Consider the following 57,671-nt stretch of genomic DNA (forward strand, 5'->3'; position numbering starts at 1 on the left):
GTCAATTAAGGTGATTTCATTCCCTTCTTTATCCGTCCCGATTGGGTCGTGCAAGGAAACATCTTTTTTGGTTTTTTTCAGACTTCTTAGATGCATGAGGATTTCAATCTAAATGTCAAAAGAAGTGCATAAACGGATTTAGAACGTGTATATCTCCACGCTCTCCTCATAAACTCTAACTTCCCTTACTACATGACGGATCAGCTCTTTCTTATCCTCAAACGAAAGTTCATCCTGTGCTTTTGATAAATAATAGTCAGCAGCTTCCTGGATCAAGTTGCGGTTATATTCGTTATCGATCTGTCGTTTCGCTTGTTCATGTAGCTCGTTCAAGCGCTGATTCAGTTTATCTGCCTTTTCCTTCAGCTCTTTTAACCCTTGCCGTATATCTTCTTCGCTTATGTCTTCTTCAACGGATGCAAACAATTTGAGCAATCTTTTGCGTCCTGCTTTCGTTTTTTCGAGTTCCTTTTGCAAACGTTCCAGCTCTACTTGCTCAAATGGAGTCTCCACCTTTTCTTCAACCGCTATCGCTATCTCATCTGGATTGTTCAACCATGAACGTACCGTTTCCCAAACCTGATTGTCCAATTGCTCACATCTTACACGGCGACCGCATCCCTTATTTTTTGCACCTGCTGTATTCTTAACGTCAGTATACTCAAATACATATTGGCTCCAGTTTTTCACTTTTCTTCCTGACATCGTATTACCACAGGACCCACACCGTACTAGGCCACTTAAGAGGTACTCGTTGAAGCTCCGGCCTGCCCATCTCCTTCTGGATTCCTTTAGCAATCGCTGGGCATGTTCAAATTTTACTTCGTCAATGATAGATGGGCAGGGCAATGATATCCACTCATCTTTTGGGCGCATTTTCATACGGACTTTCTCATCTGGCTCGCGAAACTGATTACCCAGCATTCCTTCCGTATTCCACTTATTTTGATAAAATCTCCCCACGTACGCCTCGTTCATCAGCATCTGTCGCACCACCTGACGATGCCATACACTAGCACCACGCTTGGTAGGAACCCCTTTATTGGTTAAATAAACAGCTATCCCATTCATTCCATGAACGAGCTCGTTGGGCTGAGTAAACAGATCAAATACGAGTCGCACTACTGCTGCCTCTGCTTCATTTATTACGATCTGTTCCTTCTTGGAATCATAGCTGTATCCATATATTTGAAAGTCACGGAGAACACGGCCCTGTCTTGCCTTTTCTCTTCTTCCACGACTCATTCGTTCATTGATTTTCGCTTTTTCGAATTCTGCAATAGCTCCACGCATGCTATAAAAGAGCTGTCCTTCTGGAGTCTTGGCGTATTCGCCATTAACGAATACGAGCTCTATCCCGCGTTTATCAAATTCATCTGTAATGAGCAGCTGGTTCATAAGCTTGCGTGATAAACGGTCGGGATCCAGACAAACGATCTTCGTAATGAGTCCTTCCTTCGCATCTCGTCTAAGCCTTGAGAGAGCCGGTCGATCTAAGAACTCGCCTGATACATCGTCAACATATTCAGCAGCTTCACTCGTCGCTGCTTTCTTCCTGCATTCCCTTAACTGATCGTCGAGGCTGAATCCGCTCTTGGCTTGTTCCTCTGTACTCACCCTGGCATATATTCCGATCATACGGCTTCTCCCTCCTGTATTTTCCTAATAAATACTGATAACAGGCGGAACGAATACTGTCAGTAGCAATACCCGGTATAATCTTTACATGCACCGTTCATCCCCTCCTGTCGAGAAGATATGCGCGAACGGCTTGTCAAAAGTAGTGAGGAAACACGAAAAAAGCACCACACGGGTGCTTTTGTTTGATGATGGTGTAGTGTTGTCGAAAACTCACCGAATATGATCCAGGACGCTTTTTATGACCTGCAGCGAGTCCTGCCGATCGAATAAATTATAGCGCGCCTTGACTGATTGATAGACCTGATTCAGCGCTTTTTGGCTCTTCGTTTTCCGGTACTCGCTCACAAGTTTGGTAAAGGAAGGATGCCGGATTACGTCTGTTCGCCAGTCCCACACGCGCGGTTTTTGGACTTCTTGCCGGACTTGCTCCACCATCTCCATTACTTTAGGTTCAAGAGAGGCGCTAAGCTGCGTTTCGGCCTTCTTCGTCTCTGGAAGTTTAGACAGAATCACATAGTTGGGATGGGAGGACAACGGCTTGTTGTTTACATACAATAATTGGCCCGAATAGTTGTGCACGGCCTCTAGCAGCATGTCTTGATTGACTTCGTATTGAAAATACTCCCATCCAGCCGCTGTTTTTTTACTCGGCAAAAACAGCTGGATGAAGTCGAGCGAATTTGTGTAGAACGGCTGCGATTGCGGATACACATACCCTTTTGCATCGACCTGGAATTCCGGTACTCCCACCTCTACTGCCCAACGGACTGCTTCACTTTGGCTGTCCTTGGGAGCTACACTCCCTTTAAAAGGCCTAACTTTTTTGTACATGCGGTACAACGTCTCCGCAACAAATTGCTTCGTAAGCTGTTGGTCTTTCAGTTCCTCAGGCTGTACGTACCCCGCTTGGACAAGTGCGTCTATCCGTGCTTTTAGTTCCATCTCTCCCCGCTTTCGCCGTAGATCGCCTCCCCATTGACCAGATGCTTCCTGCTCCAATATTTGCTTGCTGATGGCGGCCGGATCGTAACCTTGGGGATAGACGGGATCTAGTATCCCGATCTCATTGTACAGGGCAAACAAATACCCGTTTTTAGAAACGACGAATTCATCGATCATGAAACCGCGCGGCGTGTCTGTACCGTTAAGATCGCCGACAATTTCCGTGAGACTTTTTCTGTTTTTGTCCAGGATGCTGGCCGGATGCGGATTTTTGATCTTAAGCGCATCTTTTAGGAGAGAATGAAAAACTTCTTTTTCTTCCAGCATATTGACCGTGGGCATTTTGTAGGAAATGCGATAAGAGGCCGCCGTTGCCGCTCCTACCTCTTGAATGGGATAGGCGATCTGCCCGACAGACAGAACGGCTGTCATTGCAGCGATGAACACAACCTTTTTCATGGATTTGTTACCTCCTCAGTGGGGCAAACGTTTATCGGGTGTTTGCAAATACATTTGTTTGACGAACTGTTTTTGAATAAAGTTACATCCCTCCCAAGGATAGCCAATATTTGGGCAGAGTTCTTTCCCGCAAGCCAATCCTTATACCAATTGCGATCACAGGTTATAAGAGGTGGTGCAGAAGGTAAATCTGCACACTTGTGACAGGATCGGTGTATTCTCATAATCGTTAGGTTGGTCCTGCCCCCTTAGAGTAAGGTTTGGCTCGAGGTGGAGACCCGTGCCGAAAACAATCCCATAATAAAACCAAACAATACAGTTGTATTATTTAAAGTCGCATGATATGATGTTTTTGAAATAAATGGGAAAAGATGGAAAATATGCATTACTGATAACATTTGAATGTCGACTACCAAGTCCACTCTCCCGTTAGCTTGCTTCTCATCTGAGGGCAGGTAGAAATGAGAATAAGAAGGAGTGTTTTTCGATGGAATAGTTTCTGACTAGTTTAGCAACACTGGCACTTTTGACTTCAGCAGTACCTGCATTTGTACAGGAGAGACAGCAATCACCAGTAACTACAAAGGTACTTACCAAATTTCAGGAGGTTACATTTATGAAATTAAAGAAACTGATTTCAACGCTTGGACTTACGACTTGCCTACTTTCCATGTCATCTTCAGCATTCGCTATGGGTGATGCCAGAGAGCCTGATAGTTTTGACTCACCGAATTATTTTCAAGGAATTGGTGATAGTTTTGAAGGTACTTTTTACAAATCATATCCAGATTTTGAAAGACCAATGGATCATGACTATTTTCAATGGACAAACGACACAGGCCAAGCAAAAGCATTTTATATTAATTTCGACACCTATCAAAATCGCAGCCTAGACTATCAGATTCGTGATATGAGTGTTGGTGGTCCAGTACATCAAGTGTTTAAAGATACTGGACGCGAAACCTGGTATGTATATTTGCCCGCTGGCGAAAAAATTAGAATACATGTTTCTTCCCAAGACGCAATAAGAGTTGACCCCAATGTGAAATATATCATTGCCTTGAGCGAGCGTCCTTGGTGGTAGAATTAATGTTAAATTAAATTCGTACGCTCCCCAGACTCTACTCATATTTTAATGTCTTGGTGTAGATTACATTCAGGTCTTCGCTCATCATCATCCAACCTGCACTGAATTCAACATCGCTATATTCCACCCATATTGCCTTCTGTTACGTGGACGTGAAAGAGCAAGCACCAATGACAGTGGCAGTTCAAAACATAAAAAAGATAGCCTTACACCTGTCAAAAGTTAGTTAGGTGGTGGCTATCTTATTTTTTAGTGTGTCATAAGCCACTTTTCGCATACGACGAGCAATTTGTCCGTTGTGTAATCATTTGTAGTAATCTCATTGCTATTATCCTTTCACTTGTACATGCACCCTTTTTTCACCCTGTCCAGAACCTCTTATTCTGTTCTACATAGAATGTATGAAAACAAGAAAAGGAGGATCACACTTGAAGATACCGAAAAGTTTATGCGATCGTATAGCCAAAATTCTGGGTGGGACAGGCATGTCAAATGATACCTGTTCTATCACGATTCAGCGTAACCTCAATGCAACAATCTTGGGCAAGCCATATGATACAGAGCACGAAATTACCATTGAATCCCTCGACAAAGAAGGCAACACCTTGAATACAGGTGAATTTACACTCCTGCAAACCGAAGTCCAAAAGTTTATTGACGCTGTTCGTAAAGAAGGGTTTATCGTTTCTGCCCTACACAACCACTGGCTCTTTGATAAGCCACGTCTCATGTATTTGCATATTGAATCTGTTGAGCCACCCATAGAGTTTGCAAAGAAACTACGTCGTGCTTTGAATGTACTGAAATAACCAATCCCCATGGCGCTAAGCGTATAAATGCCTTAGCGCCTTTTTCATTGTCTACCACTATCGTTTCGCACATCGATTGTTGTCTTGCCTAGTCATCTCCTTACTACATATTTGCATCGTCTCTCCTCCCCATTTAACAAATGATGTGTTTGTAAACTTTTCCTGCCAATTGGGCAACCTATACCATCATGAATGCGGAGGTATTCACATGAGTTGGACTCTTATATGGGAATCTGTAGGTGTAATTGTACTCGGTACCCTTCTACTGCGAATTGCTGGTAGAAAATCAATTTCTCAAATGACGATGGCCCAAGTAATTGTGATGATCGGGCTTGGTACATTGATCATCCAACCTATTACTGGTAATGGTTACTGGCCTACTTTTCTATTAGCAGCAGTCTTGGTCGTGGTCATGATATTGATGGAATTCCTAGAGATTCAATCTAATGGATTCGAAACTTTTATTACGGGCAAGGCAGTAATTGTAATTGAAAATGGGCAATTGGTTGAAAGTAACATGCGCAAACTCAGGCTAACAGCTGACAAGCTTGAAATGAGACTACGACAAGCTGGAATCTCAAATTTCTCTGACGTTGAATGGGCTACAATTGAGGTTAGTGGGAATTTAGGATATCAACTAAAATTGGAAAAGCAACCTGCAACGAAAGAAGACATTCAGCGGTTAATTGATATTCTTGAGAATCGAATACCGCATACGGAGCGCTTGGCACCAAATAACATTTTTTCGGAAATTAAATACGGGCATCAAAATCCACACCCAACCAATCTCCAGTAAGCATGCATTCGCAGTTTACCAGGGCGGCAAGATTTCCACTCAACCCTCACTCATCTGGTATTCAGGTTGATGTTGTTTTCGGTACAGATACTCCTCTTATTTACGGGCCCTTTTATGAAAGGGCTTTTTTCAATAACTATTCTATTGTGGTAAATTAAAGGTAAATTACCAAAGGTCGTGATTTTTTGAACAGTGGATTCTTAAAACAATGGTGCCTCACACATGAAGTCGAAACTAGGTCGATTCATTCGTTCTGGAAAAGTTTTTGGAGCTACCAAAGTGAAGACACAGAGGAATTCCATTCTGTATTCGGTGTTGATTTTAAGACCGAAGATTTAACCATTTCGCTAAAAGAAGTAGCCATGTTCATCGATAGATGGGATGAAAACATGACATATGAGGGTATCTCATACGGATTTGATTACGTTGCCTCATACATTCCAATAATTTTTAAAAACAAGAAACTTGGCTGGTATAAACTACTATTCAATCTTGACGGAGAGATTTTTGACGATTTCTTCGTCATTGACTAAGTACGCATTGTGATTATATGAACGAAAACCTTAATTTGTTTAAATTGGTCACGGCTGTTTTCTCTGGCTCCTTCAACCTTCCAGCTTACCGGAGACTTTGTTATGGATGAGAATGGGAATGGTGACTATGAGAAGTGGAATTGCAACAGAGATGATCTGACTAAAACCCTATCTGCATTGGCAGCTATTGCTGAACGGGCTTTTCATGAAAACTACAGTATTGTTCACCATAGTATTTAGCATTTTGAGCAATATATAAATTCCCTAAATTGTAAAGAGTTTACTCCTAAACGAATTGAAGTGGACTCTTTACCTACTGTATAATATCTCCAAAAATAAGGGGGGGAAAGTTGAGGATGAAAAACCTATATTTGTTACTGGCAATTTTGGGGGCAGTCTTGCCTTACAGTTATTTCATTCCGTTCCTTCGTGCAAATGGACTAGATATCAACCTTTTTACATCGGAACTTTTTGCAAACGACATTTCTTCGTTTTTTGCAACCGATTTTCTTATCTCATGCTTCATTTTCTGGGTATTTCTTTTTCAAGAAGTTAGAAAGCATCACATGAAGCATTGGTGGATTTACATCGCCGCAACATTAACGGTTGGTCTATCATTTGCTTTTCCTCTGTTTCTTTACTTCAGACAGAAAACAATAGAAGGTCGTAAACGAATTGATTTCACATGATTGAGATTTTGATCATTTGAAAAATTCCTAATGTGTTAGATAACATCATAGGTGAAGAGGATAATTATTGTTACTCTTGAAAAACTGGCTGGCTTTGATCTTAACGAACTTTGAGCTGCGACCAACTGAACAGGCGTAGCACTTCTTCCGAATAAAGTATTTCTCCGGTTCCAGTATTAATAAACTGGCGCACTAAATGATCATCACCACTATTGTTTGGGTTTGTTTTACACCAAGAATGAAGAGCACCCAGCTTCCCTGATTGCTCATCTAATTTTCCATATAGTTATTGTAACAATCACATTTGCAAGCATCTAATCAATAGACGGTCGTGATTCTGTCGAAAACCTCCCAATAAAAAAGCCCCGTCCAAAGACGGGGGTCAGTCCCTTCCGAGTGGCTTATTTCTTATTTGCTTGTCTCCATTTTATCAAAGGGTCTTGTTAGGCAGCAGAATAATACTGTACTGTAAACTTATGTAATCATTTGTCAGTCTAGTAAGCTCATCTTATTGATCTTGTTTTGCAAAAGAAAAAGCACCGCGTGGGTGCTTATTTTTCCCCTGCAATTTCCCTAAGATCCACACCAACTACTGCACTAGAGTTATCGCCTCTAGTTACCGCTTCTCTTGGTACTACGATTGGATGAGTCCAAGGACCCTCCTGTTCCAACCTAGCAGTACAACTGCCACTATCAATGAATTGACCTAATCCAGCCCAAGATGTGTAAACAGTTATATATCCTTGTAACATTGAAATTCCCCCTTCTAATTCCATTTTGAGGTAAGTAAAGTAGATTGTCTATACTAAAGTCCCACTTTCTCCGGCAGGGGCATCCGCCGCGAGACACTCCCCACCTATTGCTGTCATAGATAGGTTAGAGGAGGTGGTGCAGCAGGTAAATCTGCACTCTTCGGACAGGATCGGCGTATTCGAATATGAGAGATACCGGACAAGGGGCGAGGGGCCGAAGCCTTACACCTCGCATGAAGTCCCCTGTCCGGTAAATCCCAGCAGAGTAATTAGCGATTTTCCAAAGCTCCGAGAGGTGTTCCCAAAACTTGAAAACCGCTGTAATGCATACAATGGAAAATAATTGCATGGTTCCCTGCTACGCTCGACGCAACTGGTGCGTTCAGGCTCAGAATGTCCCCCTCTCGTAAGGTCACATTCGTCATCACCCATAGATTCGCTCAGGTACGCCATTGATAAGGGATAGACAGCTTTTTGTCCGGTTTTTATCCAGCTTTTTGTCGGGTTTTTAATCAAAACAGCGTCTATTGTTTGGACATAATGCTTTACAAAAAGAAAAACCACTTCCATTGTGGTTTTAGTAAGTGCTTATTCAACTATCAATCAAATATTACAAAGTCATCTCCTTCCTTCCTGCATTTCCCTTTCATAATATTCGAGCTCTTTCTCAGCTGATATCCAGTAAAGTGAGGTTTTAATAAGTCTTTTTAAATCAGATATATCCTTATCTTCCCACTTTCTAGTATAATGAGCGTGGTCATTCCCGAGCCAAGAAGCTCTCTTGGCCAAAAATTTCACCTTTTCGTCCGTAACATATTGCTCTATTACGGAGTCAAATCTATGATTATCCCTTATTTTATCTGCATCTTCTTGAAATCTACTAATAAGATAATCTTTAATTAAAAATTCTAATGCCTTCCTATACCCTAATCCACAAATCTGATCTAGATCTCTTTCTTCAGCTTGTTTTGCTTGGTTGTAAATAGCAACAAAGTTTGGAGAAATTTCATTCACCGTTTCATTAAACTCTTCTTCTTTAAATTTAAATGGAGTACATCCCCTAAACTCTGGGGCTTCTCTATCATATAAATTGTAATTATTCTTCGAATAAATACCAATAAACATCTCAAGACAACTATTTCTTGGGCATGCATACACCACTCTAATGTGCCAATTAAACCCTTTCTCGAAATCATAACCAAAGAAAATCTCTGGGTTTATTCCATGGTGACAAAAAGGACAAGTATCCGGTTTAGTTAGATCCAATTCGTCAATCTTCTCTTTATCTATGATTCTATACGTTTCTGCCATTTGATCCTCCTAATATTTGTAGATAGACAAATGAATCTTGAAGGATTCGTTATAAAACATATTACCATATTTGGAAAAGTGCAGGTCGTTTATAAATACCCCATTCTCAACGATTACTTTGCTTAAATGCCACTATGTTAGTAATTATGTTACTTGTATAAGTCTCAGTAATTTAATAAAGGCACTCAGATATGCCGAGTGCCGTAGCAATTTGCATAATTGCCTCTTTCTTTTTTGTGTAGTACTGGTCTTTTGTCAGACCTAAGTCCAGATATACATTGATGTCCTTCACCCTGGACGTGCTGAGATACTTCTCTTCGATGATCTGTCGCTCTACCTCATCAAGCGAATACTCGAGTGCTCTTTCGATCTACTTCGCTTTCAACTCATTCTGTGTCTCTGAAAACTGCAGCCGAGGGAATAATTGCTCGAAGCCCTTCTCCTCTTGCTCTTTCTTGTTCTGAACAGCAACACGGAGGGGGCTCCTTTTTTGTTCTCTGTTGTTTGACAACCGAAATAACGATGTTAAATCAATTTTTTCTTGTTCCCGGTGAGCGCTTAAAATTTCACGAATCCATTCTTCAAACTTTTTTTTACCTTCCTCTACATCATGGACATTAAAGAGAAAAGCGCCTAAAAAGTCATCATCGTATGTGGGATTATCTTTAAATATTGATTTGAACTCCGATACACTTAACTCATCGAAAAATACATCCCACGACTGATCCCTTCTCTGTAAGAGAGTTGCCTCTACCCATTTTTTTGCTCTCATTTCATACGCTTGAATATGAACGTGCTTTTCGGTGTACTGATTGTGATAGAAATAAGAATGTCCTTGCATATTTCTTATCACCTTCCCACAATTTTAAATGTTTTGCACTCGCATTCTTTCTACACTTTGATCTGCAATATTTTTTGATCATTGCGTTCGTCTGGATATCCGAGTGCAGCATTTACAAACCTACATCCATTCGCTACGTAATCATACCGTTGGTGAGTATGCCCAAAGCACCAAACTTTGCCGTCGAGTTTCGAAAAATAAGTACTTCCGTCAAAGTAATAAAATGAGTTAACCAGATCACGGTCTGCATTGCTCCAATCACCACCAACATGTGTGATGATTACATCTGAGGGCTCAATGATAGCATCGAGTTTCTTCTTCTCTTCGTCTGCAACTGTAAACGTCTTGTCCAATAAACCCTTGATCAGTCTGGAGTCGTTCATTATATCCCACCATTTGGAATATAAAACCTCTTCCGAGTATCCAAGTTCTTTTATCCCATAAGAGAAGTCGTACCACATTCCAACTCCCCCATACATAGTCCCATCGATCTCTACTGTGTCTCCATCAAGATAATGGACATTGGTTAACGCATTGCAAATTTCTTTCATCTCGATAACACGATTAATAGATCTTCCTCTGTACTGTTTTTCTTGATTAGCACTAAGCAGATAGTAATCATGGTTTCCTGCAACTATCAGGATGTGTTCATATATCTGTTTCAACTCTTCAATCAGTATTCTATTTTGCCAATTGTAATGGCCCAGATCACCAGCAATGACAAGCGTTTTATGGTGAACATCAGGTAAGATTCCTTTAATAAAGTTCTTAATTTGAGGCACCATTTTGTGTAGAGGATTTTCAACTTTCACCCAAAAATCAAGATGTACGTCTGATATAAGATCAAATCCTGCGCTCAAGCCGCTCACCTGCTTTTTACTCGAAATATTGTGTTAATACGATTCAACTATATGTAACATTGCAAGCATGATTTGGGTAATAATCGTTATACTGTTCAAGGGTTTTCTCAAAAGTCGCAGTTACATCAGGGAGTAGTTCCTTTAATGAATCCCATCCTATGAAAGTAAGATTTATTGGCATTTCTACTAACCCAGTAATGGCATCCCAAAATGCAGACATATTCATACCATAAAAATCCGGAAAGTTTAAAGAGCTCTTTAGCAATGAATGTAAATCCTTGTTACTTTTCACATTTGAAACATCTATCGTAATGTGGAATACCCTTTCATCTCTCACTTTTTTTCCTCCCCTTTCACTTCTCTAATTGTAAATAAAAGTATATTCATAATATCTCTTTTGTTAAATGAACTTTGTTGATATTTTACCTTGCAGTTGGAAAAGTTACTGATGAAGGAGTGACTTTCCGATGCGGAAATTGATTATCCTACTGGGCTTCTATTTGTTTTCGTTCATTACCCCAAACACTTATGCAGCAGATTTACATCCAAATCGACCGGTCAGAGATATCATCAATTCGATCGATCACTGGATCCGAAAAGGTTGGACACTTGAGAAACATATTAGGAACGAATGTGAAGATCATGAAGCATCAAAGGTCCCCGTTGGTGATAAATGGCTAAGAAATTTTAAAATAGTTTCTGTAACTCCATTTGGGTCCGGCTATCAGGTCTATGCCACTTACGAAGTAACGGGGACAAAATGCCAAGTCCATGCGAAAGTATTTAGGAGTGATGGAATTTGGGAAAATCAAGGGTTTACATTTGACTACCATAAGTAATGTTTTGTTAAGCTAATGATTTTTGACTGACCTTGTTGTAAGATAACCCCAACACCATCAGATAAGAGGAATGATTATGTGATTAGATCCGCCGAAGAACTTGTAAGACTTAGAACAAGTGAGAATCCTGATGAATATCTTCGTGCAGCTTGGGATGAAGCCCCATTGGATGTTTGGCAAGAAGTAATTCAATAACATCCAGAAATGTCTTTTTGGGTGCTCAAAATAAATCGGTTCCTGTTGAGATTCTTAGCATTCTTGCCAGCCACCCGGAGGAGAATGTTCGAAGCATGGTTGCTTCGAAGAATAAGCTTCCAGAAGAGTTGCAAATCAAGCTTGCCAGCGATCACGAATTTTTTGTTAGACAACGTATTGCTTATAACAAGAAAGCTACTTTTAAAGCTCTACAAATACTGAGTCAAGATAATAGCGCTGAACCAAGAACTCATGCTCTGAAACGAATTTTCGAAGACCGATACCGTTAACAAATCGTGTGTTGTATTTACTAGTTCAGAACATATTCCCAGAAGCATTGCGTTCGGTAAAATACCCCAAATGGTATACTGTCTGATTATGAGGGGGGAATACTCTATTAAGCCGTTTACAAAGGAAGTAAAAAAGGTGGCAGTTGATGGTTCTTTATTTCATTGTGTTATTGACCAAACATTTAACCGCGATAACATTAGATTTACTATCTATCCAGCAAGAACGAAGACATCATTCGTCTTAATCTCATTTTCTTGGGCGATCAGTTGGTATGCCAATTTTTGTACGCCGGGTACATGCGCTAAAATAGTAAAGCATGCTCTACAAAATGGTTGGGATTACAAGAATGAAAAACGCATACTGACAATAGAAAATGGAGACTTTCTCGTAGAAAAATTAGGCTTGGAAGCATAAGAAACTTTCCTATACTTTCCATGTTTACCGTTGTGTTAACTTCAAATTGTTGTAAAATGGTAGTTATCATTTGTTGCTGTAACGACTGATTAGCACTCGGTCATGATTAGATGTTGATTGAAGTGACAGGTAACTTTACTGATGAAATTATCCTTCATGGAAAGAAACACAAACTGCATGAATTGAAGAATATGTTCGCTTTTGCGTTAGAACAGAGTGAACAAACAAGTGATTTCCATTATGTTTTTTGTAAGCTTTTTGGCTACGAAATCATCGCATACTCATCTGACATTAAAGTTGATATTGTTTTCGACACAGATACTCATCGTATTTACCAGCCCTTTTATTAAAGGGCTTTTTTTATTAACTATTTTGTTAAAATTGGAATTTGCTATGCTATTCTTACATTAAGAAGGTGCTCTTTTGATAAAACTAGCCTATCAAATTGACGAAATGGAATTGAGCAACGGAATAAAAACTTTAATCATAGGCTTTCCTGTTGGTTATGAGTCACTATCTGATCTTTTTTCCTCGGATATACAAATGTAATTAATTATCTATTTGAAAATATAGAAGATAATCACTTGTATAGTTTTAAATGCAGTATTTCAACGATGTTTCTGAAAAAGCTTATCCAAGAATGGGTAAAGGAACTTGAAATATTATAAATTGCTCCTTATGAAAGTTCACATACTTGAGGTGTTCAAGAAAAAAATGGTAATATTTTCATTAATCAACATTTAGGGGGGTCTCTCAAATGAAGTTATATCCTCAAACATAGAAAATTTGAAAGCGAGGAGTTATATGTCATTTGAGATTATAGAACGCACGCCTACCCTTGAAGAGTTTCATCAATTGTGCGTTTCAGTTGGTTGGGAAAAGATGATGAATTTCAAAGTACTCAAAGACTCACTTGAAAATTCGTTGTATGCAGTTGTTGTTCTCTCTGACAGTAAAATAATTGGTATGGGCCGAATTATTGGCGATGGGTACATTTATTTTTACCTTCAAGATATTGTTGTACTTCCGGAGTTTCAAAAAATGGGGATAGGGACAAGAATTATGGACAATCTCATGTCCTATCTAAAACGGAATGCTCCTGATAAAGCTTTTATAGGTCTCTTTTCTTCTAACGAAGGTAAGAATCTGTATGAGAAATACGATTTTAAGCAGTACCCTGCTTTGACAGGAATGTTTCGAGTAGCGCCAGTTGTTGGTGGAGTATCAGGACCTGGAGCTCGTCCTATGTAGGAAGAAGGGCTTCGTTCGTATCTTTCAATTTTGGTGGAATCTGAATGGTTCCCTTTTCTTGCGCTAAACTCTTGATACACCCTTTTGACATTACTATCTCATTCTCAATACAACGCGCAGCATACGTAGCCAGCTTGGTGCCCTTATCCACCTGATAACTCTCGATTGCTTTGATCAGGCCGATGGTACCGATGGAAATCAGATCTTCACTGTCCTCACCCGTGTTCTCGAATTTCTTCACAATATGCGCCACCAAACGCAAATTGTGCTCAATCAGCTTGTTGCGGGCGTAAGGGTCGCCTTTGGCCATGAGTCGGAGGTACTTTTCTTCTTCGGTGTCCTGAAGCGGTTGCGGGAAGGCATTGTTCTTGACATAAGCCACAAAAACGAGTAGTTCTTTAAAAACAAGGGAAAGCGCCGCGATAATGCTGGACATGGCTGCCACCTCCACGTCTGGAATAGCTTACTTCTATCCTTATGTGGGCGGTCGCCTATGCGTGCCTGTACGCAAGGAGTTGGTGTCGATTAATTCACTGTTGCTTGTATGGTAAAGGATTCACATTTCCACCTATGATTGGAGTGATCACTCATGCTAGATTTTGGCGCTGTGTCGATCGAATGGGGTACTTTACTCTTTCAGCTCTTTGTCTTCCTCTTGCCTTTCGCACTTGTCATTGCTTGCTGCTTGTTTATCGTAAAGCGCACCACAACCAACCAAAAAGCCTTCGACGAGCTGGAAAAACGCGTCGCAGCACTCGAGCAAGAAAGAAAGCGTCCGGAATCATAACGGACGCTTACCTTTTTCCCCTATTCAAATAGAGCCATCATCTCTTCGTCTTCTCTCTCACGCGCTATATCGTATGGTGTTTGCCCATCCATGTCCTTTTTGTTAGGATTCGCACCTTTGGCCAGCAATAACTCCACCACATCCAAACGTTCCTCTCCATCCGATACCTGTGTGTGCAATGGGGTACTTCCATCATGAGCACTGGCATGTATGTCTGCACCGTGCGCGATGAGAGCCTCTGCAACCTCTGGATAGAGCGCGATATGCAACGGGGTAATCCCCTCATCGTTTTTCGCATGAACATCCGCACCTTGTGCGACCAAATACGCTATGAGGTTAACATCGTCCGTCATCACTGCGCCATGCAGTACAGAAAACTCATACTCATCCTTTTCATGCAACAATTCCGGCTGTTTCGTAACAATCTTTTTTACAAGCTCGATGTCTCCCAGTTCAGCCGCATCATACAAATCTGCGAAATGGTACGCCATATCTTTCTCTCCTCTCTTATGTATTTCTCCCTGCTCTTTATCGCTCTTCTGTTTCAAATACAAGTTTGGCGAGCAGGACCAGCGGTGAATCTTTTTCTTGCCCGCCCTCAGTGAGATCGAACAATTTTTCGTTAATGGGTCCGTACCGCGATTCATTTCCATACAGCAAAATGACATGTGGGTACTTGCCAATTTCCTCTGTGAGCTTTTCCGGCCATTCTTTTCGATCGAGAGTTGCATTCATCGCATATTCGTTTTCCAAATACATGAAAAAGTCTGCTCTTGCCTCTGCATCCTGTACCTCATGTACTTCAAAAAAGTCCTCGTCTACCCATTCAAGACCCGACGCTGTTAAAAAGCCAGACGGTATCACTTCCCCGTCCTCATCGTAAACCGGAGTCAGAAAATCCGCTAATTCATCAGCCGATTGCAAGGTTGTTCCCCATACGGTTACCACATTTCTCATTGTCTCTCCCCCTCGTCTAATGCTTTACGGTTTCCAAGGAAGAGCGAATACGATCTACACGCTCCTTTTCCTTGCGCAGAATGGCTTTCTCGTATGCTACATCCAGCAACCGATTGATTTCTTGCCAATTCGCTTCACCGGAAGGCGATTCACCACTTGTCAGCATTTTTCCCCAAGCACTTAATGCAATCTGCCGCTGTGCTTCATTTCCGTCCAGCCAGCGAATCAGATCCTCCCATTGTGGACGTGACACCGCGAAAAGCTCATCCCAGCCTTCTATCGGGTACGCCACATGTGGTTCCATCCACCAAATGACTTCTCGGGAGCGAAAGTGATGCAAATGACTGTTGGCAGCATATCCTACCAAACATTCTTTTCTGGCAACGACTTCATCCATTTCAGCCAAAACTCGCTGTAAGCCCTCTTCTTCCGGCAAACAAGCTGCCGTTAGATATGCACGTTGGCTTGATCCTAGCCGTTGATAATGTGGCCCGGACTCCCATAGCGAGCGCACCCAGCTCTCTGCCTTCTTGCCTACTGTCTCGACAATGAGCTGGCACCACAGTAGCAGATTACTCGATGAGGTTTCCTGCTCAATTTGTGTTACCCATTTTTGCAAAATTGGCTCCCAATCGTACTGGGTAAATGCCTCTTGGATACGTGAATCTCCTGCACCATGCATTTTTGCAAACAAGACTAGCTTCTCGAAATCTTGCGCTGCCTCTTCAAAGGTTAGCGTCCGATAGATTTGCAGCCATTCTTTCCACTCTTGTGCGACTTGCCCCTCCACATCGAGCCCATCTGCACCGGCGAGTGCTTCATAATTCCAGCACTCTGCTCCAATACAGCCCAGCTCCGTGACTCGCTCTACGAACTCTGTGAAGCTTTTGCCGAGCAATAGGAATTCGTCTGTCTCATGCCCCCAAGAATAAACGGGTGGGTCATCCACGCCTGTCGACAAATCGATGAGCAGCATGTCGCCATTCCCACCGACGTGAAAACAGAGATACCTTTTCTCGTCCTCACTCTCTTCGTCCCCACCAAAGTACGGCCACTCAAACGCATCCAATGACCATCCTAAATCTCCACTGAGCGAAAAAGGATCTAACGCTCGAGATGGCAACGACCAATTTATTTGAACCTGACTGCTGCCCAATAGTAAAATAGTCCGGATCGTCGCGGGAAAGCTGATTCCGAGACTTTCCTCTCTGCTTTCGATTTCTTCCAGCGCTGCTGGAGGTTCTATGGTGAGCGGCCAAACCTGAGCACCTTGTCGCTCCATATCATGCATAAGTAACTTCCACGCTTCAAACCACTTTTCCATTCGTTGCTGCATTGGCATAACGACCTCTCTCGTCTGTCGTTTTCTATCTTACGAATTCTATATCTATTTTCTTTTTCTAAAATTCGATTTCATATCCTACTAAAGCACCAATTATATCCATATTTTTCATGGTAAAATTATCTACTAAGTCACTATTTTTGCCGATATTAGTAGAAAAAACACGGAAATGAGGACCTAGCTAATGACCACCATTGGAATTGATTTGGGCACGACGAACAGTCTGGTTGCCTACTGGACTGAAAATGGACCCGCGCTCATTCCAAACGCGCTCGGAGAAACACTGACTCCTTCTGTTGTCAGCGTCGATGAGAACGGCGAGATCTTGATTGGAAAAATCGCCAGAGAGCGCCTCTTAACTCACCCAGATCGTACCGCTTCTACTTTTAAACGGTTTATGGGGACAGAAAAAAGATACCAGCTGGGGAGATATTCCTTTTCTGCCGATGACCTTTCCTCCTTTGTGATTAAATCATTGAAGGCGGATGCAGAGGCTCATTTAGGGCACCCCGTTCACGAAGCGGTTATCAGTGTGCCTGCCTATTTCAACGACACACAACGCAAAGCGACCAAGCGGGCAGCGGAGCTTGCAGGACTGAAAGTAGAGCGCTTAATCAGCGAACCGACTGCCGCCGCGATCTCATATGGGCTCCATCAAGAGGAAACCGAGACACAATTCCTCGTATTCGATTTAGGTGGTGGAACGTTTGACGTTTCTATTTTGGAAATGTTCGAAGGTGTGATGGAAGTAAAATCAATCGCTGGAGACAACTTTTTGGGCGGCGAAGACTTTACCGATCTGATCGCCTCTTATTTCATAGAAGCCCATCGACTCGATATCAACACGCTGGACAGCAAAACGCGTTCGTCCATCCACAAACAAGCTGAGTTGTGCAAGCGCGCCTTGTTTTCCGAGCAAGAAGGGAAAATGAGTGTCAATATCCAGGGTGAGCTGGTTGAAACGACCCTTAGTCGAAATCAGCTGGAAGAACTCGCGTTTCCTCTGCTGCAACGACTGCGTCAGCCGATCGAGCGTGCTTTGCGAGACGCATCCATCTCACCTCGGGACCTAGATGCCATCGTGCTTATTGGCGGTGCGACGCGGATGCCGCTTATCAAATCCATCGTAAGCAAAATATTTGGGCGACTGCCCTATTCCCATATTAATCCCGATGAGGCCGTTGCATTGGGAACAGCGATACAAGCAGCACTCAAGGAACGCAACGAGGCGTTAAACGAGCTTGTATTAACAGATGTTTGTCCATACACACTCGGTACGGGTATTGTTCAAACCATGGCAAACGGCAAACACGAGGATGGCTACTTTTTTCCGATCATTGAGCGCAATACGCCAATCCCGGTCAGCCGGGTAGAACGACTGTACACCGTTCTCGATAATCAACGCTCCATTCTCGTTGACGTGTATCAAGGCGAAAGCCGACGCGTCGAACATAACCTCAAGCTTGGCGAACTGAATATAAAAGTTCCCCCTGCCAAGAAGGGCGAGGAGTCTATCGATGTTCGTTATACATATGACATCAACGGGATTCTCGAAGTCGAAGTGACTGTCGTATCTACAGGAGTCAAAACCAAGGCCGTCATCGAAAAAAATCCGGGTAGCCTTTCAAAAGAAGAAATTGAGGAGCGTTTTCAAGCTCTTCAAAACATAAAGATCCACCCCAGAGAACGAACCGAAAATCGATTGCTTCTGGCAAAAGGCGAGCGTATGTATGAGGAAGCGTTGGGCGAAAACCGGATGATTATTGCGAATTACTTACGCCGCTTCGAAAGTGTCCTGTCCACCCAAAATGAAAGGGACATTGCCAAAGCAGCAGAAGAATTGAAGCAGCAGCTGGACATGTTTGAAGGGTGGAATGAGTATTAATGGGGATTTGGGAGATTCTCGGGATTGAACCGACGGACAATCCTGCCCAGATAAAAAAGGCTTATGCCAAAAAGTTGAAGGTGCACAATCCGGAAGTTGATCCTGAAGGCTTTCAGCGATTGCGAGAGGCGTATGACCTCGCCCTGAAGTTCACACGCAATAACAAGCGGGATCCTGAAACGCAAGAAGAGACGATTCACCTCCAGCCGCCGAGACGCCTTTATGAGCAGTGGCATTCTGAACCAGCAGAAGAAGAGCAGCCTAGCTACGATCCGCCGCAGCGGCTCACACTGTTTGACAGGTTTTTAGAGGAACCAACGCAAGAAGTAGTCCCTCAAGAAGAAATCCCGATTCCCAAGCGGTACGATTTCACTGAGAACTACGATCATTCCGAACGCTCCATGAACCCCGATGATATGGTGGAGCGTTTTTTCCGCCGTACACAAGAGTTGTACGACAACTATCACGAACGTATCCAGCTTGAAAACTGGCGTGAGTTGCTGAATGACGAGGCCATGTGGAATGTCGGCTGCCATCAACTCATCGATACGCAATTTCTCCACTTTTTAGAAGAACACTATCACTTGCCTCATGAAGTGTGGATGCTGCTCGATTCCCATTTTCAATGGCGGGAGAAATCAGAAAAGCTCGCAAGCCAGCTCTCAGGACGTTTTGTTGCTTACCTGAACGGCCAGCTTAATCAGATTTTCACGCTGCGTTACCACTCTTTTGAGAATCGCGATGACCTGGATATTGAAGCGTTTCTAGAATGGCGCAGCGATGCGTTATTTGCCCTCATGGAAAATGATTGGGAAACGGCTCAAAGCTATTTGGCAAAAGCTCATGCTCTGTATGCTCTTGACCCCGATTTGATCCGTTTGCAGGGCGAATATTTTTTGCGAACCGGAAATAAGAATCGCGCCTTTCATACCTTTGATCAATTGATACGTCTTGATCCAGATAACATCGATGCGTATTTGTATCGTGCCCGACTTTTCCTCGAGAAGGGAGATGCCACAGATGCGATCAAAGATTGCGAGGAAATCCTCACTCGCATGCCAGAACTATGGGACGCTCGCAGCTTGCTGGGGAAAGGCTATCTTCAGCTAGGGGAATGGGAGAAGGCTCAAGAAGTTTTTCAGGAGATACTCTCGCATAATCCATCCGATATCGACGCGAAGATATGCCTGACACAAATACACTCACCGTTTAACAGGATGACGGAACCACCTGCGAGCAAGCAAGCCAAAGCTGTTAGGAGAAAAAACTTGCAAACGCTTGGACTTCCTGGCAGGCTAGCAAGGTTCAAGCAATTTTTTGCTCTCTACACGAGACGTAACATTTGGACGATTATTTTTCTCCTTCTGCTCCATTACGCTATGTTTGCTGTCGTATCCATCAAGCTGGATATGACTTCGGAGCAAATGTTTGACTCCTTGGTCAATAAATATAAGCCTGTCCAAATCAAGACGGTGGAAGAGATGAAACAAACTCCTCTTGGCTACCAGGTGGAATTTACATTGACCAAAGCGGCTTATATCAATATGCTCCGTGTCTATGACAAAGAGAAGTATCCTGAGCCAAAAGCCGAGTTCATTCCTGCTGCCAAAGCCAAAGAACGAGATCTATTAAACTCGGACACAGGCTATGTAAATGTAGGTTATCTGGGTCAACAAGTGATCATTCTCATTACGGACTACGACCATGCCAAGGAAATTCATGACAAGCAATCCATAACGATGCGAGGAACGCTAAAGGCGGTACCAGATGGGGAGATGTTGCCTGCCATTGTGAATGCTTTGGAAAAACGAAAGCATCCCTATCAGTCGATTCTCGTGACCGATACGTATATCAATGCCAAGCCTGACTTAGAAGAAAAAGGATGGACGGGATCATGGCTTCTGGGCATTCTCGCGATGATTGCCATGTTGTATTACATCCGCATCATTCGTGAGTTTCCCAAAACTCGCAAAGCATTGTCATTCCACTAAAGGAGGCAGGGCGGACTACCATGACAAAAGAAGCAGAAAACGAAAAAGAGATCGACCCAAAGTTAAGCCGCTACTTGCATGCTCTCTCCTCTGTTTGCCTAAATCAGAAGCGGCTCGCGTATTATTTGGCCATCCACGAATACAACCGCCTGCGCGATACGTTTTTGCGGCTTCGTATTGATAACAGATGGGATACCGGGGATGCCACGAAAACGAAAGAGCGCTTGACTTGGTTTTTGGAGCATGGGCGAAGAACTGAATTTGATCAGCATCGCCACGTATTATCTACACTCAGCGATGCCAATCGTTCCAACTACATCGCGTCCTTAAAAAAAGGCGATCTGGAGTCAGCCCGACAGTTGGTCGTGTACGCGTACATGAACAGGCTCCCACATGCCGGTATCGCCGCCTTTGATTACGCCTGGTATCTCATTATTTGCAAAGCAGGCGCCCAGCAGTCCTATCTTCCCAAGGCAGAGGCCGTAGAAGGCATGCTGGACGTAGCCAAGCGAATCCAACTCGCTTATTCGAGCTGGGAAGAGTATTTGTTTGCTTATGCTTGCGGCAATCTTTACGACGAAGCAGGCGCATCTAAAAATACGAGGAAAGCAACTGAAGCTCATATTTTGAAACTCTTGACGGGTAAGTACAGTCCGATCCATGAATTTGACTGGAAGTTTGATCTCACACCTTACCTGCCCTCCCCCCATGCAGAAAGCCTCCCTGCTTTTAGCAGCTAAGCTTACAAAAAAACGTTTCCCTCGGACTTCTTGCGCGTTGTCCGACGGGAAACGTTTTTTATTCTTGTATCAAGCCCAACAGAGGTCTTCTTACGCCTTCTTCGGTATATCCTTCACCATATGGCTCAATTTATGCCCGCATACAATCACTGTCCCATCCTCGCGATAGCCGAGCGATTCATACAGCTTGCGCGCACGTGGTTTTTCCTCGTCAACGAGCAAAGCAATTCGGTCATGCCCACGCTGGATCGCTTCTTTTTCAAAAGCATCCAGCAGAAGTGATCCGATCCCCTTCCCTCTGCATGAGGAATCAACCGCGACAGAATCCAAATAGAATTCGTCATCCTTTGCTTCTTTTACGAGCGTAATCGTCTCGCCAGTCAAACGTTGGACATGCTCAACGAAGGGGCGATCGAGCACCTCTGTTTGGCTTCCATGATAAAAGAGCGCCAGTCCTACTGGTACATCTCCATCCATGGCAATCACTGCGTTTTCGTAGCTGAGCCGGTTATTTTCCTTCGCAAAAAACTCCTCCATCATGCGAATCGCTTCCGCCTCCTCCGTTGCACCTGTCAACGTATGCGCGATATCGCCAATGGCATCGTAAATTAATGGCGCAGCAAAAGCTGCGTCTGTGGGTTCCGCTTTGCGTATCATGTGTTTCCTCCTATCGTTTCGAGCATTCGCACGACACGAATCTTTTCGTTTCTTTGTCTATCATACACACTTTCATTGTGTCACAATCTTCCATGCTGATCGAGCTTTCCCGACGATCGTTCACAGATCAGCAACAATGAAACCGCTCTCATTTTTTCCAAGAGCGGTTTTTCCTTTTTCGCATCGGGGGTTCTTATCCAATCATTTTTTCAATCGTCAGCTTGCGATCATGCCGCAAATCGAGGAATTCACCCATTCTTCTTACCAACGGACGCATCGGTTCATCTTGATGAATAAGAATGACTTCGACTTCTTCCCCGCTGCTCAACCTCGCCTTCGCGCCTACGTACAGCAAGGCAATGTAGCGAACAAACTGTGCAACGATCTCGACGTTCAATATTCCGTTACAGGCTTCCTTCCATAGGAGCTGTGCCGCCTCGAATGGGGATGTCCTCCCTTTGTACACCCGATCAGAACAGATCGCATCAAACATGTCGGCAACAGCGAGCACCTGACATTCGATTGGAATGCTATCACCTTTTCTTTGCTCCGGATAGCCAGACCCGTCGAGTCGCTCATGATGCAGCAAGGCACACAACGCCAACAGCTCAGACCCACCCTTCATTTCACGGATCATTTCATAGCCGAAGACGGTGTGCTTCTTCATGATAGCAAATTCCTCTTCACTTAGCTTGCCTGGCTTCAGCAATATTTCCTTCGGTACTCTCATTTTCCCAATGTCATGCATAAATCCGGCTATCCCCATGAATGCTACTCGCTCTTCATCCCATTTCATCAAGCGAGCTATGAGCGAACAGAGAATGCCTACATTTAATGAATGTCGGTATGTATAGCTGTCTGCCCCTTCCAGCACGTACAAGTTCCGGAACAACCCCAAATGCTTCGTCGATTTTTCTGCTACATCAAAAAAGATGTTGGAAAAATGATCAAGTCTTTGTGCCCCTCCAACTGTCAGTTCGTCGAAGAGTAGTCTCGTTTTGTCGAGAGCTTGTACATAAGCGGCAACGGTCTCAGAATCTGCATCCAGTTGGAATAGTTGAGAAGTAACTTCCTCACCCGTTCCCTCTGTAAGACTCTGTATGATTTCAACCTCACGGACTCGTTGCTTTTGCAATAGGATCACATGGGCAGGTGTGATCGTCGTATTTTGTCCCAGCAGCAATATTCCTTGTTCGGTGTACAAATCTGCCGCTAATACTTGCCCAATCAGTGAGAGATCAACAGGTGCCAAAGGCATACAATCAACCTTTCCAGTCTCCGTCTTAGTAGAGGTTGTTCAAAAAGCCGACTTTTTGAACTCACACTTTTATTCAAATTATAGAAAGGAAGAAGGTTAGTTACAATCTTTTTTTCGACAATTCCTAACTTTACTGGACGCGGGTCATTTCACCATTCGCATACATATGATATCAAGCAAATGTCAGTGGTTTTATCAAGGAGGGACGAACGTCTCATGACGACGCTGTACATCACACCAAAAGCGTGGAAACAGATTGAGCAGGCCGTACGAAAAAAACCCTCACTGGAAACAGGAGGGGTGATGATGGGATACCCACTTGGTGAGGATAGATGGGTCGTTACGTATGCAAGTGAACCAGGCCCAAATGCGATTCACCAGCCACATTCTATTTTTTTCGATGACACGCATCTCAACAAGCTCGTCCGCAAATTAAGCAGAAATCGACAATGGAAATACATTGGTGATTGGCATAGTCATACGGTAAAACGCCTGTCACCCAGCAAAGGTGATAAGAGAACCATTTGGGCAAAAGCCTCGCAATCCATGTACATGTCTTCCTCTCCCCTCATGCTGATCGTCGGGCTAAGTAAAAACAATCAAATTAACGCAAGAGGATTCATCCTCGGAAATACTCTTCGCGAGGTTGGGAAGATTGAGCTGTATGATCGGCAAGCCCAGCAACAGCTTGGTGAAAAAGCTCCATAGCCTGGTTTTTTCCCCAGCTCGGCTGGTTTTCTGCCACGACACAAATGGCGTAACGTGGCTCCTCTAACGGAGCGTACCCGAGAAACCACAGATGGTTGTTTCCATTCGCATCCCCGATTTGCGCGGTCCCACTTTTGCCTGCCACCTGCCAAGCGGAATTCATGAGTATCTTTCCTGTTCCCTCTGTGACGACTTTTCGCATCATTTTTCGCAATTTGTTGGCTGTGACGTAGTCTATACCGTCCAAAGAGAGCTCCTGCTCGGGGAATGTATGGAACGACTGACCATTTCGGTATGCGATCTCTTTTACCAGCCGTACTTGAGAGCTTTGACCGCCACGCAAAATCGTTACCATCATATTTGCTGCTTGCAAGGGGGTAATGCGTACATCCCGCTGACCGATAGCGCTTTGAATCAGGACGCCTTCATCGTCGCGGGATATCCCCTCAGCAAAGACTCTACCTGGCTCTTCGCCATCCAGCTGCTTGAAGTTTTGGATTTTATACAGATGAGGGGTAAGATGTCCCACTTGAGTGGTCAAGCCCAGCTTTTTTGCATATTCCTCCAACTTTTCCCCGCCCACCATCTTGGCGATATGAGCAATCGCAATGTTGCAGGAATGGGCATACGCTTCTTCCAGTGTCACGCTGCCGTGGCCTTCTTTTTTCCAGCAGGAGAATTGGTACTTCCCGTATTCTCCTGTACATGAAAAACGGTCTGTTGGTGAAACGATTCCTTCCGCCAGGGCGGCTGCTGCTACCACAGTTTTATAGACCGAACCAGGCGGGAGTTGTTTGAACGTGCGATTCTTCCAATCGCTCGTGTTTCCTGTAACATTCGTTTGATCATAGGTAGGGCGGCTCACAGCTGCAAGAACATCGGCTGTCTGCACGTCCAAAACGACGATACTGCCTTCTTTGAGGCCTACTTGATCGGCTGCTGCCTCCATGCGTCTCTGGATCGCCGCATCCAAGGTAGTCGTCAAGGACAACGGATAGTATTGATTCGATTGCTTTGTATAACGGATATCCAGCCCTCGGAGCGGTTGACCATGCCCATCTACATAATAGGACAAGACAGATGGCTCGACCCCCTGTAAAAAACGGTCAAAGCTTCGCTCCAGGCCCGACGCCCCTAGTGTGCTCTCGGCATTCATTTTGCCGCTTGTCCATTCATCTGGATACAGCTTCTGCACCATGTTGGGATTTTTATGGATAAAACCAATCAAATGCTTGGCTACTTCATCAGCACGGTATCGCTCTGTCACCGCCAATGCCACAACTCCTGGGATGGCAAGGGCATTGATTTCCTCGGCCTGCCGCTCGGTGAGCATCACCAGCTTTCCGGACGCCTCTCGCATGAGCAGCGGTACTTTCGCCTTTTCCATGGTCTCTGACAGGCGTTCCTTAGATTCTCCGGTTATTTGAGCCAACCGCTGCAAGCCATCTGTTCCTTGCAGGCTCCCACGCGCCAACGGGAACAAAATCAAGGCGAGATGCTCTTCTCCGGTAAAGGCGTACCCATTTCGATCTACGATATCGCCACGCCCGCTATGCAGTACGATGCTTTGCTGTCTTTGCTTTACTGCTGCTTTTACCAAGTCAACGCCATGCCGAGAAAACCGATGGGGTGATCCGAGCTGAATCCACCACAAGCGCACGATCAAACCGAGCCATAACAACGACATGGATAGCAATACAAGAAAGTGACGTCTTTTGATTCGTCGATCCAGCTGCATCGAATTCCCTCCCTGGCTTTTTTCACCAGTATTGCCGGAATGTACGCGACAGAAACAACGAACAAAGAAAAAAGCACACCGTACGTCACGGTGCACTTTTAGGTGTCTATGATTGATTGGTGAATTGGTGCTTCTCCAATAAGATATTTCCGATCTTCGTGGATAACAGATCCAATGCTACTCGGTTGTAGCCACCCTCTGGGATGATGACGTCTGCATATCGCTTGGTCGGCTCAATAAACTGCAAGTGCATCGGTCGAACGACGTTTAAGTACTGTGTCACCACTGAATCAAGGGAACGACCGCGCTCTTCGATGTCACGTACGATTCGACGTGCAATACGCACATCGGCATCGGTATCGACGAACACCTTGATATCCATTAAATTACGAATCCGCTCATCCTCCAGAATCAGCATTCCTTCCAGAATGATGACATCCTTTGGGTCGACTTGGATTTGCTCCGGCTTGCGGTTATGCACCTTGAAATCGTAGATCGGTTTTTGGATCGCTTTTCCTTGCATGAGCTCCTGCAAATGCGCAAGCAACAAATCGTTGTCAAAAGCGAAGGGATGGTCGTAGTTAGTCAGCGCCCGCTCTTCTGGGCTCAAATGGCTTTGATCCTTGTAGTAGGAATCCTGCTCAATCATCGTTACACTATCATTTTGGAACTGGCGGTACAGCTCCTTTGCTACAGTCGTTTTTCCAGAACCACTGCCTCCCGCTACCCCAATCAATACGGGGTTACCCATGCTTCATGTCCCCTTCCTCATGATGCTTTACGCATATACGACCCTATGTTTTTACTTCTTTTTCATACTGATGGCCAACCCGTCTCCGACCGGAATAAATGTCGTTTCTAAATCAGGACGCTCCATTAGATGTGAATTATAAGAAAGCAGCTTGTCCACCATCGGACGCTGGCGCTTGCCCGCTTCTTCTGGAGTCGCCACCAGTCCTCGGAACAGGACATTGTCGCTAATTACCAAACCGCCTTCGCGAAGAAGCGGTAGATATAAATCGAGGAACGTTCGATATTGACCTTTGGCCGCATCGATAAACAAGCAGTCAAATTGATACGACTCCGGCAGCCCTAAAGTGGCGTCACGTGAGAGTATTTCCACACGATCTGCACATCCTGCTTCTTTTATATTTTCCCGTGCTCTCACCAATCGATCTTCATCTATGTCCATCGTGACAATTCGCGCTTCCGGTGCAGCTTCTGCAAGCCAAATCGTGGAATACCCAATTGCTGTACCCACTTCAAGAATCGCTTTGGGACGATGCAGCAATAACAACATCCGCATGACTTGAGCGGACGGGAGCTGCACAATGGGGATGTTTTCCTCTGCCGCCTCCTGCTCCAGTCGCTTGAGCAGCAAAGAACGCTCGGGAACCAGGCTTGACACGTAGTCGTCAATTGCCGGATTGGTAATCATGATTTCACTCCTCTTTCGTTACAACCGAATTATTATAGCACACCAAAGGAAAACTTGGCTACGTCAAGCACTGTTGACCGCAGGCAAAAAAAAGAGGAAACCTGGTTAGTTTCCCCTGCTTTTCTTATCATTTGCTTCATGCTCTTGCAGTGTTTTGGAAAAGTAATGCTCGGACGTTCCGTCTTTTTTCGTCACGTAGAAAAAGTAATCGTGTTTGGCCGGATTGACGACTGCTTCAAGCGAAGCTCTGCCTGGGTTAGCAATCGGCCCTGGTGGCAATCCAGGATTTGTGTACGTGTTGTACGGGCTTTTTACTTTTAGGTCCTTAAAGGTCAGACGGTCACGTTGTTTGCCGAGAATAAATTGGACAGTAGCATCAGCCTGCAACGGCCACTTATCGCGAATCCGATTGTAGTACACGCCTGCTACAAGCGGACGCTCCTTGTCAACGGTTACTTCACGCTCAACGATCGATGCGAGATTAACTGCTTCATCCAGTGTTAAATCGCGCTGCTTCAGTTGCTTTGTCCACTCTGGCTTCCATTCCTTTTGGAATTGAGCCAGCATACGTGAGACGACTTCATGTGCCGTAACGTCTTTGTCCACCTCATACGTTTCCGGGAACAGATACCCTTCCAGACGGTTTTTTCGGTCTGCTTGCTTCGGAATGGCGGCGACAAAAGGATATTCGGGGAATGCACCTTCATTTACTTCTTTTAAGAATGCCGCTTTCTCTACAATGCCTTCTTTATCGAGATGATCTGCGATCTGTTCGACATTCCAGCCTTCTGGTATCGTAAAACGGTTCGCATTGATCACCGTGTTTCCTTCCACCATGGCTGTTAGTATCTCGTCAATAGCTTGGCCAGTCGTAAATTGATACTCTCCCGCCTTAAGATCAGGGGCCACGCCTTTATACTTCACGTAGTAATTAAATACATCGGCATCTCGGATCAGACCTTGTTCTTCCAGTACCCGACCGATTTTTTGTACGGAGGAACCGGACGGAATCGCCACGTTCTTTACCGTCTGTTCACCTGCAACAGGCTGTAATTGCTGGTACACGTACCACGCTGCTCCCCCCGCAGCCAAAATGATCAACAACAACAAGGCAACCAGCCACATCACAATTCGTCCGCCGCGTCTGCGTCGACGCGTCGCAGGGCGTTCGGGGTTAAAATCAGGCTTCGCTGACATTGGTTTCAAGCTAGAAATCCTCCCTTTAGGGTCTCTTTATCTCCATCCCATTCATTATACAAGAGGCTTATCCAACTGTCACTTCATGGGTGATTTTGGCGAAAAAAGTCATAAAAAAAGAGCCCGCCAGTTGCGGACTCTCTTTCCACGAATCTATTAAATTCCGTCTTTCTCCAAATCAGCAATCAACGTTTCGAAGGTAGCTTCTACTTGCTCCCACTCTTCATCATCCTCGATTGGCTGAAGCATGTCTGTACCGTCATAACGCAGGAAGTGAACCTCGTACTCTTCTTCCTCTTCCTGATCTACTGGTACGAGTACCAAATAGCTGCGATCTTCAATGTCAAAAATGTACATGATACGAAAATCTCGCGGTTCCTCGGTACCTTCTTCCGTCAGCGCGATCACATCGCCCACTTCGAACTCTTCCATCATCTCTTCACTCATTGTGGTCACCTCGATTTCGCGTCCAAATATCCTTGGAGGATTAAAGTGGCCGCCATTTTATCTATCACTGTCTTTCGCTTTTGACGGCTAACATCAGCAGAAATCAGCATACGCTCTGCCGCCATCGTCGTCAAGCGTTCGTCCCACATGTGAACAGGAAGAGACGTGCGTTCCTCCAAAAGCTTGCCAAATGCTAGACACATTTCAGCACGCGGGCCTATGGTTCCATTCATGTTTTTGGGCAAACCAACTACGAAAGCCCCAATTTGATACTGCGAAACTAATTCGCTCAGGCGGGCAAAATCCTTTTCCTTGGATTGTCGCTTGATGGTCTCTACTCCTTGCGCAGTCCATCCCAACTCATCGCTGACAGCCACTCCAATCGTCTTGTCGCCTACATCCAACCCCATCAATCGTGTCATCGTTAAGGTCTACTTGCGCTCTGACAAGTAAACGGTCACCAACTCTTCTATGATTTTGTCCCGTTCCAATTTGCCAATCAGGCTCCGCGCGTTGTTGTGGCGTGGGATAAACGCCGGGTCGCCAGAAAGCAAGTAACCGACGATCTGGGTGATCGGGTTGTATCCTTTTTCCTGCAGGGCTTTGTACACCTCTGTCAATGTTTCCTGGACATCCGCCGTATTCGCTTCCTTGGGCACCGTGAATTTCATGGTATTATCCAACGAACTCACAATCAACACCTCGATTTCCTTTGAGACTCTTTTGGTTTCCTACTCTTTTTTGTATTCGACTCGGATTTCGTTTACTCCTGTCGATTATACAAATTTCTCTTGCAATCGCATTATTTCGCTACTGCTTGACTCTTCACGAAGTCAACCACTGCATCCAGTGCTTCTTGCAGCTTGGATGGGTCCTTACCACCGGCTTGTGCCATATCTGGACGTCCACCACCACCGCCACCGCAACGAGTTGCGACTTCCTTGATGATCTTGCCAGCGTGAATGCCTTGATCCATGAGATCTTTGGTTACACCTGCAACGAGGTTCACCTTGTCGCCATCGACCGCACCCAACACAATGACAGCGGAGCCGAGTTTGTTTTTCAGCTCATCCACCATGCCGCGCAGGTTGTCCATATCGACAGCGGAAACACGTGCAGCGAGTACATTCATACCGTCTACTTGTTGGAGTTTATCCGTCAACGACGCTGCCTCGATGTTCCCCAGTTTTGCACGCAGGGACTCGTTTTCGCGCTGTACTTCTTTCAATTGTTGTTGCAGACCTTCTACACGTGCAGGTGCTTCTGCCAGTACAGGTGCTTTGAGTGCTTGCGCCACTTCTTTGAGTGTAGTGAACTGCTGGTTCAAGAACTGGTAAGCGCCGCGTCCTGTTACTGCTTCGATTCGACGTGTACCTGCACCGATACCGCTCTCGCTAACCAGTTTGAACAGACCAATTTCTGCGGTGTTGTTCACATGGCATCCACCACACAGCTCCAGGCTGTATTCGCCCACTTTTACAACGCGTACAACGTCGCCGTATTTTTCACCGAACAACGCCATCGCGCCCATCGCTTTTGCCTCAGCCAATGGTTTGTTGGAGATCTCGACACCCAGGTTTGCCCACACTTTTTCATTCACGATTGCTTCGATACGCTCCAGCTCTTCTGGAGTAATGGAGCTAATGTGAGTGAAGTCAAAACGGAGACGCTCTGGTGCTACCAAAGAACCTGCCTGGTTGACATGCGTTCCCAGGACATCCTTGAGTGCTTGATGCAGCAAGTGAGTCGCTGTATGGTTTTGCGTGATAGCCAGACGTGCTTCACGGTTCACTTCCGCGCGAACCTCATCGCCTTTACGCAGGGTACCCGCTTCGACGATGACGGAATGTACATTTTGACCCATTGGTCCTTTTTGTACATCTGTCACACGTGCTTTCACGATATCAGAAATCAGGAAACCTTCGTCATTGATCTGACCGCCGCTTTCTGCATAGAAAGGAGTTTGGCTCAGAACGACTTGTACGGTTTGACCTTCTTCTGCTTCTTCTACCAGCTGGTTGTCCAAAATAATCGCTTCCACTTTACCTGTTGCTACCAATTCAGTATAACCAACAAATTGGCTCGTAACCGTCAAATCAGACAATGGACCACCTTGGATTTGCATGCTGTCTACGTCTTGACGTGCTGCACGTGCACGCTCACGCTGTTCTTCCATTGCTTTATCAAAGCCATCGCGATCGACAGTCAGCCCTTGCTCGTCTGCGAAGTCTTCTGTCAAATCAACAGGGAATCCATACGTATCGTACATTTTGAACACATCTTGACCAGACAGTTGTGTCTTTCCGCTATCTTTTGCTGCTTTTACCATGTCAGACAGGATCGCCAGACCATCGTTCAGTGTCTCGTGGAAACGCTCTTCCTCGGCACGAATGACCTTTTCGATAAACGCACGCTTTTGAACAACCTCTGGGTAGAATTCGCCCATCATTGTACCTACTGTCTCAGTCAAGCTGTACAGGAATGGCTTTTCTACGCCCAACTTTTTCCCCATACGTACGGCACGGCGAAGCAGGCGGCGAATGACATAGCCACGTCCTTCATTGGATGGAAGCGCACCGTCACCGATCGCAAACACAACCGTACGTGCATGGTCAGCGATAACCTTCAGGGCTACATCCATCTCAGGGCTTGTTTTATACTTCACACCGGAGATTTCCGTGGTCTTTTCGATCAGCGGGAACAGCAGGTCTGTCTCAAAGTTGTTGTCTACGCCTTGGATGACAGACGTCATGCGCTCAAGACCCATCCCTGTATCAATGTTTTTCTTAGGCAGCGGCGTGTAGGTACCGTCTGGATTGTGGTTGAACTGGGAGAATACCAGGTTCCATATTTCCAGGTAGCGCTCGTTCTCCCCACCCGGGTACAGCTCAGGATCGCTCGGGTCGTTTCCGAACGCTTCTCCACGGTCATAGAAAATCTCCGTGTTCGGTCCGCTCGGGCCTTCTCCGATATCCCAGAAGTTGCCCTCCAGTCGGATGATTCGCTCTTCTGGAACACCGATTTTCTTGTTCCACAGCTCAAATGCTTCTTCGTCCTCTGGGTGAATGGTAACGGAGAGCAACTCAGGATCAAAGCCGATCCATTTTGGGCTTGTCAAAAACTCCCATGCCCATTCAATCGCTTCTTCCTTGAAGTACTCACCAATTGAGAAGTTACCCAGCATTTCAAAAAAAGTGTGGTGGCGAGCCGTACGTCCCACATTTTCAATATCGTTTGTACGAATAGACTTTTGCGAGTTCGTGATACGCGGGTTGTCCGGGATGATGCGGCCGTCAAAGTATTTCTTGAGAGTCGCCACACCACTGTTGATCCACAGAAGGGAAGGATCGTCGATTGGAACCAATGGAGCGCTAGGCTCAATGCGATGTCCTTTTTCTACAAAAAAGTCGAGGAACATCTGGCGGATTTGATTGCCTGTCAGCTTCTTCATCTACATTCTCCTCATCTAAAAATAAAAAAAGCCCCCATCCCCTCAGGGACGAGAACTGATTTCTCGCGGTACCACCCTGCTTACAGGCTCGCTACACTTATCTGAGCCAAGGCCTGTCGCTTAAGTGGCGTCTAACGGTGCCAAGCCGCCGGGTTTTGCCCGGTCTTAGGAGTAGCCTTCTGCTGCTCTTCTTTTGGTCGCCCTCTCAACCATGGAGCGTCCTCTCTGTAAAAGGTCTGCAACATACTCGTTCCCTCATTGATTTCACATAAATCACTTTGTCCATATTATAAATATTTTACCTGATCACTGTCAACTTTCATGCATCATGACAGCGATTCGGCTAACGATCACTTTGCAAACGGCCAGAATCGGGACAGCAACGATTAACCCGATGATCCCCCCTACCGTCTCCCCTACCAGCAGTGCCAAGATAATGAGCAGCGGGTGTAAATGCAAGGAACGACCAACGATGTTCGGAGATAAAATGTTCCCTTCCACGATTTGAATGATGAGATTGACAACGACAACGAGTAACAGTGTCTTGGTGGAAATCGTAATCGCGATCACAACTGCTGGTGCCGCCCCAATCAATGGTCCGATGTACGGAATGATGTTGGTGAGACATACGAATGCAGCCAGTACAAAAGGATACGGCATGCCGATCCACCAATAGCCCAAGTATGCGAAGACGCCTACGATCAGGGCGACCATCATTTGTCCATGTATGTATTTGCCCAAGGATTCATTAATATCCCGCAGGACAATCAGCACTTGCTTCCGATAAGCCTTTGGAACAATCGACATCCCCGTCTCATGCAATTGCTTCATATCCTTCAAAAAGTAGAAAGCGATAAACGGCACAATAGCAAAGGCAAACAACTTGCCCATCGAATGCTTGGCATTATCCACGATTTTCGAAACGGAATGAGACATTCCCTCATTCGACTGGATGATCACCCGGTCCACACCCTTCGAGATGCTATCCGGCAAAAAATATTTTCGTGCCTCCCACTCACTCATCCATGTATAGTACCAATCCATCAGGCGGGGAATATCGTCTGACAGCTCCACCAATTGTTTCGTGAAAACTGGGATAGCATTAATGATCGAAATCGTGATCACCAATACAAATGATCCATAGATGAGCAGGACTGCCATCAAGCGCGGAACCCTTCTTTTTTCCAGCAATTGCACGATCGGATGGAGCAAGTACGCAATGACGAGTCCCAATATGACGGGGACAAGGACTTCCTTTATGAGCGAAAACAACTGTGACAGGACTGGTCGGAGCAGCCAAAGCAGATTGCCGATGACCAAAAGTGTGATGACCCAAACAGCAGCAGCAAATAGACGACTTCGCCGAAGTTCATCCACGTTCCCCAACTCCTCCCTATTTGCCTACATCTTTTTTAGCTTGTCTCATTCACATTAATTTCATGTAACCTATTGACACACAATTTCGTGTTCAGTACTATGTAATTACAAGAGGATATCTCCAAAGGGGAGTAGCTTTTTCGCAACATAGTCGTCATTACGGGATTTTTCCCCGGCTATGTTGGCAACATTTTCGCAATGTTGTAAGCAAGACCTTTGCCGATCAGGTAAAAGGTCTATTTTTGGTTTTCAAACGACCTTTTCCTGAATCGGGAAAGGTCGTTTTCTTTTTCGCCCCTTTACATACACTATGGGAGGTATCAAGAAAACGGCCAGCGGATTATTCGCTTCTAAAACGGATTAGGAGGAGGAAGAGAAATGGATTTATTGTTAAGCCCTGAGTTTTGGACCGCATTACTTTCTATCGTTATCATCGACCTCGTGCTGGCCGGGGACAATGCCCTCGTCATCGGGATGGCGGCTCGTAACCTGCCCGCTCATCAGCAAAAGCAAGCCATCATCTGGGGAACGGTTGGTGCCATTGTCATTCGTGCATTGGCGACACTCGCTGTGGTTTGGTTGCTAAAAATTCCTGGCCTGTTACTAGTGGGTGGTTTGATTCTCATTTGGATCGCTCTCAAGTTGCTGATTCAGGATAATGGTCATGAGAATATGAAGGCAAGCGGAACACTGGGAGCAGCGATTTGGACGATTATCGTAGCCGACACCGTAATGGGCTTGGATAACGTTATCGCCGTTGCTGGTGCAGCGCATGGTGATTTCCTTCTGGTAGTTATCGGTTTAATCATCAGTGTTCCCATCATGGTATGGGGTAGCACATTGATCTTGAAGCTGATTGAGAAATATCCGATCGTTATTTATATCGGCTCTGCAGTATTGGCGTATACCGCAGCGAACATGGTAACAAATGAGAAGTTCCTCACACCATTCTTTGCCACTTACCCTTGGGTAAAATGGGTATTCATCGTAGCTGTTGTGGTTGGTGTCCTGTTGATCGGGCGCACGAAAAGCCAACAACAAAAACGCTTGGCAGAACAATCTTAATACAACGCAAGCTCCGTCATTTCCACGACGGAGCTTTTTCATGTATGGCGAAAAAAGCACCCGAACACAGTGTATGTTCGGGTGTTTGTTTACGTTCCAATTCACATTTTGTGTTAACGAGTAACGGCACGCATCAGCTTGCGACCTGATTTCCACATACGCGTTACATCACGCATGGAGAAGGGCAACTGATTCCAATTCAATGAAAACCGACTGCGACGTCGCGGAGCCAACCAATAACCAATGATCGCCACTATTCCGCTTGTGGCCAGAACCCGCAACAGGCTTCGAGTGAACAAGCGTGCCACCTCCATTGGATTTGCCGCTCAAATCCACTACATATTCAAGTGAGCGGTTACTGTCTGTTCCTCAATAAACAGATCGTTGAGCGAATGCAAAGATCCATCTTCCTCAACTTGGTAGACAGAAGCGATCTGCTCATTGGAAACGCTCATTTCTATAAAGCAGTTCCAGCAATAGTATTGATTGGTTCCAATCTTCCCTACGTCTTTGGAACTGCAATTCGGGCATATGACACGCATCACGCTTTTCCTCCCTTTCACGCCTGGCCACGAACTAGTCCGGCACGATCAGGTTTTCTTCCCCGATGATAACGGATGCTGGTGCAGGGAGGCGCTTTCGCCCTTCCGTAATATCTGCAAACCAGCCATTTGATAGTTCGTACCCTACAAGTTTCTCCCAGTTGGCTGAAAAGTAAACATCTTCCAGCCTCCCCAAACACTCTCCGGAAGCGGTAATCACCGCTTTTCCTTTTAACTTCGTCTTTCCCGTCACAATGCCGACAGGCTCTAGTCCGGCGAGATGAGGTAAGGGCGTGATCGCGTCTTTTCCCGATACGGTAAGGCAGGACTCCCCGACCGCATGAATATGTTCGGCAGGAATATAGGTACCTGATTGGAACCAGCCCTGTTCGCTCAGCAAGACTCCTCGTACATGCCAAGTGGAGTCGCAAAGAATGTCACGCACGGTTCCAATCGTCTCGCCTGTTTGAAGGCAAACAACTGGCAATCCGACTGCATCCATTGCCTTGCGCATGTGGGACATCCCCCTTCCGCCTTGTTAGTATCAGGCGAAATGGACGCGCCCATTCGGCGCAAATGGTTCCAACTTCACTCTTGCTTTAGCCGTTCCTCCAGATAACTGTACCGTACCCCTTCCTCATCAGACTCTACAGCAGCACGGAACGCATCCGGCTCTCCACACATGATGAGGAATGATTTGCTCCGGGTGATCCCGGTATAGACCAACTTGCGTCTGAGCATACGGTAGTAACTTTTGACAAACGGCATGATCACAATCGGAAATTCACTACCTTGAGACTTATGAACCGAGCAGCAGTAGGCAAGCGTCAGCTGATGGTAATCCGAACGCTTGTACACCACTTCCCTGTTATCAAAGGCAGCGACCAGCATCTCCTGGTTCTCCGCATTTTCATTCGGGAAAAAGATGGCGACGATCTCACCCATGTCACCGTTAAACACCTGTTCTTCAGCATTGTTCACCAATTGCAGAACCTTGTCTCCTGTACGGAAAGTCGTCTCTCCAAAAGTAACTTCACGCTTTTGCGGCGTTTTCGGATTAAACAGCTCCTGCAATTCTTCATTCAACCGGTTCACACCGGCATTACCTTTATAGATAGGGGCTAATACCTGAACATCTTTTGCCGTATATCCTTTTTTTACGGCTCCGAAGCAAATTTGTTTCACTGCTTCCGGAACTTCTTGTGGCAAACTTGTGAAGAATCGCCGATCCGGGGTGGTGTGAAGCAAATCTGCCGGTACATTCCCCTTGCGTACATCATGGGCCAACCGAATAATGGTAGACTCTTCTGCTTGCCGATAAATTTCTGTCAGCTGTACCAACGAAAGTAATCCAGATCGGATCATATCCAAGAGAACGTTCCCCGGTCCTACGGAAGGCAACTGGTCAGGGTCACCTACCATGATGATCTGCATGTCGTCTGGAACCGCACGAAACAATTGATTGGCAAGCCAGATATCGACCATGGACATTTCATCCACAATTAATAGCCGGCCACGGATTGGGTGCTCCGCGTCATGCTCGAAGCTCTCCCCTTTGTAACCGAGCAAGCGATGGATGGTCATTGCAGGTAAACCCGTAGTCTCTGTCATACGTTTTGCTGCACGTCCGGTAGGAGCCACAAGAACGATCGGGAATGGATTTTCTTCGTTGTATTTCTTCAAGTCCAGCGACAATCCATGAAGCTGAGAAAAGACACGACATATCCCACGAATGACTGTCGTTTTCCCCGTACCAGGTCCCCCTGTCAACAGCATCAAACCTGCTTTGATCGCCTGTTCAATGGCATCACGCTGCGTCTGGGCATACGTAATCCCCAGCTCATCCTCGACCGCCCCTAACGCACGGTAAAATTCCGATGTCGGGAACGTACCGAATTCATCCCGTGCAGCGAAGTGACGCAGTCTTTTGGCTAGACCAAGCTCTGCAAAAAACAGCGAGGGCAAATAAACCCGCTCATCTTCCCAGGCAATTTTACTCGACACGAACAGGGCTTCCACTGCCAGTTGAATATCGTCTCCAGAAAAGACGTGTCCCCCGCACTCTTCGAGAAGGCGCAGCGTTTTTTCACAAAGCTCCTCCACGGGCAAATAAACATGCCCTTCCGAATACGATGCCTCCTGCAACATAAAGAGAGCCGCCGCCTTCACACGTTCTTCTGAGGAAGCAGCAATCCCAGTTGCTCGTGCAATGTCATCTGCTCGCTTAAAGCCGATTCCTACGACATCCTCAATCAAACGGTACGGCTCTTCCTTCAGCACTGTCATCGTTTCGATCTTGTAGGTCTGATAAATACGCAGCGCCATGTTCACACCAATGCCGAAGTCGTACAAGAAAACCATGGCACTTTCCAAGGAGCGATGCTCGACCACGGAATCATAGATCGTTTTAGCACGTTGTTCAGAAATGCCTGGTACCTCAGCCAATCGCTCTGGGAAGTCTGCGATAATCGACAGTGCATCTACCCCGAGCTGCTCGACAATTCGTTTGGCCATCTTCTTTCCGATCCCTTGAAACAAGCCACTGGCTAAGTAGCGCTCAACCCCTGCCAATGTTTTCGGCGTTTCACGTTCATAGCGTTTTGCTACGTACTGCTGTCCAAAACGAGCATGTGTTTTCCATTCACCGTAAAAGGTGTACAGCTCATCTGGATGCGGGCGAGGAAAATTACCGACAATAATGACCTCCGATTCTTTGATCGATTCGGTAGTCTCTTCTATCTTAAGACGGATAACTCCGTACCAGGTTTCTTCATTGTAAAAAATTTCTTGAGAAACAAATCCTCGAATATAGGTTTCCGCAAACAGCGAGATTGACTGCTGCTCATCCATCTAAACGCCTCCTTACATAAAAAACCGTTCCAGAAAGGAAAAATCCACTTCTTTTGGAAAGTGGATTTCTCATAGGCTCGTCTTAAATTGTAAATCGTTTTACTTGTTCTGACAACTGCTCCGCCATTTTCGCAAGCGTTTCGGATGCTGCCGTCATTTCCTCAGACGTTGCTGACTGTTCTTCGGACGCTGCTGCCACTTCCTGTGTATCTCTGGCCGCAGTATCCGCAAGTCCAGCAATTTTTTCGGAGTGACTCACCAATTGAACTGTATCGCGATGAATCGCTTGGGCTGCATCGTTCATACGATGTACTTGCTGGCTGACGTCTTGAACAGCCACCAAGATTTGCTGGAAGCTGTCTCCTGCCTGCGCCACTCCTTCGCGTCCATTCTGGATAGCGACAGCAGTCGTTCCCATTTCCGTTACAGCCGCGAGAATATCTGTATGGATCGTATGAATCAAGCCTGCGATCTCTTCTGCAGCTGCACCCGATTGCTCAGCCAGCTTACGCACCTCTTGAGCCACAACCGCAAAGCCACGTCCCTGTTCCCCCGCCCGTGCAGCCTCGATGGCGGCATTCAAAGCCAACAGATTCGTCTGGTTAGATATTTGACGAATGATCGTGATGATACCGATGATTTGCTCCGATTGAGAGCCCAGCTCGCGGATAACCTGCTCTGTACGACGGGCGTGATCCGTGATTTGATCCATTTCTTGTACGAGCTCGTGCAGCTTGCCTTCCCCAACCTGTGCCAATCGATTCGCGTCTGTCGCATCAGCATTGACTTGAGAAGTCGAGGCCGCAATGAGTTGGATATCTCCACCGATGCGAGATAAAAAGCGTACCGTATCCGTAACCGTTTGTTTTTGTTGTTCGGAACCCGTAGCGATTTCCGAGGAAGCGATGGAAATCTGTTCGGAAGCACGCGCACTTTCTGTCGCACTCGCTGTTAATTCTTCCGACGCTGCCGCGACCTGCTGGGCTACTCGCTGCACCTCGTTGACCATACTGCGAAATACTCCCATCATCTCATTGTACATCGACGATAATTCCCCAAGCTCGTCCCGGGAACGAACAGTCACTTGCGCGGTCAAATCTCCTGTCTCTGCACGTTTCATTGCCGATACCAGCTCATTTAGCGGTCGTACTAGCTTGTTGACAATAAAAATGCCAGTAACCAGCGCTAAGCTAGCACTTATCAGGCTGAGGAGAAACATCATGGGACGACTGCTCTCAATCGTCGTCAGCAAATCATTCTCGTAGCTGCCAATAACAAGAATCCACCCGTTCGGCAGCTGCTTATACGCCGCCACTTTGGTAGAGCGACCGAATTCATATTCGATCCAGCCGTTTTTTTGAGCGAGCATGACTTGCGTGAATGGTTCATTCGCCAAAGAGGTATTCTCAACTTTCGGGTCTGGATGAAAGATGGCGATTCCACTCGCATCCAAGATATAGGCGTAGCCAACCATGCCATTTGGCTTGTAATATTTTTCGGCCACCTCTCGTATTATTTCGTTAATGTTCTGTCTGTTCCGCTCACTATTTGTTGCCTCTTGCGTGTAATCAGCCAGCTCGCGTGCCTTTATTTCCGTTATGTATTGCAAGTCAGATACAGCGAGCTTGTATAGCGCGCTGCGCGCATTTTCAAATTGGATATAGCCGACGACCATTAATGGAAGCATGGTTAGGATGAGTATTGTAAACACCAGTTTGTAGCGAATAGAGTAGCGTCTGGCCAACATGAAAGTCCTCTCCTTATCGGATGATCCGAATTGTATAGTAGTTCTTCAGGATTAGTACTACAGCATCATTTTACCATCCTCTTCCACAATTCACCACAAACTCCAATAAGAAACCCACTTTTGCTCCAATGAAAAAACCGCTTGGCTTCATCCAAACGGCTTTCATCCTTCGTTATTCGCGTACCAAACGCTTCACAATCGCAGCAACCGCTGTAGCAGCTTCCTTCGCCTCTTCCACCGTATTCGTAATCCCAAAGCTGAAACGAATGGCTGAAAGAGCAATCTTCTCGTCCAAGTGCATTGCTTTTAGAACATGTGACAGCTCTAGTGATCCGGATGTACAAGCTGAGCCGCTCGCTGCTGCAATCTTGGCGATATCCAGATTCATCAGCATGGTTTCTGTATGGGCACCAGGAAAGGACACATTTAAAATATGTGGCAATGCCTGCTCGCGATGTCCATTCAGGCAGAACGTAATTCCTGCTTCCTGCCAGACTGCGATCATCGCTGCTTTCATCTGCTCATACTTTTCAACTCGCTCCGCCATTTCCTCGCCAGCGACCCTCGTCGCTTCGGCAAACCCAACAATTCCGGCCAGGTTTTCCGTTCCTGCTCTGCGCTTGCGCTCTTGCGAACCGCCGTGCAGAATCGGGGAAAACGGAACCTTACGCGCTAAATACAAAGCGCCGACTCCTTTTGGCCCATTAATTTTATGGGCGGATACCGAGAGCATATCAACAGGCAGCTTTCGTACATGGACAGGCAGTACACCAAAAGCCTGTACGGCATCTGTATGAAAAACAATCTCTTTTTCACGCAGAAAGGTACCCATTTCCTCGATGGGCTGGATCGTTCCTACTTCGTTGTTGCCGTACATAATAGACACCAGTACCGTATCCGGACGAACCGCTTGTTTCAGGTCTTCCAAGCGGACCATGCCTGTCTGGTCAACAGGCAAGTACGTCACTTCAAATCCTGCCTGCTCCAAAAATTCACAAGCATGCAAGACTGCATGGTGCTCGATTTGCGTAGTGATGACGTGACGACCACGTTCGCGCTGTGCCATTGCGGCGCCGATGATTGCCATATTGTCCGCCTCTGTCCCGCCACTCGTAAAGATGAGCGATTGCGGATCAGCATCCATAAAGTCGGCAATCGTGTCTCTCGCATGCTCCAACGCTTTTCGTGCTTCGCGACCTGCACCATGGACACTGGATGGATTCCCGTACACTTGAGTCAAATAGGGAGTCATAGCAGCAACTACACGCGGATGTACGGGCGTAGTAGCTGCATGGTCAAAATACATTCGCTCTGACAATGCTGTCACCTTCTACCAACTTATAGTACGTGTTCAAAAAGTCGGCTTTTTAGCACCGAGAAGATGGCGAGAACAAGAACGAAGGAGGAGCGGAGTGTAGGTAATCTACATGAGCACCGGACTTCGGAGGTGAACGCCATATTCGATGTCGAATTAGCTTTCTGAGCTACTTCGTGATCAAAAGACGACTTTTTGAACAACCTCTTACATTCTAGATATAAAACATATAATTATCGGCAGGACTATCGTCCTCAAAACTGATCAAGTCTTGAAGGGATGTCGAATCCAGAACAGCAGAAATACTATCCCGAATACGCAGCCATAAAAAACGCTTAGCCGGGTCTTCTTCCTCTGCAAATTCCACAGGGCTGATCGGTCCTTCCAGCACGCGAATCACATCGCCAGCAGAAATCTCATCCGGCTGCTTCGCCAGAACATAACCGCCATATGCCCCACGGATGCTCTTTACCAAACCCGCGTTACGCAGAGGTGCAATCAATTGCTCCAAATAATGCTCGGACAAATCGTGTTTTTGGGCGATGCTCCGCAGGGAAGTCGGCCCTTCTCCGCAACGGTTGGCCAATTCCATCATGATTGTCAGCCCGTAACGTCCTTTCGTTGAAATCTTCACGTTAACAACTCTCCTCTTTGTATCGGTAATACGCGCCCGCCCCCTACATGTCTTCTGTATCGAGGGACACACTAACATCTTAGGGGGTGATATGCAGATGACAACGAACAAACGCTCGGAACGAGGTCCCAACCACCCGTCCGAAACCTTGTACGACCAACCCGCAGGCACGATTGCTCACAAAGCCCGTTACGGTGCGAGTGAGCAGAGCAAACAGCCGAATGAAAACGGTGATTTGCCCAATAAACCAGGCGGAAATGTCCGCACTTAACATGTTAGCTCCCCCATTATTCGGGGGAGTTTTTCCTTGGCAATCCACGTTCATCCATCTTCTGTCTTTCTTCCTGAAAGCGGCGAATGTGACGCTCATAGCCGTGATCCTTTGGCTGGTAGAACGAGTAGTTTACACCGTCAGGCAGATACTGTTGAGGTACATACCCATATGGATAGTTATGCGGATACAGATATCCCTGACCGTGTCCCAGCTTCGCAGCTCCCTTGTAAGCAGAATCTCGCAGATGAATCGGCACTTGCTTGTGACCATCTGTTCGGATACGATCCAACGCAGAATTAATTCCGTTGTAAGCGGCATTGCTTTTGGGGGCGGTCGCTAGGTACGTCGTCGCTTGTGCTAAAGGGATACGCCCTTCAGGCATCCCCACCAATTCTACCGCCTGAAAGCAGGACATCGCAACTGTGATCGCTTGCGGGTCAGCATTTCCGATGTCCTCTGAAGCCGAAATAACTAAGCGGCGAGAAATGAACCGCGGATCTTCTCCGGCATCAATCATTCTCGCCAACCAGTAAAGAGCTGCGTCCGGATCAGAACCACGAATGGATTTAATAAAAGCGGAGATCGTGTCGTAATGATTGTCCCCACTCTTATCATAGCGCACAGCCCTGCGCTGAATGGATTCCACGGCGACGTCCAATGTCACCGTAATGCGTCCATCCGCTCCTGGTTGCGTCGTTGTCACCGCCAGTTCCAATGCGTTGAGCAAACGTCTGGCATCCCCTTCTGCGTATTGAACCAAATGCTCTGCCGCTTCCGGTTCTACAGTGACAAATAGCTCCGCCAATCCGTTTTCTTCATCAGTAAGTGCCCGATCCATAACCTGCTTTAATTCCTCATGAGAAAGCGATTGAAGGGAAAATACTTGTGAACGCGACAAAAGCGCCGGATTCACCTCAAAAAAAGGATTCTCCGTCGTAGCGCCGATCAAAATAATCGTGCCTTCCTCCACATAAGGAAGAAGGGCATCCTGTTGTGATTTATTGAAGCGGTGTATCTCGTCTACGAACAAGGTTGTCCGCTGACTGTCCATAACGAGCCGTTCTTTCGCTGCATCTACCACTTTGCGGATGTCAGCGACACCAGCCGTAACGGCATTTAACTCGGAGAAATGCGTACGTGTGGTTCGGGCAATGACTTTTGCCAGTGTTGTTTTCCCTGTTCCCGGAGGTCCGTAAAAAATGACAGAGGACACTTGATCTGCTTCAATCGCGCGTCGAAGCAGCTTTCCAGGAGCTAAAATATGCGATTGCCCGATTACATCCTGAATCGTTTGCGGCCGCATTCGTGCAGCCAATGGCTTCTGTTTGCCGCCACCCTGCTGGTCATAGGCAAACGTGAATAAATCATCCATGTCCCACTATCCTTTTACAGGCTGCCACTCCAAAATATCTCTTGCCACTACACTGGCCAAAATTAAACCAGCTACAGAAGGCACGAAAGCATTGCTCGCTGGAGGCATCCGCACTTTACTAATCGGTGAATCCGGGTTGGAAACGATCTGTTCGCGTACATCTACACGTACGGTTACGGGAATCTCACGGGAATAGACAACTTTTACCCCTTTGTAGATACCGCTTTTCCGCAGCTCACGACGAATGACCTTTGCAATCGGATCATAACTCGTTTGGGAAATATCGGCAACCTCAAAACGGGTCGGGTCCATTTTGTTGGCCGCACCCATGCTAGAAATAATAGGGATATTGCGACGTTTCGCTTCCTTAATCACATGGAGCTTCGCAGACATGGTATCCATCGCATCCACGATGTAATCCAGTTCATGCTCGAACAGCGCATCCGCTGTTTCTTCATTGTAGAACATATGAAGAGTTACGACCTCGCACTCTGGATTGATCGTCGCAATGCGCTCCTTCATAAGCTCAGCCTTTTTTTGACCGACTGTGTTCAGCGTCGCATGGATTTGGCGGTTGATGTTTGTGATGTCTACTACATCCTTATCTACCAAAATGAGCTTGCCTACACCTGTACGCGCCAGTGCTTCCACTGTAAAGGAACCTACTCCGCCAATTCCTAATACAGCAACGCAGCTATTTTTCATTTTTTCCAAACCTTCGGGACCGAAGGCCAATTCACAACGAGAAAATTGATGAAGCATATTTCGTGTCACCTTTCATTCGCAAGCTGGATTATAGTCAATCGGAAAAGTAGGATTGAAATAGAAAAAAGGAGCCCCATTATGTCGTGTTACTCCTTAGTTTTGAACCTGCTCATCGCAGGTGGGTGTCTTGCCGAACTGTTACAGACGTCCACTCTAAGGAGGCATGCCTTTACAATCACGGACGAAAAACTCCCTAAACAAACTTTGTGGCTCAAAACTATCGGATGTCACGAGCATCGCAGGGCTTTCATCATAGTATTACCAATGTATCAAAGAGCAATGCAGTTGCGCAAGTCGATTACGCTTCCACCTTTTCTTCTTCTGTGACAATTGTTGCAATGGACAGCTCTTTCAATTGTTTCCCGTCTACTACATCTGGAGCGTTTACCATCAGGTCGCTCGCACTTGCTGTTTTCGGGAATGCGATGACTTCACGCAGGTTGGTGCGTCCAGCCAAGAGCATGATCAGACGGTCCAAGCCAAGAGCGATTCCACCGTGTGGAGGCGTACCGTACTCGAAAGCATCCATGAGGAAGCCGAATTGTTTCCGCGCCTCTTCTGGTGTAAAGCCAAGTGCGGTAAACATTTTTTCTTGGACTTCGCGCTTGAAGATCCGCATGGAACCTCCGCCGAGCTCGTATCCGTTGAGAACCATGTCGTACGCTTGTGCGCGCATTTGACCTGGATCGGTGTCGAACAGGTGCAGGTCTTCGTCTTTTGGACGCGTGAACGGATGGTGCAGGGCAACGTAACGTTTTGCATCCTCATCCCACTCAACCAGCGGGAAGTCTACTACCCATAGGAATGCGAACTGGCTTTGGTCAATCAGACCAAGTTCAGCACCCAGCTTGGAGCGAAGAGCACCCAGTGCATCTGCTACTACTTTTGGTTTGTCAGCAACGAACAGGAGCAGGTCGCCTTCTTCTACCGCCAAGCGTGCTTTCATCTCGTTAAGCTCTTCTTCTTTAAAGAATTTCGCAATTGGCCCTTTGACCTCTCCGTCTTTGAAGCCGATCCAAGCCAAGCCTTTCGCGCCATAACGGGAAGCGAATTTGCCCAGGTCGTCTGCTTCTTTACGGGAGTAGTGCCCGCAACCTTTTGCGTTGATCGCTTTTACTTGTCCGCCGCCCGCTACTGCTGCTGCAAACACCTTGAAGTCGCTTGTCGCAACCAGGTCGGATACGTCAGTCAGCTCCATGCCGAAGCGTACGTCTGGTTTGTCAGAACCGTAGCGCGCCATGGCATCCGCATACGTGAGACGAGGGAATGGAGTCGGTACGTCTACGCCAACCGTTTGCTTGAATACGTGAGCGACCATCTTTTCCATCATTGGCAGGATTTCTTCCATAGACAGGAAAGAGGTCTCAATGTCCACTTGGGTAAATTCAGGCTGACGGTCAGCACGCAGGTCTTCGTCACGGAAGCAACGAGCGATTTGGTAATAGCGCTCCAAACCGGATACCATCAAAAGCTGTTTGAACAGCTGTGGCGATTGCGGCAGTGCGTAGAACTCGCCTGGGTGTACACGGGAAGGCACGAGGTAGTCACGTGCGCCCTCAGGAGTGCTCTTCTGGAGAATTGGTGTTTCAATTTCTAGGAAGTTGTTCTCATCTAGGTAGTCACGGAAAGCTTTTGCTGCTTTGCTACGCAAAAGCAGGGAGCGCTGCATTTCTGGACGGCGCAGGTCGAGGTAGCGGTATTTTAGACGAACTTGTTCATCTACATCGATCTCATCTTCAATCAGGAACGGAGGCGTTTTTGCATCGTTCAAGATTTCAATTTCAGAGATGTGCACTTCTACTTCTCCGGTTTTCAGCTTTGGATTGACTGCTTCCGGTGCACGGTTTACCACTTTCCCTTTTACAACCAATACGTATTCGCTGCGAACCTTGTCAGCCGCTTCCCAAGCTTCTTTGTTGTACTCCGGGTTGAATACGATTTGGACGATGCCAGTACGGTCACGGAAGTCGATGAAGATGACGCCTCCGAGGTCGCGACGCTTTTGTACCCATCCGTTCAGTACGACTTCCTGCCCAACGTGTGCTGTTGTTACTTCTCCACCATGTACGGTGCGATATTGCCAAGACATGATCATTTCCCCCAACGATTTGTATTATTGATTTGCTTTTGCAGCGAGTACCGCAACGAGTTCCTCGCGTTTCACTTCTTGTTGTTCACCTGTTGCCATTTCCTTTAGAACAACCGTGCCGTTCGTTAATTCAGACTCACCAATAATCGCCGTAAAACGTGCCTGTAGACGACCTGCCTGCTTCAGCTGTGCTTTCATTTTCCGATCCAGATAATCCAGCTCAGCCGCAATCCCTGCTTGGCGCAATTGGTCAACGAGGACGAAAGCTGTTGTTTTCGCTTCTGGTGTCTGCACCACTACGAAGCAGTCGATGCCACCTGAGATTGGCAGTTGAACACCTTGCTTTTCCAGAGCCAACAGCAGACGCTCGATACTGAGTGCAAAGCCAATGCCCGGCATATCGTCGCCGCCCAGCTCTGCAACCAGTCCGTTGTAGCGCCCACCGCCACAAAGTGTTTCTACCGCACCGATCTCCGCCATTTTGATTTCAAAAGCGGTCAATGTGTAGTAGTCCAAGCCGCGAACCAGACGTGGATTTACATGAAACGGAATATCCAGTGCGGTCAAGTAGTTTTGTACGGCTTCGAAGTGTGCCGCGGACTCTTCACTCAAGTAGTCCAAAATGGACGGAGCGTCCATCGTCAGTCTTTTGCATGTTTCATTTTTGCAATCGAGTACGCGCAGCGGGTTGCGATCGATGCGAGACTGGCAATCCTCGCACAGCTCAGAGCGAACGCCGTTCAAATGTGCGAGCAAATGCTCACGGTGACGTGCCCGGTCTTCGACTGTACCTACGCTGTTCAACTCCACAGAAAGTCCTGTCAATCCGAGCTCCTGATACAGACGAATCGCAAGGCCAATGACTTCTGCATCAATCGCTGGATCGCTTGAACCGATCGCTTCTGCACCGAATTGGACGAATTGGCGATAGCGGCCTGCTTGCGGACGCTCGTGACGGAACATCGGTCCTAAGTAGTACAGCTTGGTAGGCTGATTAGGCACACCGTACAGCTTGTTTTCCACGTAGGAGCGAACAACACCCGCTGTCCCTTCTGGACGCAGCGTGAGAGCATCCGTACTGCGCGGATTGGCTACACTGTACATTTCTTTTTCCACGATATCCGTGGTCTCGCCTACACCCCGTTGGAACAACTCTGTGCTCTCAAACAGCGGCGTACGAATTTCCGCGTAATTGGAGCGGCGACACAGATCGCGGGCCTTGGCCTCCACGTAGTGCCACAGCTCTACAGTACCAGGCATGATATCCTGCGTACCGCGTGGGATCTGGATTCTTGTCATTCCTCTCGAACCTCCATGTCTTTTCAAAAACTCGGGCTAAAGCCAAACCTTCAGGATCAAGGAACCTTTCTTTATGAACAAATAAAAAAGCCCCTCGTCTCCTGACATTTAGCAAATCGCCGCATGTCAGGGACGAGAGACTGGTTATACTCCCGTGGTGCCACCCTGTTTGAATAGCCCTATATCTCAAAAGGCTATCCCACTTATTAGCCGTTAACGCCGGCACACGCCTGCCAGTTACTGGGGAAAGAGATTTCTTTCAGCCGTTCACTGCGGTCTTCAGGGATGTCATTCACCAAGCCGTTATACGAAAGCACTCTCAGCCACGGCGCTTTCTCTCTGGGCATCCGGTTCCTGGATACTTGTTCCCGTCATCAGATCATTTCTTATTCAATAAAAAAGCTTAATGTGAATCATAGCAAACCCGCCAACAGCCGTCAACAGGCGCTCAAATAAAACTTTTTTTATTATGAACAAGTATATCCATCACTTACTTGCCAGATACCTGTCCAGCCAGTCTCACACCCGAATAGATTTCATCCAAATCACGGAGCTTGTTTTCAACCAGAACCTTGTACGTGTCATTGTACGTTTTCGGGTCCTTGGGATTCGGAAAACGCGTCAGCTTGCCACTTCCTGGAGCCATCAGCTTGGATACCGCCCCACAGCCGAGACCAAGGATGGTTTGTACCTCTTCCATGATCATGATGTTGTAGATGCTTTCCTGCCCTGGCTTGGCATACCCGACATTCTCCAGATTTCCCAAAATGTTTTTCTGACGATATAAATAGTACGGGTCATAACCGTTCGCTGCTGTCCAATCAGAGGCCATCTCCATCATCTTACTAATTTCTTCGCGACTGGCGACCTTATAACGGTCTTTGTTTTGCGTCATCTCAGATGCTCTCTTGAAAGATAGCGTATGCACCGTCAGCGAGGCAGGCATTAGTTTTTCTACCTCTTGGAGACTGTGTGCCAGCTCGGATACACCTTCGTTTGGCAGCCCGATGATCAGGTCCATATTAATATTTGTCAAGCCCATCTCCATAGCCAGATGGTATTTCTCAATCGTCTCTTCGACGGTGTGGTGACGTCCGATTGCCTGGAGCGTCTCCTGCGTAAACGACTGTGGATTAATGCTGATCCGATCCACTTCCCACCGCTTCATAACATCGAGCTTTTCGCGTGTAATCGTGTCGGGTCTTCCCGCCTCAACCGTCAACTCACGCACATCTCCCATGTGTGGAAACGAACGATGCATCGTCTCAAACAGCTGATTCATGTCATCTGCGGTAATACTCGTAGGGGTTCCGCCGCCGAAATAAATGGACGTGATCCGTTGGTCATTCGCCCGAAGCCACTCCCCCATCCGCTCCATCTCGTAATGGAGACCTTCGAGAAACGGATTAACCGAAGCCGTATGACTGCGAATCGCGTAAGCAGGAAACGTACAGTACGCACATTTCGTCGGACAAAATGGGATACCGATATAGACCGATAGCTCGCGGTCAATCTGATACAAATCAGGCACGACGTTCAGCTGCTTGTCTACGATTTCTTGCAAAAGCTTTAGCTTGTATGGACGCAAAATCACATCCTGCTGCAATTTCTTGTGTGCTTCCTGTCTGTCTACACCGGCCGCGTTCAACTGATGCAACAGTTTCGTCGGGCGTATCCCGGTCAAAATTCCCCAGCCTTGCTCCATGCCCGTGTATTCTTCCAGCATCAATAACAACGCATAGCAAAGAGCTTGCTTGGTCGTCTTTTTCATCGCTTTTTCATCACGTGCTACGTAGTCACGCTCCACCTGATGGGAGATGCTTCGCTTGCCATCGTATAACTCTCCCGAAGCTACGACTCCATTTTCACGCACGGTCAATGCCAGCTTGATTTTCAAATCAGCCTCATCTGTCCACTCGGGTACAAAAGTGAGCGTTGGATCTTCATAAAATAACGCGAGAATTAAGGAGAGTTCCCGCTCGAATGCGTGTCCCTCACATATCATCTGTATCATGGAGTTCACCTGCTTTTTTCAAAAATGCCACTCCTCATCATAGCCGACGAGAATTACTTGGGTCAACTAGACAAGTTGTGGCATCGTGTGCAAGGTGGTAAAAACGGTTATGTCCGTTTCTGCCGGGGGTGTTGGATATCCCGCAAGCCCGGATGAAAATCTTGGGCCATTTCCGCATTTTGTAGTGACGTTTCTTTCTCTAAATCGTCTTGAAAATCAACAGACAAAAACTGCCGATTCAATCCTTGCGCAAATGTTTCCTTCTTTGACTGTCTCACGATAAATTCCTCCTGAAAAGCTGCGTGCGCTAGCATCTAGTAAAATCTAGTATTGCCTTGCCAGCTGAAAAGCAATCAGGGAACCCATGCAGAACCTTGTCGTATTTTGCAGGAAAAAGCAGGAGAAATAGCGAAGTGATTATTTTGGCAAAAACATGCAAGATCAAGATCGCATTGAATTCAAAAAGCTACGTATTTCGGAAAGGATGTCTATCGTGTTTGTTCGTCAAAAGATCCTGAGGAGTCTCCTGACTGTCGTCTGTGCCATTTCCCTCCCCGTTTCTGCAGCCTGGGCCGCCGGTTCTGTTCAGGTCACCGTGGACAAGCTCAATGTCCGTTCAGGTCCCAGCCTCCAAGACGCTATCGTCACTTCACTGCCGAACAAAACTGTGCTACCCGTCATCTCCACCAAAAATGACTGGATTCAAGTAAAGCTTCCGAACGGTCAAAGCGGTTGGGTAGCGAACTGGCTCGTCAGCACACAGCAACAACAACAGAAACCAGCAGCTGTATCTACCAAGCAAGTGGAGAGCACCACAACGAATCTCAATGTTCGTTCTGGACCAGGTCAAACATATGCAGTCGTACAAACCATCAATCCAGGAACACGCTACCCCATCGTGCAAACGAGTGGCGAATGGATCCAAATTCAACTCAACGCAGGAACAAAAGGCTGGGTCGCAAACTGGCTTGTAAAAGAAGTAGGTACGGGACAAGCAGTTTCTCCTCCCTCTACAGGTAGTACGCCTCCAACGACCAATCCAGCGGGCACTGGCTCACAACCGAAGCCTCCTGCACTACAAGGAACCAGCCTAACTTTGGATTTCGCTCCGTACGTATACGCCACGCCAGATGCCAGTACACCTGCAATCGGTCAACTACATGCGGGCGAGAAAATCACGGTCTTGAACAGACAAAATAGTTGGATTCAATTTCCTTACGATGGAGTCAATGCTTGGCTCTCCACCGATCAAACCAACCCGAACACAGGTCAGCCGACCCTGCCTGAAGATGGAAATGGGAACACGCAACCTCAGACTGGACAACCGTCCTCTTCAAGTCAAACCGCCACAGTAAAAACCGACGGATTGAATCTGCGCAGTGAACCGAACACAAGCAGTGCCATTCAAACTACATTTCCCGTCGGAAGCAAGCTGACTGTTTTGGAAAAACAAGGAGACTGGTACCGCATCAAAGCGGCGGACGGAAAAACTGGCTGGGTGGCAGGCCAGCACATTACGGTGGACCGACCAAGCATGCCTACTCCGAATGGCCCCTACGTGACGGTCATGAATCCAGATACCAATGTTCGTTCTGGTCCGAGTACCGATCACGCTGTTATCAAACAGGTACAGCCTGGTGAGAAATACGGGATTGCCAATAAATCAGGCGAGTGGTTCCAAGTAAACTTCCCTGACGGCTCCACTGGCTACATTGCAGGCTGGCTCGTTTCAGCTAACGGTGCGCCAGCAGTGGTACGCAGTAACGATCTTGCCGGTAAAGTCATCGTTGTTGATGCTGGACATGGTGGCACAGATGGTGGTTCGACTGGCTCCAGCTTCTCTACTTTAGAGAAAACGGTCAATCTGCAAGTATCTCTGCTCCTGCGCAACAAGTTGGAAGCAGCAGGTGCCAAAGTCATCATGACACGGGCTGATGATCGCAAACTGACCCTGCAACAGCGCGTCGACATCGCGATTCAAAATCAGGCTGATATTTTTGTCAGCGTCCATCATAATACGCATCCAAACTCTGCAACGAATGGCTCGATTATTTTCTACTACAGCCAAGGTAACTCTAGCAAGCTCGCCTCCCTCGTTCAAACAGAACTGGTGAAAGCGACGAGCTACAAGGACATGAATTATCGGTACGGAGACTATTTCGTTCTACGCGAAAACCCGGTGCCATCCATTTTGGCCGAGATCTCTTTCTTATCCAACTACAACGATGAGATTCGCGCACGTTCCGAGAAACAGCAGGATCTTGCCGCAGAAGGTCTGTTCAAAGGGATTGTCCAGTACTTTAATACACAAAGCAATCAGGGAGGCTGATCCCTCTCTTGCAAAAACCCCCATCGAAAGAAGCTGGCTCTAGCTCTCTCGTTTGGGGGTTTCTTTTATGGCGCATCTGATCGCATCAAGGCAAGCCAGGCAGGAATTCCCAAAGGATTTGCGAATATCATAAGCATCGAAAGGAGTGATGACGGATGAAAAACAATCACACTATCAGTAATCGCACGGTATGCACGCAGGTGATCACAAGTTAACCTTTGAAAATGGAGTGATTTCTATTAAAACCATGTTTGAGTACAATTGGATAGTTCGTGAAGAATGGCTGAAATGGTGTGAGGACGTTCCGATAGAAGAATTGCTTCGTCCGCGCATCGGAGGTGTCGGGGGTATTTTGCATACCCTGTTCCATGTCATTGATGTGGAGTGGAGCTGGATTCAAGTCATGCTGGGAAGGCCTGATTTTCAAGAAAGCTTCAACCTCTACAACCGGTTGGAAAAGGTTTGTGAGCTGGAGACGACTTTTCGCCCGGATGTGCTTCAATTTTTGCGCAATTGGGATGAAAGCATGGAAACAAGAGCCTTTCAAGATACGAAGCCAGACGGCAGCATCGCTACGTACACATGGGGTGAAATTATGCGGCACATGATCGCTCATGAAATCCACCATGTCGGACAGCTATCGATATGGGCACGAGAAATCGGGAAAAAGCCGATTTCTGCAAATCTAATCGGCAAAAATCTGATCCTCCCAACAGCCAATTACATTCACTGACTCGATTTCGTACTGAAACGAAAAAAAACGATTGCCGAACGCAATCGTTTTTTTGTTTTAGACTTGACGATCTGTATTAATTCACGGGGCGTTTTTCCCACGGCTCAACCATACCGACGATTATTTGTTTTTCAGTTGTTTGCAGAGCGTCAATCACCCCAGCCGCAATTTCATCATTCGTCAGCCAGCGTGAATGCTCACCTGCACACGTAAAACCGAGGATAACCCGTCGATATATACAAACTTCTGATGTAGGCTTTTTCGGTGAATTTTTCCAAGCACCGCTCCCACACACATGCAGCAATTGCCAGCTCTTCTCTGGACGCGACAGTTCTTCTACGATCACAGAGAGTGCATGCGGTGCAGTCGAATGAATCCACGCGACAACCACATCCATTGGCCCTCTCCTCTCTACGAGCTCGGCCATAGACTGACACAAGCTGTCTGTCTGCTGATAGTCTTGAGACAGCAAATGAATCGACTCTGGGTGAATGGAACCGTCTCTGACACGCCTTAATTTGACCGGATCACGACCAAGCACGGTTACTTGATATCCTTCGCGAGCCAGCCATCGGGAAACCTCTGTAAGCATGCCACTCGCACCGATCACCAATGCTTCTTGCGCCATGTTTTCATCCCCTTGGTTGTGTTTACGATTCCACAATCAATGTGACAGGGCCATCATTTAACAGACGCACGTCCATCATTGCACCAAAGCGTCCTGTTTCCACCTGGAGCCCCTTTTCCCGCAGCTTGGTGTTAAACAGCTCGTACAGCGGTTCAGCCTGCTCTGGTCGTGCGGCAGCCATAAAGTTGGGTCTTCTGCCCTTTCTACAATCGCCATACAGTGTAAATTGTGATACGGACAAAATTTGACCACCCTTGTCTAAAACAGAGAAGTTCATTTTGCCTTCCTCGTCTTCAAAAATACGCAAGTTCGCAATTTTGTCTGCGACAAATTCTACTTCTTTTTCTGTGTCTTCATGTGTAATTCCTACCAGCAGCATTAAGCCGTGATCAATTTGTCCGACAATCTCTCCTGCTACGGTCACACTCGCTTCTCTTGTTCTTTGTACGACAACTCTCACACTGATTCATCCTTTCCCTTCGCTAAACAAGAACACCCAATCCACGAGGGATCAGGTGCTCAGTATCCGGCGAACCGAATAAATATCTTTGATGCGCTTAATGCGCTCTACTACTTTCAACAGATGATCCACATTGCTAATCGAGATGGTCATATGAATCGTTGCCACTCGATTTTTATCGGACTTGCCACTGACAGCCGCAATATTCGTCTTTGTTTCAGCCACAACCTGCAATACATCGTTTAACAGTCCGCTCCGATCATTGCCCGTGATCTCGATCTCTACATGGAAATTATGCTTGAAATCGGTATCCCATTCGACATCAATCAGACGTTCAGTACATTCGTCAGTCAGTACGTTCGGACAGTCCAGTCGATGCACCGATACCCCACGACCTCTCGTGATGAAACCGATAATCTGGTCGCCTGGGACAGGTGTACAGCAACGAGAAATACGGACGAGCAGATTATCCAAGCCACGGACTTTCACGCCAGACTCACTCTTGACAGAGCGATTTGCTGGATTCGGTTTGACCTCAGGAATGGTCGGATTTTGTTCTTCGCGCTCCCGACGGAGTTTGTCTAGGAGACGAGTCGCAATTTGCGATGCCGTAATGCCGCCATAGCCGACTGCGGCAAACATGTCTTCTGCCCCTTGGAAATTAAACCGGGCTGCCGCTTCCTTCAGGTTCACTTCCGTCATCGCTTCTTTTATGTCAAAGCTGCGCGACTTGATCTCCGCTTCCACCATTTGCTGACCTTTGGCGACGTTCTCTTCCCGCTTCTCTTTTTTAAACCACTGCTTAATTTTATTGCGAGCATGCGCGGATTTGGCCATCTTTAGCCAGTCCTGACTAGGACCGTAGGAATGCTTGGACGTCAGGATTTCGACGATATCGCCTGTTTTCATCGCATAATCTAGCGGTACAATCTTACCGTTCACCTTGGCGCCAATCGTTCTGTTTCCTACCGCAGAGTGAATCCGATAGGAGAAGTCTAGCGGTACAGAGCCTTTTGGCAACTCGACTACATCGCCTTTTGGCGTGAAGACGAAAACCGTATCGGAGAAAAGATCCTGCTTGAGACTCTCCATGAACTCTTGCGCGTTCGGAGCTTCTTCCGACCCACCTTCGATAATCTCCCGCAGACTACCCAGCTTCTCTGCAAAAGAGCCTTGCACGATGCTTTTGCCTTCTTTGTACGCCCAGTGAGCCGCGATCCCGATCTCTGCTGTCTGGTGCATATCCCACGTGCGGATTTGCACTTCCAATGGCTCACCTTTTGGCCCAATCACTGTGGTATGAAGCGATTGGTACATGTTCGTCTTTGGCATGGCAATGTAATCTTTGAATCGGCCTGGCATCGGCTTCCACAGGGTATGCACGATACCGAGAACCGCATAACAGTCGCGGATGTCATTCACGATGATTCGCAACGCAAGCAGATCATAAATCTCGTTGAACTGCTTGTTTTGTCTCGTCATCTTTTTAAAGATGCTGTAGATATGCTTCGGACGTCCCGAAATTTCTGCCTCGATGTTTAACTCGCCCAGCTTTTCTCTGATCGTATCCGATGCTTCATTCAGGTAGGCTTCACGCTCCACCCGTTTCTTTTGCATCAAATTTACAATCCGATAGTACTGTTGCGGATTCAAATACCGAAGCGCCGTATCTTCCAGTTCCCATTTGACGGAAGCGATCCCCAAGCGATGAGCGAGTGGCGCAAAGATTTCCAGCGTTTCATCGGAAATCTCGCGTTGCTTCTCCTCCGACATGTGCCGAAGTGTCCTCATGTTGTGCAGACGGTCTGCCAGCTTGATCATGATGACGCGGATGTCCTGCGCCATGGCAACCAGCATCTTGCGGTGGTTTTCGGCGAGCTGCTCTTCTTTGGACTTATATTTAATTTTTTCCAGCTTGGTCACTCCATCTACCAGGAGAGCTACATCCGGTCCGAACTGCTCACGGAGATGATCAAGCGTAATCTCGGTATCTTCCACAACATCATGCAAAAATCCAGCCGCAATCGTAACGGCATCCATGTGCAGGTTTGCAAGAATACCCGCCACGGCGATTGGGTGCATAATGTAAGGAACGCCTGATTTGCGTATTTGCCCTTCATGCGCTTTTTCGGCTAGCTGATAGGCTCGTGTAATCAGGTCCATATCCGTTTGTGATAAATATGTGCTTGCTTTTTTTACTATCTCATCAATGCCGGTAATCATAGTTCCCTTCCCTTATCCTCTCAGTAAAATAACCTCGATCGAGGCCTTCTCACGGAGGAGCGACCGCATTATAGCGGAAAGTTTCACCGAAGTATTGCCGGAAGCAGACGCTGAGGCACTTCGTGATGCGCTCCGGAAAGTTTAAGCCTGGACGCATTTCGCACTGTGAAGCACTTGAACTTTCCTATACGTCTAGAAAACTTGGGCGTTGCCAAGTCTTTTGGCGCAGGCGAAGGCTTACTTGCACGTATCATGTCTGTCTATTTCATACTATTATCTTGTATGTCGTTCGTCTTGTAAAGCTGAATTCCCCTGTAAAGTATGTACAGCCACAGAAAAAAGAAAAAAACGGGCATTTCACCCGTTTTTCCTTGTTGCATCAATTAATATTGAACGAGCGATTTGATAGGAATTTCACCTATTTTGCTACGTCCATCCAAGTAGGACAGTTCGATGAAGAAGGCAGCTCCTACTACTTTGCCACCGAGTTGCTCAATCAAATTGATTGTTGTCTCAATGGTTCCACCTGTCGCCAGCAAATCGTCTGCAATCAGAACACGCTGACCTGGTTGGATAGCATCCACGTGTACAGCCAGCGCATCTTTTCCATACTCCAGGTCGTAATTCGCCTTGATGGATTCATATGGCAGCTTGCCAGACTTGCGGATCGGTATAAAGCCAATTCCCATTTCGTACGACAATGGCGCACCTACTACGAATCCACGAGCTTCTGGACCCGCAATTACGTCTGCTTGTACTTCACGAGCGAAGACAGCCAAGTCTTGGATCGCAGCTTTGTAAGCGGGGCCATCCTTCAAGAGGGTAGTGATGTCCTTGAAACGAATACCTGGCTGTGGAAAATCTGGGATAACACGAATGTATTGTTTAAAATCCATGAAAAATTCCTCCTAAACGGTGGTTGGTTCCACCAATTGATGAAGCGCTTGAATCATTGCATCGGAAGAAGAGAGTAATAAATCCGTCGCGAGCTGTGCCTCTTCCTTCCAATTCGTATAGAGCACAGAGCTCTCGAGTGGCCTTTTGGCAGTGTTGGCTTGCAGCGTGTACTGCTCGGCCTCCTCCGCTAAAAACTCCAGCTCCATAAAGATGGCGATCATGCCATCCAATAAATTTCTTTTCCATTGAAGCTTTCTGGCCAATGCATCCATATGGATTTTTTTAACAGTTGGCACTTGGACGAAAAACTGGTACAACTGTTTAAAATGATCCCGGCCCGGACAGGAAAGCCGCTCCATTCCTAAATCCGGATCACCAAACAAACAGTATATGCGCTCCGCTTGTTTGAGCAAAACACGAACCACTTCCAATTCGGAACGGCGCGTCGGCAAATCATACAAAATCACGTTGGAAGAGGCTGTGATATTCGTCCCCTCTCGACCAACCACGATCAAGGAATTCACCTGATCGCTTGTCGCCTTCGTTGCCAATGGTTCATAGCTTTCCTCGCGAAACAGAATCGTCACCGAATTGGACTCCGTCATCACTTGCTGCCATTTCTCTATCTTGTCACGACTGCCTCGCCAGTCAAACACTTGCTGGTGTCCAACAGACAAATCACGGATCGTCAGCTGAGGCTTTCTATTTCCGTTCCATTCGTTTACAGACAATTCTCCCAATACGTGAAAACG

The 57,671-nt window shown here is 46.6% G+C and carries 57 protein-coding genes, 1 other RNA gene, 2 pseudogenes and 1 other annotated feature (1 of these 61 running past the window's edge); of the genes and pseudogenes, 18 read left to right on the forward strand and 42 right to left on the reverse strand.

Translation table 11 applies throughout. The features are described from left to right. The 3 genes and pseudogenes from ODZ53_RS14825 to ODZ53_RS14835 form a co-directional block, all read right to left on the reverse strand. Positions 1–105, reverse strand: a pseudogene (locus ODZ53_RS14825) (RNA polymerase subunit sigma-70); the annotation flags it as partial. 33 nt (positions 106–138) lie between these two features. Beyond that, positions 139–1,638, reverse strand: coding sequence for a recombinase family protein (locus ODZ53_RS14830; RefSeq protein WP_372677973.1), 1,500 nt, complete (start codon positions 1,636–1,638; stop codon positions 139–141). 213 nt (positions 1,639–1,851) lie between these two features. After that, positions 1,852–3,042 carry a hypothetical protein gene (locus tag ODZ53_RS14835; RefSeq protein ID WP_372677975.1) on the reverse strand — a complete coding sequence of 397 codons (1,191 nt, stop codon included), beginning with the start codon at positions 3,040–3,042 and terminating at the stop codon, positions 1,852–1,854. 616 nt (positions 3,043–3,658) lie between these two features. On the opposite strand from ODZ53_RS14835, the gene ODZ53_RS14840 reads away from it, so the two are divergent. From ODZ53_RS14840 to ODZ53_RS14860, 5 genes are all read left to right on the forward strand, one after another. Then, positions 3,659–4,126, forward strand: coding sequence for a hypothetical protein (locus ODZ53_RS14840; protein ID WP_372677977.1), 468 nt, complete (start codon positions 3,659–3,661; stop codon positions 4,124–4,126). 431 nt (positions 4,127–4,557) lie between these two features. Then, positions 4,558–4,938, forward strand: coding sequence for a DUF1259 domain-containing protein (locus tag ODZ53_RS14845; RefSeq protein ID WP_012685641.1), 381 nt, complete (start codon positions 4,558–4,560; stop codon positions 4,936–4,938). Between the two features lie 208 nt (positions 4,939–5,146). Continuing rightward, positions 5,147–5,734: a DUF421 domain-containing protein gene (locus tag ODZ53_RS14850; protein WP_372677979.1), complete on the forward strand. Its 588-nt coding sequence runs from the start codon at positions 5,147–5,149 to the stop codon at positions 5,732–5,734. A gap of 185 nt (positions 5,735–5,919) precedes the next feature. Next, entirely contained in the window at positions 5,920–6,267 is a 348-nt protein-coding gene (locus tag ODZ53_RS14855; RefSeq protein WP_372677981.1) for a hypothetical protein, read from the forward strand. A 356-nt stretch (positions 6,268–6,623) separates the two neighbouring features. Beyond that, entirely contained in the window at positions 6,624–6,956 is a 333-nt protein-coding gene (locus ODZ53_RS14860; RefSeq protein WP_372677983.1) for a DUF2834 domain-containing protein, read from the forward strand. Between the two features lie 1,370 nt (positions 6,957–8,326). On the opposite strand, the gene ODZ53_RS14865 is transcribed toward ODZ53_RS14860, so the two are convergent. The 5 genes from ODZ53_RS14865 to ODZ53_RS14885 all read right to left on the reverse strand — a co-directional run bounded on the left by ODZ53_RS14865 (position 8,327) and on the right by ODZ53_RS14885 (position 11,057). Then, positions 8,327–9,019 (reverse strand): DUF4145 domain-containing protein, encoded by a 693-nt coding sequence (locus tag ODZ53_RS14865; RefSeq protein ID WP_372677985.1) that lies wholly within the window; start codon positions 9,017–9,019, stop codon positions 8,327–8,329. A gap of 172 nt (positions 9,020–9,191) precedes the next feature. Beyond that, positions 9,192–9,389 carry an ArpU family phage packaging/lysis transcriptional regulator gene (locus tag ODZ53_RS14870; protein ID WP_372678372.1) on the reverse strand — a complete coding sequence of 66 codons (198 nt, stop codon included), beginning with the start codon at positions 9,387–9,389 and terminating at the stop codon, positions 9,192–9,194. Beyond that, positions 9,390–9,791, reverse strand: coding sequence for a hypothetical protein (locus ODZ53_RS14875; RefSeq protein ID WP_372677987.1), 402 nt, complete (start codon positions 9,789–9,791; stop codon positions 9,390–9,392). It lies immediately after the preceding gene. Between the two features lie 119 nt (positions 9,792–9,910). Then, a complete protein-coding gene (locus tag ODZ53_RS14880) occupies positions 9,911–10,720 on the reverse strand; it encodes a metallophosphoesterase family protein (RefSeq protein WP_372677989.1) in 810 nt (269 codons plus the stop codon). A gap of 43 nt (positions 10,721–10,763) precedes the next feature. Then, a complete protein-coding gene (locus ODZ53_RS14885) occupies positions 10,764–11,057 on the reverse strand; it encodes a barstar family protein (RefSeq protein WP_372677991.1) in 294 nt (97 codons plus the stop codon). Between the two features lie 130 nt (positions 11,058–11,187). Here ODZ53_RS14885 and ODZ53_RS14890 point away from each other — a divergent pair, with 130 nt between their 5' ends. The 4 genes from ODZ53_RS14890 (at position 11,188) to ODZ53_RS14905 (ending at position 13,710) form a co-directional block, all read left to right on the forward strand. After that, on the forward strand, positions 11,188–11,559 hold the full coding sequence (locus ODZ53_RS14890; protein ID WP_372677993.1) for a hypothetical protein: 372 nt from the start codon (positions 11,188–11,190) through the stop codon (positions 11,557–11,559). Between the two features lie 173 nt (positions 11,560–11,732). Next, entirely contained in the window at positions 11,733–12,044 is a 312-nt protein-coding gene (locus tag ODZ53_RS14895; RefSeq protein WP_372677995.1) for a hypothetical protein, read from the forward strand. A gap of 136 nt (positions 12,045–12,180) precedes the next feature. Then, the gene (locus ODZ53_RS14900) at positions 12,181–12,459 is read left to right on the forward strand and encodes a hypothetical protein (RefSeq protein WP_372677997.1); all 279 of its coding nucleotides are present in this window, start codon (positions 12,181–12,183) and stop codon (positions 12,457–12,459) included. An 804-nt stretch (positions 12,460–13,263) separates the two neighbouring features. Next, positions 13,264–13,710: a GNAT family N-acetyltransferase gene (locus tag ODZ53_RS14905; RefSeq protein WP_372677999.1), complete on the forward strand. Its 447-nt coding sequence runs from the start codon at positions 13,264–13,266 to the stop codon at positions 13,708–13,710. 87 nt (positions 13,711–13,797) lie between these two features. Here the strand turns inward: ODZ53_RS14905 and ODZ53_RS14910 are convergent. After that, a pseudogene (locus ODZ53_RS14910) lies at positions 13,798–14,146 on the reverse strand (sigma-70 family RNA polymerase sigma factor); the annotation flags it as partial. A gap of 153 nt (positions 14,147–14,299) precedes the next feature. On the opposite strand from ODZ53_RS14910, the gene ODZ53_RS14915 reads away from it, so the two are divergent. Next, a complete protein-coding gene (locus ODZ53_RS14915; RefSeq protein WP_234127618.1) occupies positions 14,300–14,497 on the forward strand; it encodes a hypothetical protein in 198 nt (65 codons plus the stop codon). Positions 14,498–14,517: 20 nt separating this feature from the next. Here the strand turns inward: ODZ53_RS14915 and ODZ53_RS14920 are convergent, their stop codons facing one another. From ODZ53_RS14920 to ODZ53_RS14930, 3 genes are read right to left on the reverse strand one after another with little or no spacing between them, the layout of a single operon-like run. Next, positions 14,518–14,988 carry an ankyrin repeat domain-containing protein gene (locus tag ODZ53_RS14920; RefSeq protein WP_372678001.1) on the reverse strand — a complete coding sequence of 157 codons (471 nt, stop codon included), beginning with the start codon at positions 14,986–14,988 and terminating at the stop codon, positions 14,518–14,520. A 37-nt stretch (positions 14,989–15,025) separates the two neighbouring features. Further along, complete coding sequence (locus ODZ53_RS14925) at positions 15,026–15,454, reverse strand: immunity 22 family protein (protein ID WP_012685631.1); 429 nt, start codon at positions 15,452–15,454, stop codon at positions 15,026–15,028. Between the two features lie 16 nt (positions 15,455–15,470). Next, positions 15,471–16,796, reverse strand: a complete 1,326-nt coding sequence (locus ODZ53_RS14930; RefSeq protein WP_372678003.1) for an SMI1/KNR4 family protein — start codon at positions 16,794–16,796, stop codon at positions 15,471–15,473. A 184-nt stretch (positions 16,797–16,980) separates the two neighbouring features. Here ODZ53_RS14930 and ODZ53_RS14935 point away from each other — a divergent pair, with 184 nt between their 5' ends. From ODZ53_RS14935 to ODZ53_RS14945, 3 genes are read left to right on the forward strand one after another with little or no spacing between them, the layout of a single operon-like run. Beyond that, a complete protein-coding gene (locus ODZ53_RS14935) occupies positions 16,981–18,681 on the forward strand; it encodes a molecular chaperone HscC (RefSeq protein ID WP_372678005.1) in 1,701 nt (566 codons plus the stop codon). Beyond that, a complete protein-coding gene (locus ODZ53_RS14940; protein ID WP_372678007.1) occupies positions 18,681–20,672 on the forward strand; it encodes a J domain-containing protein in 1,992 nt (663 codons plus the stop codon). The genes ODZ53_RS14935 and ODZ53_RS14940 overlap by 1 nt, the downstream gene beginning before the upstream one ends. Before the next feature lie 20 nt (positions 20,673–20,692). After that, positions 20,693–21,412 carry a DUF1266 domain-containing protein gene (locus ODZ53_RS14945; protein WP_372678009.1) on the forward strand — a complete coding sequence of 240 codons (720 nt, stop codon included), beginning with the start codon at positions 20,693–20,695 and terminating at the stop codon, positions 21,410–21,412. Positions 21,413–21,502: 90 nt separating this feature from the next. Here the strand turns inward: ODZ53_RS14945 and ODZ53_RS14950 are convergent, their stop codons facing one another. Beyond that, positions 21,503–22,069: a GNAT family N-acetyltransferase gene (locus tag ODZ53_RS14950; protein ID WP_372678011.1), complete on the reverse strand. Its 567-nt coding sequence runs from the start codon at positions 22,067–22,069 to the stop codon at positions 21,503–21,505. Between the two features lie 193 nt (positions 22,070–22,262). Beyond that, complete coding sequence (locus tag ODZ53_RS14955; protein ID WP_173604912.1) at positions 22,263–23,327, reverse strand: HD-GYP domain-containing protein; 1,065 nt, start codon at positions 23,325–23,327, stop codon at positions 22,263–22,265. A 216-nt stretch (positions 23,328–23,543) separates the two neighbouring features. Between ODZ53_RS14955 and ODZ53_RS14960 the strand changes: the two genes are divergently transcribed. Then, positions 23,544–24,035: a Mov34/MPN/PAD-1 family protein gene (locus ODZ53_RS14960; protein WP_049684149.1), complete on the forward strand. Its 492-nt coding sequence runs from the start codon at positions 23,544–23,546 to the stop codon at positions 24,033–24,035. Here ODZ53_RS14960 and ODZ53_RS14965 read toward each other — a convergent pair. From ODZ53_RS14965 to ODZ53_RS15005, 9 genes are all read right to left on the reverse strand, one after another. Beyond that, positions 23,947–25,773 (reverse strand): peptidoglycan D,D-transpeptidase FtsI family protein, encoded by a 1,827-nt coding sequence (locus tag ODZ53_RS14965; RefSeq protein WP_372678014.1) that lies wholly within the window; start codon positions 25,771–25,773, stop codon positions 23,947–23,949. The genes ODZ53_RS14960 and ODZ53_RS14965 overlap by 89 nt on opposite strands. 106 nt (positions 25,774–25,879) lie before the next feature. Continuing rightward, the gene (gene udk, locus ODZ53_RS14970; RefSeq protein ID WP_016739257.1) at positions 25,880–26,524 is read right to left on the reverse strand and encodes a uridine kinase; all 645 of its coding nucleotides are present in this window, start codon (positions 26,522–26,524) and stop codon (positions 25,880–25,882) included. 51 nt (positions 26,525–26,575) lie between these two features. After that, entirely contained in the window at positions 26,576–27,211 is a 636-nt protein-coding gene (locus ODZ53_RS14975; protein WP_012685621.1) for an O-methyltransferase, read from the reverse strand. 105 nt (positions 27,212–27,316) lie between these two features. Beyond that, a complete protein-coding gene (gene mltG, locus ODZ53_RS14980) occupies positions 27,317–28,417 on the reverse strand; it encodes an endolytic transglycosylase MltG (protein WP_372678016.1) in 1,101 nt (366 codons plus the stop codon). A gap of 147 nt (positions 28,418–28,564) precedes the next feature. After that, a complete protein-coding gene (locus ODZ53_RS14985) occupies positions 28,565–28,855 on the reverse strand; it encodes a DUF1292 domain-containing protein (protein ID WP_005832492.1) in 291 nt (96 codons plus the stop codon). A 5-nt stretch (positions 28,856–28,860) separates the two neighbouring features. Further along, positions 28,861–29,277: a Holliday junction resolvase RuvX gene (gene ruvX, locus ODZ53_RS14990; protein ID WP_172142881.1), complete on the reverse strand. Its 417-nt coding sequence runs from the start codon at positions 29,275–29,277 to the stop codon at positions 28,861–28,863. A 9-nt stretch (positions 29,278–29,286) separates the two neighbouring features. Further along, entirely contained in the window at positions 29,287–29,547 is a 261-nt protein-coding gene (locus tag ODZ53_RS14995) for an IreB family regulatory phosphoprotein (RefSeq protein WP_012685618.1), read from the reverse strand. A 110-nt stretch (positions 29,548–29,657) separates the two neighbouring features. After that, complete coding sequence (alaS, locus tag ODZ53_RS15000) at positions 29,658–32,306, reverse strand: alanine--tRNA ligase (protein ID WP_372678020.1); 2,649 nt, start codon at positions 32,304–32,306, stop codon at positions 29,658–29,660. A 312-nt stretch (positions 32,307–32,618) separates the two neighbouring features. Further along, complete coding sequence (locus ODZ53_RS15005; protein ID WP_372678022.1) at positions 32,619–33,683, reverse strand: AI-2E family transporter; 1,065 nt, start codon at positions 33,681–33,683, stop codon at positions 32,619–32,621. Positions 33,684–34,061: 378 nt separating this feature from the next. On the opposite strand from ODZ53_RS15005, the gene ODZ53_RS15010 reads away from it, so the two are divergent. Further along, on the forward strand, positions 34,062–34,748 hold the full coding sequence (locus ODZ53_RS15010; RefSeq protein WP_173625232.1) for a TerC family protein: 687 nt from the start codon (positions 34,062–34,064) through the stop codon (positions 34,746–34,748). A gap of 113 nt (positions 34,749–34,861) precedes the next feature. Here ODZ53_RS15010 and ODZ53_RS15015 read toward each other — a convergent pair whose 3' ends face one another. From ODZ53_RS15015 to cymR, 7 genes are all read right to left on the reverse strand, one after another. Beyond that, positions 34,862–35,056, reverse strand: a complete 195-nt coding sequence (locus ODZ53_RS15015; RefSeq protein ID WP_229088206.1) for a hypothetical protein — start codon at positions 35,054–35,056, stop codon at positions 34,862–34,864. Positions 35,057–35,083: 27 nt separating this feature from the next. Further along, positions 35,084–35,290, reverse strand: a complete 207-nt coding sequence (locus ODZ53_RS15020; protein ID WP_012685613.1) for a hypothetical protein — start codon at positions 35,288–35,290, stop codon at positions 35,084–35,086. Between the two features lie 34 nt (positions 35,291–35,324). Next, entirely contained in the window at positions 35,325–35,804 is a 480-nt protein-coding gene (locus ODZ53_RS15025; RefSeq protein ID WP_012685612.1) for a PRC-barrel domain-containing protein, read from the reverse strand. 74 nt (positions 35,805–35,878) lie between these two features. Next, the gene (gene recD2, locus ODZ53_RS15030; protein WP_064200788.1) at positions 35,879–38,140 is read right to left on the reverse strand and encodes an SF1B family DNA helicase RecD2; all 2,262 of its coding nucleotides are present in this window, start codon (positions 38,138–38,140) and stop codon (positions 35,879–35,881) included. Between the two features lie 82 nt (positions 38,141–38,222). After that, complete coding sequence (locus ODZ53_RS15035) at positions 38,223–39,887, reverse strand: methyl-accepting chemotaxis protein (RefSeq protein WP_372678025.1); 1,665 nt, start codon at positions 39,885–39,887, stop codon at positions 38,223–38,225. A 172-nt stretch (positions 39,888–40,059) separates the two neighbouring features. Further along, complete coding sequence (locus tag ODZ53_RS15040; protein WP_372678027.1) at positions 40,060–41,205, reverse strand: cysteine desulfurase family protein; 1,146 nt, start codon at positions 41,203–41,205, stop codon at positions 40,060–40,062. Between the two features lie 211 nt (positions 41,206–41,416). Further along, complete coding sequence (gene cymR / locus ODZ53_RS15045; RefSeq protein WP_137029833.1) at positions 41,417–41,836, reverse strand: cysteine metabolism transcriptional regulator CymR; 420 nt, start codon at positions 41,834–41,836, stop codon at positions 41,417–41,419. A gap of 97 nt (positions 41,837–41,933) precedes the next feature. On the opposite strand from cymR, the gene ODZ53_RS15050 reads away from it, so the two are divergent. Further along, a complete protein-coding gene (locus tag ODZ53_RS15050; protein WP_016739245.1) occupies positions 41,934–42,107 on the forward strand; it encodes a hypothetical protein in 174 nt (57 codons plus the stop codon). A 16-nt stretch (positions 42,108–42,123) separates the two neighbouring features. On the opposite strand, the gene ODZ53_RS15055 is transcribed toward ODZ53_RS15050, so the two are convergent. The 7 genes from ODZ53_RS15055 to ODZ53_RS15085 form a co-directional block, all read right to left on the reverse strand. After that, positions 42,124–43,482, reverse strand: a complete 1,359-nt coding sequence (locus ODZ53_RS15055; protein ID WP_012685607.1) for an AAA family ATPase — start codon at positions 43,480–43,482, stop codon at positions 42,124–42,126. A gap of 6 nt (positions 43,483–43,488) precedes the next feature. Then, positions 43,489–44,244, reverse strand: a complete 756-nt coding sequence (locus ODZ53_RS15060; RefSeq protein WP_064200784.1) for a tRNA threonylcarbamoyladenosine dehydratase — start codon at positions 44,242–44,244, stop codon at positions 43,489–43,491. A gap of 69 nt (positions 44,245–44,313) precedes the next feature. Beyond that, positions 44,314–44,495, reverse strand: a non-coding RNA gene (ssrS, locus tag ODZ53_RS15065) — 6S RNA. 50 nt (positions 44,496–44,545) lie between these two features. Then, positions 44,546–46,336, reverse strand: coding sequence for an aspartate--tRNA ligase (gene aspS / locus ODZ53_RS15070; protein WP_372678030.1), 1,791 nt, complete (start codon positions 46,334–46,336; stop codon positions 44,546–44,548). 24 nt (positions 46,337–46,360) lie between these two features. Next, positions 46,361–47,635 (reverse strand): histidine--tRNA ligase, encoded by a 1,275-nt coding sequence (gene hisS, locus ODZ53_RS15075; protein WP_372678032.1) that lies wholly within the window; start codon positions 47,633–47,635, stop codon positions 46,361–46,363. A 125-nt stretch (positions 47,636–47,760) separates the two neighbouring features. Next, positions 47,761–48,019: a binding site (T-box leader), on the reverse strand. Positions 48,020–48,125: 106 nt separating this feature from the next. After that, complete coding sequence (locus ODZ53_RS15080; protein WP_372678034.1) at positions 48,126–49,649, reverse strand: coproporphyrinogen III oxidase; 1,524 nt, start codon at positions 49,647–49,649, stop codon at positions 48,126–48,128. Between the two features lie 107 nt (positions 49,650–49,756). Further along, on the reverse strand, positions 49,757–49,927 hold the full coding sequence (locus ODZ53_RS15085) for a hypothetical protein (protein ID WP_016739239.1): 171 nt from the start codon (positions 49,925–49,927) through the stop codon (positions 49,757–49,759). 206 nt (positions 49,928–50,133) lie between these two features. Here ODZ53_RS15085 and ODZ53_RS15090 point away from each other — a divergent pair, with 206 nt between their 5' ends. Both ODZ53_RS15090 and ODZ53_RS15095 read left to right on the forward strand, forming a co-directional pair. Continuing rightward, positions 50,134–51,978, forward strand: coding sequence for an N-acetylmuramoyl-L-alanine amidase family protein (locus ODZ53_RS15090; protein ID WP_372678374.1), 1,845 nt, complete (start codon positions 50,134–50,136; stop codon positions 51,976–51,978). Positions 51,979–52,216: 238 nt separating this feature from the next. Then, positions 52,217–52,711, forward strand: a complete 495-nt coding sequence (locus ODZ53_RS15095; protein ID WP_372678376.1) for a DinB family protein — start codon at positions 52,217–52,219, stop codon at positions 52,709–52,711. A gap of 76 nt (positions 52,712–52,787) precedes the next feature. Here ODZ53_RS15095 and ODZ53_RS15100 read toward each other — a convergent pair whose 3' ends face one another. From ODZ53_RS15100 to recJ, 5 genes are all read right to left on the reverse strand, one after another. After that, positions 52,788–53,339 carry a short-chain dehydrogenase gene (locus ODZ53_RS15100; protein ID WP_372678036.1) on the reverse strand — a complete coding sequence of 184 codons (552 nt, stop codon included), beginning with the start codon at positions 53,337–53,339 and terminating at the stop codon, positions 52,788–52,790. A 22-nt stretch (positions 53,340–53,361) separates the two neighbouring features. Beyond that, positions 53,362–53,799: a D-aminoacyl-tRNA deacylase gene (dtd, locus tag ODZ53_RS15105; RefSeq protein WP_064200779.1), complete on the reverse strand. Its 438-nt coding sequence runs from the start codon at positions 53,797–53,799 to the stop codon at positions 53,362–53,364. A 51-nt stretch (positions 53,800–53,850) separates the two neighbouring features. Next, positions 53,851–56,022 (reverse strand): RelA/SpoT family protein, encoded by a 2,172-nt coding sequence (locus ODZ53_RS15110; protein ID WP_012685597.1) that lies wholly within the window; start codon positions 56,020–56,022, stop codon positions 53,851–53,853. Positions 56,023–56,405: 383 nt separating this feature from the next. Continuing rightward, on the reverse strand, positions 56,406–56,918 hold the full coding sequence (locus tag ODZ53_RS15115; RefSeq protein WP_016739232.1) for an adenine phosphoribosyltransferase: 513 nt from the start codon (positions 56,916–56,918) through the stop codon (positions 56,406–56,408). Between the two features lie 12 nt (positions 56,919–56,930). Then, positions 56,931–57,671, reverse strand: partial view of a single-stranded-DNA-specific exonuclease RecJ gene (gene recJ / locus ODZ53_RS15120; RefSeq protein ID WP_372678038.1) — the 3' portion only. It continues 1,608 nt past the right edge of the window; the window shows 741 of its 2,349 coding nt (coding positions 1,609–2,349); its start codon lies beyond the right edge, outside the window; the stop codon is at positions 56,931–56,933.

The sequence above is a fragment of the Brevibacillus sp. BD137 genome (assembly GCF_041644655.1).
GTDB classification, from domain to species: Bacteria; Bacillota; Bacilli; order Brevibacillales; family Brevibacillaceae; genus Brevibacillus; species Brevibacillus brevis_D.

Excerpts from the sequence above, each read along its gene's own strand:
- recD2 (WP_064200788.1), bottom strand. The coding sequence starts at position 38,140 with ATGGATGAGCAGCAGTCAATCTCGCTGTTTGCGGAAACCTATATTCGA.
- ruvX (WP_172142881.1), bottom strand. The coding sequence starts at position 29,277 with ATGACACGATTGATGGGGTTGGATGTAGGCGACAAGACGATTGGAGTG.
- ODZ53_RS14915 (WP_234127618.1), top strand. The coding sequence starts at position 14,300 with ATGCTAGATTTTGGCGCTGTGTCGATCGAATGGGGTACTTTACTCTTT.
- ODZ53_RS14835 (WP_372677975.1), bottom strand. The coding sequence starts at position 3,042 with ATGAAAAAGGTTGTGTTCATCGCTGCAATGACAGCCGTTCTGTCTGTC.
- ODZ53_RS14830 (WP_372677973.1), bottom strand. The coding sequence starts at position 1,638 with ATGATCGGAATATATGCCAGGGTGAGTACAGAGGAACAAGCCAAGAGC.
- ODZ53_RS14935 (WP_372678005.1), top strand. The coding sequence starts at position 16,981 with ATGACCACCATTGGAATTGATTTGGGCACGACGAACAGTCTGGTTGCC.
- ODZ53_RS14955 (WP_173604912.1), bottom strand. The coding sequence starts at position 23,327 with ATGCCTTTGGCACCTGTTGATCTCTCACTGATTGGGCAAGTATTAGCG.
- ODZ53_RS15090 (WP_372678374.1), top strand. The coding sequence starts at position 50,134 with ATGTCTATCGTGTTTGTTCGTCAAAAGATCCTGAGGAGTCTCCTGACT.
- ODZ53_RS15055 (WP_012685607.1), bottom strand. The coding sequence starts at position 43,482 with ATGGATGATTTATTCACGTTTGCCTATGACCAGCAGGGTGGCGGCAAA.
- ODZ53_RS14930 (WP_372678003.1), bottom strand. The coding sequence starts at position 16,796 with ATGCCAATGCAGCAACGAATGGAAAAGTGGTTTGAAGCGTGGAAGTTA.
- ODZ53_RS14975 (WP_012685621.1), bottom strand. The coding sequence starts at position 27,211 with ATGATTACCAATCCGGCAATTGACGACTACGTGTCAAGCCTGGTTCCC.
- ODZ53_RS14965 (WP_372678014.1), bottom strand. The coding sequence starts at position 25,773 with ATGCAGCTGGATCGACGAATCAAAAGACGTCACTTTCTTGTATTGCTA.
- ODZ53_RS14850 (WP_372677979.1), top strand. The coding sequence starts at position 5,147 with ATGAGTTGGACTCTTATATGGGAATCTGTAGGTGTAATTGTACTCGGT.
- ODZ53_RS15010 (WP_173625232.1), top strand. The coding sequence starts at position 34,062 with ATGGATTTATTGTTAAGCCCTGAGTTTTGGACCGCATTACTTTCTATC.
- ODZ53_RS14860 (WP_372677983.1), top strand. The coding sequence starts at position 6,624 with ATGAAAAACCTATATTTGTTACTGGCAATTTTGGGGGCAGTCTTGCCT.
- ODZ53_RS14840 (WP_372677977.1), top strand. The coding sequence starts at position 3,659 with ATGAAATTAAAGAAACTGATTTCAACGCTTGGACTTACGACTTGCCTA.
- ODZ53_RS15110 (WP_012685597.1), bottom strand. The coding sequence starts at position 56,022 with ATGATTACCGGCATTGATGAGATAGTAAAAAAAGCAAGCACATATTTA.
- ODZ53_RS14945 (WP_372678009.1), top strand. The coding sequence starts at position 20,693 with ATGACAAAAGAAGCAGAAAACGAAAAAGAGATCGACCCAAAGTTAAGC.
- ODZ53_RS14960 (WP_049684149.1), top strand. The coding sequence starts at position 23,544 with ATGACGACGCTGTACATCACACCAAAAGCGTGGAAACAGATTGAGCAG.
- ODZ53_RS15100 (WP_372678036.1), bottom strand. The coding sequence starts at position 53,339 with ATGGCGCAAGAAGCATTGGTGATCGGTGCGAGTGGCATGCTTACAGAG.
- ODZ53_RS15050 (WP_016739245.1), top strand. The coding sequence starts at position 41,934 with ATGACAACGAACAAACGCTCGGAACGAGGTCCCAACCACCCGTCCGAA.
- ODZ53_RS15115 (WP_016739232.1), bottom strand. The coding sequence starts at position 56,918 with ATGGATTTTAAACAATACATTCGTGTTATCCCAGATTTTCCACAGCCA.
- ODZ53_RS14890 (WP_372677993.1), top strand. The coding sequence starts at position 11,188 with ATGCGGAAATTGATTATCCTACTGGGCTTCTATTTGTTTTCGTTCATT.
- alaS (WP_372678020.1), bottom strand. The coding sequence starts at position 32,306 with ATGAAGAAGCTGACAGGCAATCAAATCCGCCAGATGTTCCTCGACTTT.
- ODZ53_RS14925 (WP_012685631.1), bottom strand. The coding sequence starts at position 15,454 with ATGAGAAATGTGGTAACCGTATGGGGAACAACCTTGCAATCGGCTGAT.
- hisS (WP_372678032.1), bottom strand. The coding sequence starts at position 47,635 with ATGACAAGAATCCAGATCCCACGCGGTACGCAGGATATCATGCCTGGT.
- ODZ53_RS14985 (WP_005832492.1), bottom strand. The coding sequence starts at position 28,855 with ATGAGTGAAGAGATGATGGAAGAGTTCGAAGTGGGCGATGTGATCGCG.
- ODZ53_RS15020 (WP_012685613.1), bottom strand. The coding sequence starts at position 35,290 with ATGCGTGTCATATGCCCGAATTGCAGTTCCAAAGACGTAGGGAAGATT.
- ODZ53_RS14865 (WP_372677985.1), bottom strand. The coding sequence starts at position 9,019 with ATGGCAGAAACGTATAGAATCATAGATAAAGAGAAGATTGACGAATTG.
- ODZ53_RS14920 (WP_372678001.1), bottom strand. The coding sequence starts at position 14,988 with ATGGCGTACCATTTCGCAGATTTGTATGATGCGGCTGAACTGGGAGAC.
- ODZ53_RS15025 (WP_012685612.1), bottom strand. The coding sequence starts at position 35,804 with ATGCGCAAGGCAATGGATGCAGTCGGATTGCCAGTTGTTTGCCTTCAA.
- udk (WP_016739257.1), bottom strand. The coding sequence starts at position 26,524 with ATGGGTAACCCCGTATTGATTGGGGTAGCGGGAGGCAGTGGTTCTGGA.
- ODZ53_RS15060 (WP_064200784.1), bottom strand. The coding sequence starts at position 44,244 with ATGCTTCATCAATTTTCTCGTTGTGAATTGGCCTTCGGTCCCGAAGGT.
- ODZ53_RS15080 (WP_372678034.1), bottom strand. The coding sequence starts at position 49,649 with ATGATACAGATGATATGTGAGGGACACGCATTCGAGCGGGAACTCTCC.
- ODZ53_RS14950 (WP_372678011.1), bottom strand. The coding sequence starts at position 22,069 with ATGATACGCAAAGCGGAACCCACAGACGCAGCTTTTGCTGCGCCATTA.
- ODZ53_RS14905 (WP_372677999.1), top strand. The coding sequence starts at position 13,264 with ATGTCATTTGAGATTATAGAACGCACGCCTACCCTTGAAGAGTTTCAT.
- aspS (WP_372678030.1), bottom strand. The coding sequence starts at position 46,336 with ATGTCTTGGCAATATCGCACCGTACATGGTGGAGAAGTAACAACAGCA.
- ODZ53_RS14940 (WP_372678007.1), top strand. The coding sequence starts at position 18,681 with ATGGGGATTTGGGAGATTCTCGGGATTGAACCGACGGACAATCCTGCC.
- ODZ53_RS14875 (WP_372677987.1), bottom strand. The coding sequence starts at position 9,791 with ATGAGAGCAAAAAAATGGGTAGAGGCAACTCTCTTACAGAGAAGGGAT.
- ODZ53_RS15035 (WP_372678025.1), bottom strand. The coding sequence starts at position 39,887 with ATGTTGGCCAGACGCTACTCTATTCGCTACAAACTGGTGTTTACAATA.